53 protein-coding genes are annotated in these 46,637 nt (G+C 68.5%); 27 read left to right on the forward strand and 26 right to left on the reverse strand.

Features of this window, described 5'->3' with window-relative positions; translation table 11 throughout:
* Both AX692_RS09960 and AX692_RS09965 read right to left on the reverse strand, forming a co-directional pair.
* Positions 1 to 235 (reverse strand): chromate transporter (locus tag AX692_RS09960; RefSeq protein WP_196491785.1); only part of this gene is annotated, 235 nt, incomplete at its 3' end.
* A 192-nt stretch (positions 236 to 427) separates the two neighbouring features.
* Positions 428 to 844 carry a hypothetical protein gene (locus AX692_RS09965; protein WP_073980879.1) on the reverse strand — a complete coding sequence of 139 codons (417 nt, stop codon included), beginning with the start codon at positions 842 to 844 and terminating at the stop codon, positions 428 to 430.
* A 131-nt stretch (positions 845 to 975) separates the two neighbouring features.
* Between AX692_RS09965 and AX692_RS09970 the strand changes: the two genes are divergently transcribed.
* From AX692_RS09970 to AX692_RS09990, 5 genes are all read left to right on the forward strand, one after another.
* Positions 976 to 1,521, forward strand: coding sequence for a TetR/AcrR family transcriptional regulator (locus tag AX692_RS09970; RefSeq protein ID WP_073978078.1), 546 nt, complete (start codon positions 976 to 978; stop codon positions 1,519 to 1,521).
* Between the two features lie 267 nt (positions 1,522 to 1,788).
* Complete coding sequence (rpoZ, locus tag AX692_RS09975; protein WP_073976062.1) at positions 1,789 to 2,133, forward strand: DNA-directed RNA polymerase subunit omega; 345 nt, start codon at positions 1,789 to 1,791, stop codon at positions 2,131 to 2,133.
* A 210-nt stretch (positions 2,134 to 2,343) separates the two neighbouring features.
* The gene (locus AX692_RS09980) at positions 2,344 to 3,075 is read left to right on the forward strand and encodes a ParA family protein (protein ID WP_073976958.1); all 732 of its coding nucleotides are present in this window, start codon (positions 2,344 to 2,346) and stop codon (positions 3,073 to 3,075) included.
* Between the two features lie 98 nt (positions 3,076 to 3,173).
* Complete coding sequence (locus AX692_RS09985) at positions 3,174 to 4,238, forward strand: DUF3667 domain-containing protein (RefSeq protein ID WP_073974156.1); 1,065 nt, start codon at positions 3,174 to 3,176, stop codon at positions 4,236 to 4,238.
* Positions 4,239 to 4,379: 141 nt separating this feature from the next.
* Positions 4,380 to 5,123, forward strand: coding sequence for an SDR family oxidoreductase (locus tag AX692_RS09990; protein ID WP_073974157.1), 744 nt, complete (start codon positions 4,380 to 4,382; stop codon positions 5,121 to 5,123).
* Here AX692_RS09990 and AX692_RS09995 read toward each other — a convergent pair.
* The 3 genes from AX692_RS09995 to AX692_RS10005 form a co-directional block, all read right to left on the reverse strand.
* Positions 5,092 to 6,708: an FAD-dependent oxidoreductase gene (locus AX692_RS09995; protein WP_073974158.1), complete on the reverse strand. Its 1,617-nt coding sequence runs from the start codon at positions 6,706 to 6,708 to the stop codon at positions 5,092 to 5,094. The two genes, AX692_RS09990 and AX692_RS09995, sit on opposite strands and share 32 nt — an antisense overlap.
* A 36-nt stretch (positions 6,709 to 6,744) precedes the next feature.
* Positions 6,745 to 8,715, reverse strand: coding sequence for an ATP-dependent zinc metalloprotease FtsH (gene ftsH, locus AX692_RS10000; RefSeq protein ID WP_073974159.1), 1,971 nt, complete (start codon positions 8,713 to 8,715; stop codon positions 6,745 to 6,747).
* A 108-nt stretch (positions 8,716 to 8,823) separates the two neighbouring features.
* Positions 8,824 to 9,486 carry a TetR/AcrR family transcriptional regulator gene (locus tag AX692_RS10005; RefSeq protein WP_073974160.1) on the reverse strand — a complete coding sequence of 221 codons (663 nt, stop codon included), beginning with the start codon at positions 9,484 to 9,486 and terminating at the stop codon, positions 8,824 to 8,826.
* Between the two features lie 115 nt (positions 9,487 to 9,601).
* Between AX692_RS10005 and AX692_RS10010 the strand changes: the two genes are divergently transcribed.
* Genes AX692_RS10010 through AX692_RS10025 form a run of 4 tightly spaced genes read left to right on the forward strand, consistent with a single transcriptional unit; the run spans position 9,602 to position 13,903 of the window.
* Positions 9,602 to 10,717 carry an ABC transporter permease gene (locus AX692_RS10010; RefSeq protein WP_230959866.1) on the forward strand — a complete coding sequence of 372 codons (1,116 nt, stop codon included), beginning with the start codon at positions 9,602 to 9,604 and terminating at the stop codon, positions 10,715 to 10,717.
* 14 nt (positions 10,718 to 10,731) lie between these two features.
* A complete protein-coding gene (locus AX692_RS10015; protein WP_073974178.1) occupies positions 10,732 to 11,463 on the forward strand; it encodes an ABC transporter ATP-binding protein in 732 nt (243 codons plus the stop codon).
* A gap of 48 nt (positions 11,464 to 11,511) precedes the next feature.
* Positions 11,512 to 12,498 (forward strand): efflux RND transporter periplasmic adaptor subunit, encoded by a 987-nt coding sequence (locus AX692_RS10020; RefSeq protein WP_073974162.1) that lies wholly within the window; start codon positions 11,512 to 11,514, stop codon positions 12,496 to 12,498.
* A gap of 4 nt (positions 12,499 to 12,502) precedes the next feature.
* Positions 12,503 to 13,903, forward strand: a complete 1,401-nt coding sequence (locus AX692_RS10025) for an efflux transporter outer membrane subunit (protein WP_073974163.1) — start codon at positions 12,503 to 12,505, stop codon at positions 13,901 to 13,903.
* A gap of 9 nt (positions 13,904 to 13,912) precedes the next feature.
* Here AX692_RS10025 and AX692_RS10030 read toward each other — a convergent pair whose 3' ends face one another.
* From AX692_RS10030 to AX692_RS10040, 3 genes are read right to left on the reverse strand one after another with little or no spacing between them, the layout of a single operon-like run.
* Positions 13,913 to 14,506: an exopolysaccharide biosynthesis protein gene (locus AX692_RS10030; protein WP_073974164.1), complete on the reverse strand. Its 594-nt coding sequence runs from the start codon at positions 14,504 to 14,506 to the stop codon at positions 13,913 to 13,915.
* Positions 14,507 to 14,549: 43 nt separating this feature from the next.
* Positions 14,550 to 14,999, reverse strand: a complete 450-nt coding sequence (locus tag AX692_RS10035; RefSeq protein ID WP_073974165.1) for a MaoC family dehydratase — start codon at positions 14,997 to 14,999, stop codon at positions 14,550 to 14,552.
* Positions 14,999 to 16,081: a CaiB/BaiF CoA transferase family protein gene (locus tag AX692_RS10040; protein WP_073974166.1), complete on the reverse strand. Its 1,083-nt coding sequence runs from the start codon at positions 16,079 to 16,081 to the stop codon at positions 14,999 to 15,001. Before AX692_RS10040 ends, AX692_RS10035 begins: the two co-directional genes overlap by 1 nt.
* A gap of 143 nt (positions 16,082 to 16,224) precedes the next feature.
* Between AX692_RS10040 and cysD the strand changes: the two genes are divergently transcribed.
* The gene (gene cysD, locus AX692_RS10045) at positions 16,225 to 17,136 is read left to right on the forward strand and encodes a sulfate adenylyltransferase subunit CysD (protein ID WP_073974167.1); all 912 of its coding nucleotides are present in this window, start codon (positions 16,225 to 16,227) and stop codon (positions 17,134 to 17,136) included.
* A 191-nt stretch (positions 17,137 to 17,327) separates the two neighbouring features.
* Entirely contained in the window at positions 17,328 to 18,062 is a 735-nt protein-coding gene (locus AX692_RS10050) for a tetratricopeptide repeat protein (RefSeq protein WP_073974168.1), read from the forward strand.
* Positions 18,063 to 18,066: 4 nt separating this feature from the next.
* Here AX692_RS10050 and mmsB read toward each other — a convergent pair whose 3' ends face one another.
* The 5 genes from mmsB to AX692_RS10075 form a co-directional block, all read right to left on the reverse strand.
* Positions 18,067 to 18,933 carry a 3-hydroxyisobutyrate dehydrogenase gene (gene mmsB / locus AX692_RS10055; protein WP_073974169.1) on the reverse strand — a complete coding sequence of 289 codons (867 nt, stop codon included), beginning with the start codon at positions 18,931 to 18,933 and terminating at the stop codon, positions 18,067 to 18,069.
* A 26-nt stretch (positions 18,934 to 18,959) separates the two neighbouring features.
* Entirely contained in the window at positions 18,960 to 19,754 is a 795-nt protein-coding gene (locus AX692_RS10060; protein ID WP_073974170.1) for an enoyl-CoA hydratase-related protein, read from the reverse strand.
* Positions 19,755 to 19,868: 114 nt separating this feature from the next.
* Complete coding sequence (locus tag AX692_RS10065) at positions 19,869 to 20,927, reverse strand: enoyl-CoA hydratase/isomerase family protein (protein WP_073974171.1); 1,059 nt, start codon at positions 20,925 to 20,927, stop codon at positions 19,869 to 19,871.
* A complete protein-coding gene (locus tag AX692_RS10070; protein ID WP_073974172.1) occupies positions 20,924 to 21,319 on the reverse strand; it encodes a VOC family protein in 396 nt (131 codons plus the stop codon). Before AX692_RS10070 ends, AX692_RS10065 begins: the two co-directional genes overlap by 4 nt.
* Complete coding sequence (locus AX692_RS10075; RefSeq protein WP_073974173.1) at positions 21,319 to 22,464, reverse strand: acyl-CoA dehydrogenase family protein; 1,146 nt, start codon at positions 22,462 to 22,464, stop codon at positions 21,319 to 21,321. The genes AX692_RS10070 and AX692_RS10075 overlap by 1 nt, the downstream gene beginning before the upstream one ends.
* Before the next feature lie 137 nt (positions 22,465 to 22,601).
* Here AX692_RS10075 and AX692_RS10080 point away from each other — a divergent pair, with 137 nt between their 5' ends.
* A complete protein-coding gene (locus AX692_RS10080; RefSeq protein WP_230959490.1) occupies positions 22,602 to 22,982 on the forward strand; it encodes a hypothetical protein in 381 nt (126 codons plus the stop codon).
* Here AX692_RS10080 and AX692_RS10085 read toward each other — a convergent pair.
* The 6 genes from AX692_RS10085 to AX692_RS10110 form a co-directional block, all read right to left on the reverse strand.
* Positions 22,972 to 23,493 carry a DUF1254 domain-containing protein gene (locus tag AX692_RS10085; RefSeq protein ID WP_073974174.1) on the reverse strand — a complete coding sequence of 174 codons (522 nt, stop codon included), beginning with the start codon at positions 23,491 to 23,493 and terminating at the stop codon, positions 22,972 to 22,974. The two genes, AX692_RS10080 and AX692_RS10085, sit on opposite strands and share 11 nt — an antisense overlap.
* Entirely contained in the window at positions 23,490 to 24,044 is a 555-nt protein-coding gene (locus AX692_RS10090) for a DUF1214 domain-containing protein (protein WP_230959491.1), read from the reverse strand. Before AX692_RS10090 ends, AX692_RS10085 begins: the two co-directional genes overlap by 4 nt.
* A gap of 44 nt (positions 24,045 to 24,088) precedes the next feature.
* Positions 24,089 to 24,478, reverse strand: a complete 390-nt coding sequence (locus tag AX692_RS10095) for a RidA family protein (protein ID WP_073974176.1) — start codon at positions 24,476 to 24,478, stop codon at positions 24,089 to 24,091.
* The gene (locus AX692_RS10100; protein ID WP_073976957.1) at positions 24,475 to 24,780 is read right to left on the reverse strand and encodes an I78 family peptidase inhibitor; all 306 of its coding nucleotides are present in this window, start codon (positions 24,778 to 24,780) and stop codon (positions 24,475 to 24,477) included. Before AX692_RS10100 ends, AX692_RS10095 begins: the two co-directional genes overlap by 4 nt.
* A 95-nt stretch (positions 24,781 to 24,875) precedes the next feature.
* The gene (locus AX692_RS10105) at positions 24,876 to 27,305 is read right to left on the reverse strand and encodes an EAL domain-containing protein (RefSeq protein WP_073973425.1); all 2,430 of its coding nucleotides are present in this window, start codon (positions 27,303 to 27,305) and stop codon (positions 24,876 to 24,878) included.
* Positions 27,306 to 27,325: 20 nt separating this feature from the next.
* Positions 27,326 to 28,678 carry a FecR domain-containing protein gene (locus AX692_RS10110; protein ID WP_196490030.1) on the reverse strand — a complete coding sequence of 451 codons (1,353 nt, stop codon included), beginning with the start codon at positions 28,676 to 28,678 and terminating at the stop codon, positions 27,326 to 27,328.
* Positions 28,679 to 28,840: 162 nt separating this feature from the next.
* Between AX692_RS10110 and AX692_RS10115 the strand changes: the two genes are divergently transcribed.
* Positions 28,841 to 30,487: a ShlB/FhaC/HecB family hemolysin secretion/activation protein gene (locus AX692_RS10115; RefSeq protein ID WP_073981551.1), complete on the forward strand. Its 1,647-nt coding sequence runs from the start codon at positions 28,841 to 28,843 to the stop codon at positions 30,485 to 30,487.
* A 9-nt stretch (positions 30,488 to 30,496) separates the two neighbouring features.
* Here the strand turns inward: AX692_RS10115 and AX692_RS10120 are convergent, their stop codons facing one another.
* Together AX692_RS10120 and pyk are read right to left on the reverse strand one after the other, a co-directional pair.
* Entirely contained in the window at positions 30,497 to 30,793 is a 297-nt protein-coding gene (locus AX692_RS10120; RefSeq protein WP_073973367.1) for a hypothetical protein, read from the reverse strand.
* Between the two features lie 4 nt (positions 30,794 to 30,797).
* Positions 30,798 to 32,258 carry a pyruvate kinase gene (gene pyk, locus AX692_RS10125; RefSeq protein WP_073973366.1) on the reverse strand — a complete coding sequence of 487 codons (1,461 nt, stop codon included), beginning with the start codon at positions 32,256 to 32,258 and terminating at the stop codon, positions 30,798 to 30,800.
* A gap of 65 nt (positions 32,259 to 32,323) precedes the next feature.
* Between pyk and AX692_RS10130 the strand changes: the two genes are divergently transcribed.
* The 4 genes from AX692_RS10130 (at position 32,324) to AX692_RS10145 (ending at position 33,831) form a co-directional block, all read left to right on the forward strand.
* Positions 32,324 to 32,635 (forward strand): DUF1244 domain-containing protein, encoded by a 312-nt coding sequence (locus AX692_RS10130; RefSeq protein WP_073973365.1) that lies wholly within the window; start codon positions 32,324 to 32,326, stop codon positions 32,633 to 32,635.
* A gap of 82 nt (positions 32,636 to 32,717) precedes the next feature.
* Complete coding sequence (locus AX692_RS10135; protein WP_026092160.1) at positions 32,718 to 32,954, forward strand: DUF2312 domain-containing protein; 237 nt, start codon at positions 32,718 to 32,720, stop codon at positions 32,952 to 32,954.
* A gap of 74 nt (positions 32,955 to 33,028) precedes the next feature.
* A complete protein-coding gene (locus tag AX692_RS10140) occupies positions 33,029 to 33,376 on the forward strand; it encodes a heavy metal-binding domain-containing protein (protein ID WP_073973364.1) in 348 nt (115 codons plus the stop codon).
* A gap of 50 nt (positions 33,377 to 33,426) precedes the next feature.
* Entirely contained in the window at positions 33,427 to 33,831 is a 405-nt protein-coding gene (locus tag AX692_RS10145) for a GNAT family N-acetyltransferase (RefSeq protein WP_081095247.1), read from the forward strand.
* Here the strand turns inward: AX692_RS10145 and AX692_RS10150 are convergent.
* Positions 33,828 to 34,619 (reverse strand): type II CAAX prenyl endopeptidase Rce1 family protein, encoded by a 792-nt coding sequence (locus tag AX692_RS10150; RefSeq protein WP_155644910.1) that lies wholly within the window; start codon positions 34,617 to 34,619, stop codon positions 33,828 to 33,830. The genes AX692_RS10145 and AX692_RS10150 overlap by 4 nt on opposite strands.
* On the opposite strand from AX692_RS10150, the gene AX692_RS10155 reads away from it, so the two are divergent.
* The 4 genes from AX692_RS10155 (at position 34,619) to AX692_RS10170 (ending at position 37,307) form a co-directional block, all read left to right on the forward strand.
* Positions 34,619 to 35,362 carry a YebC/PmpR family DNA-binding transcriptional regulator gene (locus AX692_RS10155; protein ID WP_073973361.1) on the forward strand — a complete coding sequence of 248 codons (744 nt, stop codon included), beginning with the start codon at positions 34,619 to 34,621 and terminating at the stop codon, positions 35,360 to 35,362. The genes AX692_RS10150 and AX692_RS10155 overlap by 1 nt on opposite strands.
* Positions 35,363 to 35,455: 93 nt before the next feature.
* Positions 35,456 to 35,929 (forward strand): crossover junction endodeoxyribonuclease RuvC, encoded by a 474-nt coding sequence (ruvC, locus tag AX692_RS10160; RefSeq protein ID WP_073973360.1) that lies wholly within the window; start codon positions 35,456 to 35,458, stop codon positions 35,927 to 35,929.
* Between the two features lie 14 nt (positions 35,930 to 35,943).
* Entirely contained in the window at positions 35,944 to 36,291 is a 348-nt protein-coding gene (locus AX692_RS10165) for an arsenate reductase (RefSeq protein WP_073973359.1), read from the forward strand.
* Positions 36,270 to 37,307 (forward strand): glycerophosphodiester phosphodiesterase family protein, encoded by a 1,038-nt coding sequence (locus AX692_RS10170; RefSeq protein WP_073973358.1) that lies wholly within the window; start codon positions 36,270 to 36,272, stop codon positions 37,305 to 37,307. The genes AX692_RS10165 and AX692_RS10170 overlap by 22 nt, the downstream gene beginning before the upstream one ends.
* Positions 37,308 to 37,334: 27 nt before the next feature.
* Here AX692_RS10170 and ubiG read toward each other — a convergent pair whose 3' ends face one another.
* The gene (gene ubiG / locus AX692_RS10175) at positions 37,335 to 38,081 is read right to left on the reverse strand and encodes a bifunctional 2-polyprenyl-6-hydroxyphenol methylase/3-demethylubiquinol 3-O-methyltransferase UbiG (protein WP_073973370.1); all 747 of its coding nucleotides are present in this window, start codon (positions 38,079 to 38,081) and stop codon (positions 37,335 to 37,337) included.
* A 49-nt stretch (positions 38,082 to 38,130) separates the two neighbouring features.
* Here ubiG and AX692_RS10180 point away from each other — a divergent pair, with 49 nt between their 5' ends.
* From AX692_RS10180 to purT, 4 genes are all read left to right on the forward strand, one after another.
* Entirely contained in the window at positions 38,131 to 39,402 is a 1,272-nt protein-coding gene (locus AX692_RS10180; protein WP_073973357.1) for an aspartate kinase, read from the forward strand.
* Positions 39,403 to 39,540: 138 nt separating this feature from the next.
* On the forward strand, positions 39,541 to 40,257 hold the full coding sequence (locus AX692_RS10185; protein WP_073973356.1) for a helix-turn-helix domain-containing protein: 717 nt from the start codon (positions 39,541 to 39,543) through the stop codon (positions 40,255 to 40,257).
* A 268-nt stretch (positions 40,258 to 40,525) separates the two neighbouring features.
* Positions 40,526 to 41,470, forward strand: coding sequence for a GGDEF domain-containing protein (locus AX692_RS10190; RefSeq protein ID WP_073973355.1), 945 nt, complete (start codon positions 40,526 to 40,528; stop codon positions 41,468 to 41,470).
* A 42-nt stretch (positions 41,471 to 41,512) separates the two neighbouring features.
* Positions 41,513 to 42,685 carry a formate-dependent phosphoribosylglycinamide formyltransferase gene (gene purT / locus AX692_RS10195; RefSeq protein WP_073973354.1) on the forward strand — a complete coding sequence of 391 codons (1,173 nt, stop codon included), beginning with the start codon at positions 41,513 to 41,515 and terminating at the stop codon, positions 42,683 to 42,685.
* Between the two features lie 59 nt (positions 42,686 to 42,744).
* On the opposite strand, the gene AX692_RS10200 is transcribed toward purT, so the two are convergent.
* Positions 42,745 to 43,074, reverse strand: coding sequence for a UrcA family protein (locus AX692_RS10200; protein ID WP_073973353.1), 330 nt, complete (start codon positions 43,072 to 43,074; stop codon positions 42,745 to 42,747).
* A 261-nt stretch (positions 43,075 to 43,335) separates the two neighbouring features.
* On the opposite strand from AX692_RS10200, the gene AX692_RS10205 reads away from it, so the two are divergent.
* Both AX692_RS10205 and purU read left to right on the forward strand, forming a co-directional pair.
* Positions 43,336 to 44,349: an NAD(P)H-dependent flavin oxidoreductase gene (locus AX692_RS10205; RefSeq protein ID WP_073973352.1), complete on the forward strand. Its 1,014-nt coding sequence runs from the start codon at positions 43,336 to 43,338 to the stop codon at positions 44,347 to 44,349.
* A gap of 1 nt (position 44,350) precedes the next feature.
* Positions 44,351 to 45,217, forward strand: coding sequence for a formyltetrahydrofolate deformylase (gene purU, locus AX692_RS10210; RefSeq protein ID WP_073973351.1), 867 nt, complete (start codon positions 44,351 to 44,353; stop codon positions 45,215 to 45,217).
* Here the strand turns inward: purU and AX692_RS10215 are convergent, their stop codons facing one another.
* Both AX692_RS10215 and AX692_RS10220 read right to left on the reverse strand, forming a co-directional pair.
* Positions 45,218 to 46,324: a WD40/YVTN/BNR-like repeat-containing protein gene (locus tag AX692_RS10215; protein WP_073973350.1), complete on the reverse strand. Its 1,107-nt coding sequence runs from the start codon at positions 46,322 to 46,324 to the stop codon at positions 45,218 to 45,220.
* Positions 46,325 to 46,348: 24 nt separating this feature from the next.
* Positions 46,349 to 46,637 (reverse strand): c-type cytochrome (locus AX692_RS10220; RefSeq protein WP_155646306.1); only part of this gene is annotated, 289 nt, incomplete at its 5' end.

A 46,637-nucleotide genomic window follows, 5' to 3' on the forward strand; every position in this document is an offset into this window, starting at 1 on the left:
GCGCCTCGGGGCCGGGGAGCAGGTGGCAGAAATTCAATGCGTGGAGAAAGTCCTCCTCGCCCACCCAGAGCCGGTCCTCGACCAGCTCGCGGTGCATCAGCGCGATCTGCCCGGCGGGGCCGCCGAACGAGAGGAAGCCGATGCGGGTGAAGACGGAGAGCAGCTCGGGGAAGGTGGGAGCGGGTGCGGCAACATCCGCGTCCGGCGCAGCAATCGAAACGTCCAACTCGGCCATGCCTACCTCGAAAATAGCCCCGCCACGCGCAGCTGCACGACAGGGTGATGACGAGGCAACGCTTGGGCCTTTCTCGGCCTGGACGGGAGGTTGCTCGGCCCCGTGTTGCGGGAGTTAAGACGTGCCGGCACAACGTGCAAGCCGCAAGCCCATCGCGCGTTGTTGCAACGCCGCAGCGCTGCCTTTCTCCTACTATGAGAAGAGCAAGAAAAGGCAAACCGCGATGCACGCGAGCAGCATCCAGACAGAGCTTCCGACCGCCAGGATTGAGACCGTTCGTTCCTTGGCCTTGGAGCTTCCAAACCCGGCTCCAGCAATGGGCAGCGCAGCGCTCGCGCCGAATGAAGCGGCCAAAACAAGGCTTAGAATGAGAACACAAAACGACGCGATAAGCGACACGGCAAGAGGCATTGCGGCCCAGCTGGCGATTTCGAACCGGGGCCAGAAAAGGCCGAATGCGATCAGGGCAGTTCCTGCTTGAACCGCGGTGGTATGTGCCGAGAGGCCCATGCGCGAATTACGGAAACGAGGGATGGCGGCGCCAATGGCCAAGCCAAGCGTGAAGATCAGGAAACCCGCCTTGCCGAGGAGAAGGTCGACACCATCCATGTTGAACCGCCTTGCCACCTGAGCTATTTCCGACTGATAGTCGGTAAATATTGACCGGCAGTCGGTATGTCAAGCGGAGAGCGATTTTGGTGCGGCAGGACGAGCGACGATCGAAAACGAGATCTGCCATATTGGCTGCGGCCACCGAGAAGTTCGGGAGCCTCGGCTTTGCCGAAACAACCGTCGATTCAATCGCCTCTGACGCGTCCGTTGCGAAGGGCGCTGTCTACCACCACTTCAGGAACAAGGACGAACTGTTCGAATGCGTCTTTGAGAGAGTCTCATCGGACCTGGCGCAATCTGTCGCTTCCGCTGTGCGGACGGAGGGAGGGCCGCTCGAAAGTTTGATGGAGGCTGTCAAAACCTACTTCCGCTTGTGTTCGGATCCCGCGATTGCCCGGATCACTCTCCAAGATGCTCCCAGCGTCCTCGGATATGAACGCTGGAGAGCTTTGGACACAGCCCACTTTGGCGGCCTCGTTACCGGCGGACTGGGCTTTGCGATGCAGGCAGGAGCGCTTGCGCCGCAACCTCTCGAACCGCTTTCCAAGATCGTCCTTGCCGCGATACAGGCGGCGGCCCTCGAATGCGCCGCACACGACGATTTTGACGCGGCAGCATCGACCTATGTTGAAACGCTCGAAGGTCTTCTTGCCGGCCTTGCACGCAAGTACTAGCCCGGTCGGCGAGCGATGTCCTCCGGCTTTCTTGCCCAACACGCCTGACACCGGGAAATTCCCTGCCCATCTTTATCCGGTCACCCCCCGCCGGGCGTTCTGCTCCTGCGAACGGCATGGCGGCGTCTGGTGCGCTCGCTGACGGCGCGGCGGGCAACCTTCGGCCCCTTGCCCGTCTGCCCCGCCCCCCTCTCCCTTGACTTCGCGCCCCCTCGCACCTAACTCGCACGCTTCCCTGCATCTGCGATTCTTGCATAAGGCCCGCCCATGGCACGCGTTACCGTTGAAGATTGCGTCGACAAGGTTCCCAACCGCTTCGACCTGGTGCTGCTCGCCGCGCAGCGGGCGCGCGAGATTTCGGGCGGGAGCGAGCTCACCATCGACCGCGATCGCGACAAGAACCCGGTCGTGGCGCTGCGCGAGATCGCCGAGCAGACGATCACCCCGGCGGCGCTGCATGAATCGCTGGTGACCGGCCTCCAGAAGATCCTCCCCGACGACGAGGACGAGGCCGACGAGATCGGCTCGCTCAGCCAGTCGGCAGAAGCGCTGCGGATCACCGCCTCGGCGCCCGCGCGCACCTCCTCGCTGGGCGGCGACTACGACGGCTGATCCGGCGGTTTCGGGCGGCCGCCAGGTCGGCCCGGAATTGACGCGCGATTGCGCAGGCATTGCCGGGGGATTGCGCGGTCATTCCCATGCCATTGGGCCCTGGTTGGGCGCGCTTGACCGCTTCTTGACGGACACTGCGCGGGTCTTGCCATTGGCGGCAGCGGCGCTATCCCTTGTGCCTGTAACCAAAGTGTAACACAGGCGGGGCGCATGGCATCGATCGCGGTCTACAGCGTCAAGGGCGGGGTCGGGAAGACGACGCTGTCGGTCAACCTGGCGTGGTGCGCGAGCGCCATCTCGCGCCGCAAGACCCTGCTGTGGGACCTCGACGCCTCGAACGGTTCGGGCTTTCTGCTGGGGATCGACCCGCGGAAAAAGCGCAGCGCCGACAGCATGTTCGACGAGGGCGCCGATCCGGAGAAGCTGATCCAGGCAACAGCCTATGGCGGCCTCGATCTGCTCCCGGCGGACGAGAGCATCCGTTCGCTCGACCGCCAGCTCGACAAGCTCGGCAAGAAGAAGCGGCTGGCCAAGCTCGCCGAGGCGCTGGGCAAGAATTACGACCGGATCATCTTCGATTGCCCGCCGGTGCTCAACGAACTCTCCGCGCAGGTGATGCGGGCGGCCGATCTGGTGATCGTGCCGCTGCCGCCCTCGCCGCTCTCGGCGCGCGCCTTCGAGGTGGTGGTCGAGGAGGTGCGCGGGATCGGCAAGGGGCACCCGCCGATCCTGCCGGTGCTCTCGATGCTCGATCTCAGGCGCTCGCTCCACAAGGCCGCGCGCGAGGCGAACCCGACCTGGCCGGCGATCCCGCTGGCGAGCGCGGTCGAGCAATGCGCGAGCCTGCGCCAGCCGGTCGGCGCCTTCGCCCCGCGCTCGCCTGCGGCCCGCGCGATCGCGCAGCTGTGGACGGCGATCGAGCGCAAGCTCGCAAGCAAGTAACGCGCGCAAGCTCGCGAGCAAGTAGCACGGGGCAAATCACCGCTTTCGCGCCTGCAACAATTGCGCCTATAGTTCCCGGCGAAGCAGGGGCGCAGGGCATGAGCGATTTCGGCGAGGGGCTAGGGACGGCGATCGAAGGCGGGCTGCTGGGCCGCACGCTCGACCGCCCCGAGCCCGATGCCGCCGGGCACGCCCACACAGGGCCGGTCACCTGCGCCAATTGCAAGACGGTGTTCTCGGGCAATTTCTGCCCCGAATGCGGCCAGAAGGCGCACATCCACCGCAGCCTTGCAGCGATCGGGCATGACATCGTGCACGGCGTGCTGCACCTCGACGGCAAGCTGTGGGAGACGCTCCCGCTGCTGGCCTTCAAGCCCGGCGAGCTCACCCGCCGCTACATCGCGGGCGAGCGCGCGAAGTTCGTCAGCCCGATGGCGATGTTCCTGTTCACCGTCTTCGCGATGTTCGCCGTGTTCCAGATGGTCGGCATCTCGGCGCCGACAGACATCACCGAGGGCTTCATGGACGGAGCCAGCGGGGGCTCGGTGGTCAAGACCGAGATCCAGCAGGAGATCACCAATCTCCAGAAGGAACGCGACGGCCTCGCCAAGGGCGATCCGCGGCGCGGCGAGATCGACAACGAGCTGGCCGGGCTGACCCGCGTGCTCGAAGCCCAAACCAAAGGCGCGGTCGACATCGACACCAGCGAAATGAACTTCACCGGCACAGGGATCGCCTTCCTCGACGAGGGCATCATCAAGAAGTGGCAGAAGAACCCCAGCCTGATGTTCTACAAGCTGCAATCGAACGGCTACAAGTTCAGCTGGCTGCTGATCCCGCTGTCGCTGCCGTTCCTGTGGCTGATGTTCGCGTGGCGGCGACAGTACAAGGCCTATGACCACGCGATCTTCATCACCTATTCGCTGAGCTTCATGTCGCTCTTGTTCATCGTCATGTCGATCCTCAGCACGATCCCCGAGGGCAGCGGCTGGGCCTTCCTGCTGTTCGTCATCGCAGCCCCGTTGCACCTCTACAAGCAGCTGCGCCATGCCTACGGCCTCAGCCGCTTCTCGGCCTTCTGGCGCTTCTGCGTGCTGCTGGTCTGCACCCAGATCGTGGTGGTGCTGTTCCTCCAGGTGCTGCTGCTGCTGGGCGCCTTCTGATCCGGACAGCACGCAGCGGCAACGCAAGCAGGGCAGATGGTTTTCGCACACGCCGGAGCGCTTTTCTGCTAGGCGTCGCGGCGCCCGCGAAAACCGGGTCGGCCGCGCGCGATGGCGCGGCATCAGCAAGGGGATAATGCCGTGACAGACCATGCCGACACCCCGCACGCGGTGAAGATCGTGGCGGTGACCGGAGCCGGCCGGGGCATTGGCCGCGCCCTGTGCGAGGGTCTGGCGCGCCGCGGCTACACGGTTGCCGCCCTCGCCCGGCAGCTGCCGCTCGACTGGGAGGCGCCGGGCGTCCATGCGTTCGAGGTCGATGTCGCCGATGCGGCGATGTGCACCGAGGTGTTCGGCGCGGTGGCCGCCCGGCTCGGCCCGGTGGATGCGCTGGTCGCCAATGCCGCGGTCTACCGCAAGGGCTGGTTTCTCGATCAGAGCCCCGAGGATTTCGGCGCGCATTTCCTGATCAACGTGCTCGGCGTTGCCAACGCCATCCGCCCGGTGCTGCCCGGCATGCTCGAACGCAATTGCGGGCGGATCGTGGCGATCGGCTCGCAGGCCGACATGAACCCCTTCCCCAGCTCGGTCGCCTATGCGGCCTCGAAGGGCGGCCTGCACCCGCTGGTCAAGGGCATCGCCGGGGAGGTAGATCACACCCGCTATCCCAATGTCCTGATCAACGAGCTGTTTCCCGGCGTGGTCAAGACCCGGATGAGCCCCGCAGGGACGCCGCCGGAGCGGGTGCTCGATTACGTCCTGCCGTTGATCGAGGCCCCATCGGGCGGTCCGCACGGACAGGCCTTCAAGATGGACAAGGTGGTCTATCCGGGCGAAAGCTGGAAGGCGGCGCTCAAGCGGGTTGTGCTAGGCCGCGGCCGCTGAGGGCCCCGGCCCCTGCGTTGCGGGCGATGGCCTCGCCCACGCGCAGGGCATTGGCGGCGACGGTCAGCCCGGGGTTGGTGCGCGCCGACGAGGGCAGCACCGCCGCATCGCACACGAACAGCTGCGGCTGATCCCAGACCCCGCCATCGCGGTCGACGACAGACAGCGCAGGGTCGCTGCCCATCCGGCACGTGCCGATCGGATGGCCGAGATTGGGGCCGGGCACGCGGGTGGCAAAGCGCGGCGCGAGCTGGGGCAGCCGGTTGACGATCATTTCCCGCAGCTTGCGGCACCGCTCGGCGAGTTCGGGGGCGATGCGATAGGTGATGCGGATTTCGTCCGGAGCCCGCGCGCTTTCGCTCACCCGGTTGCCATAGGCGGGCAGATCCTCGACGATGGTCGCGAACAGGGTGGCATCGGCCAGCTCGGCCCCCAGCACCGGCGCGGCCAGCCGCGCCAGCTCGGCGAGCGGGGCGAGGCGCTCCAGCCCCATCGACATCGCGACATTGCGCAGGTGATCGACCGTGAGCGCCATCGTCGCATCGACCGCGAGCGACTGGATCTCGCCGTAGGGCACCCCGTCATGTTCGAGAAAATCGGTGATCCGGATCGTCTTGCGCGCGCCATGGGCGGGCGGGTTGCCCGGGACGGTGAGCATGAAGATGTCGGAGATGTGGAACATCAGCCCCCGGCCGATCATGTCGGGGGCCGCGCCGCCGGGCCAGAGATCGGCCGAGCGCGCCAGCACCAGCGGCGAATTGAGCGCCCCTGCCGCCAGCACCACCCGTGCCGCGCGGAATCGCGGCGCTGCCGCGCCGGTGCCGCAATGCACCTCGTACACCCCGCCGGCGCGGGTGATGCGCTGCACCTTGCACCCGGCCTCGAGCTGGAGTTGCGGCGCCCGGTAGCTGCTGGTGAAGATGTCCCACGCGTTGCGGCGGCAGGGGCGGGTGCAGACCACGCCCTGACATTCGGTGCACCCGGGCAGATAGTTGACGCCGACCTGCAACCGCTCGGGGTTGAGCCCGGCAGTGCGCATCGCCTCGATCAGCGCGGCATCGCGCGGCGAGAGCGGCGGCAGCGGGCGGATCTCGCCATTGCCGACAGGACGCGGCGAGGCGCCGACCAGCGCCGCCTCCGCCGCGACGTACCATGGCTCGAGGTCTTCGGGAGCGATCGGCCAGGCGTTGGGCAGCAGGCCCTCGACCGGTGCCCCGCCCCACTGCGCCGGGTCGCGGTGGAGGGTGAGGTCGTCGCGTTCGAACCGGGCGAGCGCCGCGCCATAGACCCGGCTCCCGCCGCCGGGGCCGGTGCCGAGGACGGCCGCCGCGGGATGGTATCGCCGGCCGTCGCGGCTCAAGGTCAGAGGGCCGGGCCAGCGCCCCGGCTTGGGCGGGGCGAGCCGCGGATCAAGCTTGCCGCGCAGCTTCTGGCCGAAGCTGCGCGGCAGAGCGCCGTCCTCGGCCGGGCCCGCCTCCAGCACCAGACAATCCATGCCCGCCGCCAGCAGGCGCGAGGCGCAGGCCGATCCGGCGATCCCCGCACCGACGATGATCGCGTCCCAGACGCGCGCCCCGCTTGCCATCGATGTCACCCCCCGTCGATCTGCAAGCGGCGTGGATCAGGCGCCCTGGGGAGCCTCGTCGCTGCCGCCTTCCTTGGCGGTGCCGAAACGCTTGCCCGCGCGCGGGATCGCCGAGCCGCGCACCGGGGCCGCCAGCACCGGCCCGCGCGGCGCATCGGGACGGTCGATCCTGCCGGTATCGAGCAGCGCGTTGATCTCCTCGCCCGACAGCGTCTCGTATTCGAGCAGCGCCTGGGCGAGCAGGTGGAGCTGGTCTTCATGCGTGGTCAGGATCTCGGTCGCGCGCTTGTGCGCGCCTTCGACCAGACACTTGATCTCGTTGTCGATCAGCTCGTTGGTCGAGCCCGAACGGAAGGTCCGCTGCGCCTGGCCGTAGCCGAGATAGCCTTCGGACTGCTCCTCGTACTGGAGCGGGCCGAGCTTTTCGGACATGCCCCACTGGGTCACCATGTTGCGCGCGAGGTTGGTCGCATACTGGATGTCGGACGAGGCGCCCGAGCTGACCTTGTCGTGCCCGAAGATGATCTCCTCCGCCACGCGCCCGCCCATGCTGACCGAGAGGTTCGCATGCATCTTGTCGCGGTGGTAGGAGTAGCTGTCACGCTCGGGCAGGCGCATCACCATGCCCAGCGCGCGGCCGCGCGGGATGATGGTCGCCTTGTGGATCGGATCGGACGCAGGCTCGTGCACCGAGACGATCGCGTGGCCGGCCTCGTGATAGGCGGTCATCTTCTTCTCGTCGTCGGTCATCACCATGCTGCGGCGCTCGGCGCCCATCATGACCTTGTCCTTGGCGTCCTCGAACTCCTGCATCGCCACCAGCCGCTTGTTGCGGCGCGCGGCGAGCAGCGCGGCCTCGTTGACGAGGTTGGCGAGATCGGCGCCCGAGAAGCCCGGCGTGCCGCGCGCGATCACGCGCGGGTTCACGTCGGGGGCGAGCGGCACCTTCTTCATGTGCACTCCGAGGATCTTCTCGCGCCCGTCGATATCGGGCACCGGCACCACGACCTGACGGTCGAAGCGGCCCGGGCGCAGCAGCGCCGGGTCGAGCACGTCGGGGCGGTTGGTCGCGGCGATGATGATGATGCCTTCATTGGCCTCGAAACCGTCCATCTCGACCAGCAGCTGGTTCAGCGTCTGCTCGCGCTCGTCGTTCGAATTGCCGAGGCCGTGGCCACGCGAACGGCCGACCGCGTCGATTTCGTCGATGAAGACGATGCAGGGGGCGTTCTTCTTGGCCTGTTCGAACATGTCGCGCACGCGGCTGGCGCCGACGCCGACGAACATCTCGACGAAGTCCGAGCCCGAGATGGTGAAGAACGGCACGCCCGCCTCACCCGCGATGGCGCGCGCAAGGAGCGTCTTGCCGGTGCCGGGCGAGCCGACCAGCAGCGCGCCCTTGGGGATCTGGCCGCCGAGCTTGGAGAAGCGCTGCGGATCGCGCAGGAACTCGACGATCTCCTGCAGCTCCTCGCGCGCCTCGTCGATCCCCGCGACGTCATCGAAGGTGACGCGGCCCGAGCGCTCGGTCAGCAGCTTGGCCTTGGACTTGCCGAAGCCCATCGCCCCGCCGCCGCCGCCCTTCTGCATCTGCCTGAGGGCGAAGAAGGCGATCCCGAGGATCAGGATGAAGGGCAGCGAATTCAGGAGGATGAACAAGAGGATGTTCTGGCTTTCGCGCTGCTTGCCGGTGAAGCGCACGCCGTTTTCTTCCATCAGCTTGGTGATTTCGACGTCGTTGGGCACCGGCACGGTGGTGAAGCTGTCGCCGTTCTTGAGCGTGCCGGTGATGACATCGCTGCCCATCTGCACGTCCTGCACCTCGCCCTGGGCGACCGCGGCGCGGAAATCGGAGTAGCGCATCGCGCTGCCGCTCTGCTGGCCGGTGCCGCTGAACATCGTCACCACCAGCAGCAGGGCGAGGAAAATCCCGCCCCAGATCATCAGCTGCTTGACCCACGGGTTGGGGCCTTCGCCTTGCGGCTGGGGATCGTTCTGCTGACTCATGCTGAGGGAATCCTTTCGTGCACCCCGCAATGTAGGACGCCCCCGATGAATCGCAAGATAATGCGCGGGCGCGGAGCTGATGCTAATTTTCGAACGCAGGGATGCGAATTATCGATCATGCGCCGTGCCGTAGGCGGCGAGGAACACCTCGACCGCCCCGGCGATCCGGCGGTCGCGTTCCGAGGGGCTGACGGAGGCGCCGAAGCGGCGTTCGAGATCGCCCATGCCTTTGCACATCGAGACGAATTGCTCGGCGGCGAGCAGGGGATCGGGGATCGCCAGCTCGCCCCGTTCGCAGGCGTGATCCAGCCATGCGCCGAAGCCCTGCTTCATGCGCCACGGGCCCGCTTCGAGAAAGGCAAGGCCGATCGCGGGGTCGATCTCGGTCTCGGCGGCGATGCGGCGTTCGAACTGGATCATCTCCGGGCGAAACAGGAAGGCGAAGATCGCCTCGCCGATCGCGGTCAGGCGCTCGGCGATCGTGCCCTGCGGCATCGCGTCGAGCGAGAAGTGCCCGCGCATCTTCTCGCACTCGCATTCGACCGCGGCAGCGAAGAGCGCGCGCTTGTCGCCGAACTGGTTGTAGATCGTGACCTTGGAGACCCCCGCGTCGGCCGCGATCTGCTCGATCGCCGAGGCGGCATAACCGTGGTGGAAGAAATGATGCGCGGCGGTGTCGACGATCGCGGCGCGCTTGGCAGCATCGAGCGGGCGCCCGGCCTTGCGGCGGACAGGTTTTTTTTCAGGACTGGCTGAATGCCCGATTGACAAAATGAACGGCTCCGTTCAGTTAAACGCTGCCGTTCAATAATGGTGCGAGTCTCTCCCTCGCGCAACCCCATCTGCTGATAAAGGTTCCTGACCTGTGCTCTGGATCGCCATCAGAATGCTCACCGGGGACGCCCAGAAGTTCTACGGGCTGCTGTTCGGCATCGGGTTCTCGACCCTGCTCATCACCCAGCAGATGACGATCTTCGTCAACCTCGTCGAACGCGGGGCGAGCGGGGTCTACAACGCGCCCGAGGCCGAGGTGTGGGTGATGGACCCGGTCAGCCGCACCACCGACGTCAGCTACGCCATGCCCTCGACCGCGCTCGACAAGGTGCGCTCGGTGCCGGGGGTCGAGTGGGCGGTGCCGCACCTGCGCGCGGTGGCCAACGTCCGCACCCGCGACGGCGACCTCGAAGGGGTGACGGTGATCGGGGTCGACGATGCGACCCTGATCGGCCTGCCCGAACGCATGGCCGAGAACGACCGGAACGTCCTCTTCGCCCCCGACACGGTGGTGATCGACGATGTCGGGGTCGACCGCCTGTTCTCGAACGGGGCGAGCCCGCTCGGCGAGCGGCTCGAACTCAACGACCAGCGGGCGATCATCCGCGGCATCGCCGACGCGATCCCCTCCTTCACCAGCCAGGTCACGCTCTACACCCGCTATTCGAGCGCATTGAACTTCGTCCCCGGCACCCGCAACCGCCTGTCCTTCGTGCTGGTGGGGGTGAGCGAGGGGCAAACCCCGGATCAGGTCGCCGCGCGGATCGAGCAGGAAACCGGCCTCAAGGCCGAAACCCGCGCCGAAATCGCCCGCGCCGGGGTCAATTTCATCATCGAGAACACCGGCATTCCAGTGAACTTCGGGATCACCGTGTTCCTCGGCTTCGTCGTCGGCGTCGCCATCGTCGGCCTCACCTTCAGCCTGTTCCTGCGCGACAACATCAAGCAGTTCGGCGCGCTGAAGGCGATCGGCGTGACCAACAGCAAGATCATGCAGATGGTCGGCGTGCAGGCGGGCCTCGTCGGCATGATCGGCTACGGCCTCGGCGTGGTCGGCACGGTCGCCTTCATCCGCGGCTTCGGAGCGAACCCCTTCTTCAAGGGCTTCTACATCCCCTGGCAGATCCCGCTGATCAGCCTGGCGGCGGTGGTGGTGATCCTCGCGCTGACCGGCTTCGTCGCGATCCGCTCGGTGCTGCGGACCGAACCGGCGGCGGTGTTCCGGTGAGCGAGGCGACGATCATGGAACAGGCAACCACCCCCGGCTGCGCGCCCGAAGCCGCGATCTGCGCGCGCGGCATCACCCGCGATTTCGAGGCCGGGCAGACCACCATCCGCGTGCTGCACGGGATCGATACCGACATCCAGCCGGGCGAGCTCACCTACGTCGTGGGCGAGAGCGGCAGCGGCAAGACCACGCTCATCTCGATCATGTGCGGCATCCTCTACCCCACCGAGGGCGAGGTGAAGGTGTTCGGCACCGACATCTACAAGCTGACCGATACCGAGCTGGTCAAGTTCCGGCTCAAGAACATCGGCTTCATCTTCCAGCAGTACAACCTCATCCCCTCGATCGACGCCGCCGCCAACGCTGCGGTGCCGCTGATCGCGCAAGGCGTGCCGATCAAGGAAGCGCGCGAGCGGGCCAAGGTGCTGCTCGACAAGCTCAACATCGGCAATCAGGCGGATAAACTGCCGCGCCAGCTTTCGGGCGGGCAGCAGCAGCGCGTCGCCATCGCCCGCGCCCTCGTCCACGAGCCGCGGCTGGTGGTGTGCGACGAGCCGACCGCGGCATTGGACGCACGCTCGGGCCGACGCGTCATGGACCTGCTGCGCGAAGTCGCGGTCGCGCCCGACCGCGCCTGCATCATCGTCACCCACGACAACCGCATCTTCGATCTCGCCGACCGCATCATCGTGCTGGAAGACGGGCGCATCACCCATGACGGCGCCGAGATGCCCGATGACCACTGACACCCTCTCCCCCCTCTCCCTCTCCCCACAAGACCCGCCGAGGACGCCATGCTCCGCAACCTGAGTTTTGCCCGCCAGATCCTCCCCGCGCTCGCGCTGATCGGCCTTGCGATCGCCGCGTGGCTGATCCTTGCCGGCCTGCCCGACCGCTCGACCGCCGAGCCGACCGAGCAGCCCCCGAAGGCGGTCGGCGAGCTCGCCGGCAAGGCGCGGGTCGCGGGCGCCGGGATCGTCGAGCCGGCCAGCGAGATCATCGACATCGGCTCGGCGCTGTCGGGCCTCGTCACCGACGTGCGCGTGCGCCCGGGCGACCGCGTGGCCAAGGGCGACGTGCTGTTCACGGTCGACGCCCGCGCCGCGCAGGCGAGCCTCGCGCAATCCAATGCCGCCATCGCCGAGGCCCGCGCCGCGATCGCCGAGGCCAGCGCCGCGCAGTCCACTGCGCGCCAGCAGCTCGCACTCTACCGGGGCCTTGCCGACCCGGCCGCGGTCAGCCGCTCCGAAGTGATCCGCGCCGAGGGCGAGGAGGCCGCCGCCACCACCCGGCTCGCGCTCGCCCGCGCGCGGCTTTCCTCGGCGCAGGCCGCCGCCGCCGCCGCGCGCACCGAGATCGAGCGCCTCGTGGTGCGCGCGCCGATCGCGGGGGAGATCCTCGCGGTCAACATCCGCAGCGGCGAGTTCGTCTCCACGCAAGGGGGCGGCAACGCGACACCCTTCATCCAGATGGGCGAGACCAACCCGCTCCACGTGCGCGTCGACATCGACGAGAACGAGGTCAGCCGCCTCGCCATCGGCGAGCCCGCGGTGATCTCCCCGCGCGGCGCGGCCGAGCTCCACGTCAAGGCCACCTTCGTGCGCGCCGAGCCGCAGGTGGTGCCCAAGCGCTCGCTCACCAATTCCGCCGCCGAGCGGGTCGACGTGCGCGTGCTCCAGCTGATCTATGCCCTGCCGCCCTCGGACGCCTTCCGCGTCGGCCAGCAGATCGATGCCTTCATCCCGGCCAAGGCGGGTGCGCCCGCCAAGACGGAGGGCTGAGGCCATGCGCCGCCTGTCACTGGCGGGGGCTGCACTGCTCCCCCTGATGCTCGCCGCCTGCGCGAGCGTGCCCGAGGTCGCGACGCCCACGCCCGAGCTGCCGCGCGCCTTCTTTCTCCAGCCCGCGGGGGCGACCGGCACGGCGCTCGCCGCGCTGATGCCGACCGGCGATCCGGCCTATGCCGCGCTGTCCGGGGCCGCGCTCGCCAATGCGCCGAACCTTGCCGAGGCGGCCGCGCGGATCGATGCCGCGCGCGCCGGTGCGCGCGGCGCTGGGGCCGCGCGCCTGCCCAATATCACCGCCGATGCCAGCATCGTGCAGAACCGACAGAACCTTGCGCGCTTCGGTGCGGTGGGCCAGCAGGGCTTCATCCCGCGCGAGCAGACCTCCTACGGCGCGAACATCAACGCCAGCTGGGATCCGGACCTCTTCGGCCAGCTCAAGGCGCAGGAACGCGCCGCGCTCGCCCGGATCGACGGGGCGACCGCGCAAGCGCAGGGCGTGCGCCTCGCGCTGCTCGCCGAGATCGCGGCAAGCATCACCGACTGGCGCGTGCTCGACGCGCGCGCCGCCGCGATCGAGGCCGACGGCGACGCCGCGCGCCAGCTCGCGGAGCTTGCCAGGGTGCGCGAGGCGGCCGGGATCGCGCCCGGCTTCGACCGCGTGCGCGCCGAGGCAACCGCGAGCGGCTCGGCCACGCGTCTTGCCGCGCTCGAGAGCGAACGGGCGCGCATCATCGGCCGGCTGGTGACGCTGACCGCGCAGGACGCCGCCGCCGTGCGCGCGGCGCTCGCCGCGCCCGCCCCGGCGCTGGCCCCGGCGGCGGCACCCGCAAGCCTGCCCTCCGACCTCCTCGCCAACCGGCCCGATGTCGCCGCGGCCGCCGCCGAACTCGCCGCGACCGACGCCGATCTCGCCGCCGCCGCGCGCGCCCGCTTCCCGCGCATCACGCTGTCGGGGGTGATCGGATTGCTGTCGTTCCGGCCCGAGGACTTCTTCGACGATTCCGTGGTCGGTACGCTGACAGGCGGGATCGCCGGGCCGCTGCTCGATTTCGGCCGCGTGGCCGCGCAGATCGACGGTGCCGCCGCCAACAAGCGCGCGGCCTTTGCGGCCTATCGCGGGGCGGTGTATCAGGCGCTGGGCGATGCCGAAGCGGCTTACGGCGTGGTCACCGCTGCCGATGCCGAGGCCGCGCTCGCGATCAGGCAAGCCGGCCAGCTGACCCGCGCCGCCGCCATCGCCGAGACCCGGTTCAAGGCCGGGCTCGCCAGTTTCCTCGAAGTGCTCGAAGCGCGCCGCGCGGCGGATTCGAGCGGCGAGGCTGCGGCAGCCGCGCTCGGCCGGGCGCAGCGCGCGCGGATCGTGCTGTGGCAGGCATTGGGCGGCGAGCCCGCCACCTAGAGCCTGTCTCTAGGCCACGAACCACCACACCCCGTAGGTCAGCGCCGCGATGGCGACCGCGCCGCCGATCAGCAGCACGAGCCCGTCGCGCACCATCATCGCCAGGCTGAGGATCGCGATCGACAGGAACGGCGCCGCCGCCGCGAAGGGCACGATCTCGAGCACCGGCAGCGCGAGGCACAGCACCACGATCAGCCCGGCCACGATCCGCCGCGCCGGGCCGCTCGCCAGCGCCTTCAGCCGCCGCTTGGCGAGGCTATCCATCACCCCGGCGATCGTGTCGAGCTTGTCCTCGCCCTTGGTCAGCCGCTTGGACTTGATCCCCCGGCTGGTGACGAATTTCGGGAGCCACACGTGATCCCGCCCCCACGCCATCTGCGCGGCGATGATCGCGATGCACAGGGCGAGGATCGTCGGCACGCTCGGGACCGCGCCGACCGGGGTGATGCCGATCAGCGCGAGGATCAGCATCAACGGCGCGAAGGAACGGTCGCCGAATGCATCGAGCAGGTCGTCGATCGCGACCTTGTCCTGCTTCTCGGCGATTGCCTCGACCCCGTCGACGACATCGCCGATCGAATCCGCGTTCTTGCCCTTGGCCATGTGCCCTCCTTCGGAAGGACTACACGGCAGGGCCGCGGATTGTTCACCCCCGGCGCCGGATCAGCGCCGAACGCTCGCAGCGGCACACCACTTCGTCGCGCTGGTTCATCATCTCGTGCACCCAGGTCACGATCCCGGCATCGGGGCGCGACTTGCTCTCCCTGAGCTCCTTGACCTCGGAGGAGGCGCGCAGGGTGTCGCCGATGAACACCGGCTTGGGCGTCACCACCTTGTCGAAGCCGAGGTTGGCGACCAGCGTGCCGAGCGTCGTCTCGCCCACCGACAGCCCGACCAGCAGGCTGAAGGTGAAGGTCGAGTTGACGAGGATCTGCCCGAACCCGCTCGCCTTGGCCGCCTCGACATCGATGTGGAGCGGCTGGGGGTTGTGGGTCATCGTGGAGAACAGGAGATTGTCGGTCTCGGTCACGGTGCGGCGGATCGGGTGTTCGATCCGCTCGCCGACCTGCCATTCCTCGAAGAACTTGCCCGCCATCAGCCTGCCTCCGCCCACCGCGCGACCACGCCGGCCCCGTCGTCCGCGCTCGAGCGGACCGCACCCGGCGTGCGGCTGAAACGCGGCGCGGGAGCGGTGTGCCAGATGCCGTCATGCTCGAGGTAGGCGGCCCTCGCCTTCATGTGCGGATGTTCGCGGGCCTCCTCGATCCCGAGCACCGGGGCAAAGCAGGCGTCGGTGCCCTCCAGCAGATCGCACCACTCGGCTTGCGTCTTGGTCAGGAACAGAGCGGCGAGCCGTTCCGCATAATCGTCCCAGTTGGCCGGGTTCATCTGCCCTTCCGCCAGCTCTGCCGGAGCGCCCGCCCTCGCCAGCATTTCGGCGTAGAACTGCGGCTCGATCGACCCGAGCGAGATTTCCTTCCCGTCCGCACAGCGGAAGCAGCGGTAGAAATGCGCCGCCCCGCCAAGCATGCCCTTGCCCCGTTCGGTCGAAAGGTGCGGCACCTGACGCACCCCGAAGAAGAAGCTCATCAGGCTGGTCGCCCCGTCGACGATCGCGGCATCGACCACCTGGCCCTTGCCGCTGCGTTCGCGTTCGTAGAGCGCGGCCATGATCCCGAAGGCGCAATACATCGAGCCGCCGCCGAAATCGCCGACGAGGTTCTGCGGCGGGGTCGCGGTCTCGCCCGACTTGCCCACGGCAGCGAGCGCGCCGGTGATGGCGATGTAGTTGATGTCGTGCCCGGCAGCCTGCGCGAGCGGCCCGTCCTGCCCCCAGCCGGTCATCCGGGCATAGACGAGGCGCGGGTTGGCCTCCATCAGCGCGTCCGGCCCGAGCCCCAGCCGCTCCATCACCCCGGGGCGGAAGCCCTCGATCAGCACGTCGGCATTGGCGGCGGCGGCGCGGATCGCGGCCTTGCCTTCGTCGCTCTTGAGGTCCACCGCCAACCGGTGCCGCGCGCGTTCGACCACCGGATTGGTCGGCCGCGCCCCCGGCCGGTCGATTCGCACCACCTCCGCGCCGAGGTCGGCCAGCAGCATCGCGACATGCGGCCCCGGCCCGATCCCGGCGAATTCAAGAACGCGAAGGCCGGCAAGCGGCCCGGTCGGCTGGCTCATCTTTCTCTCCCTTTGCCCCAGCCTTTGGCGCGGCCGCGGACCGGGAGCAAGTCTCGACTTTGCCAGCCCGGCCCCAAGCGCCGCCACACCGGGGCAAAGGCAAATTTGCTTGTCTTGTGCAGTGCAGCGTCTAACTGCGGCCCATGCGCAGTCTCACCCATCTCGAGCGGCTCGAAGCCGAAAGCATCCACATCTTCCGCGAAGTCGTGGCCGAGGCCGAGAACCCGGTGATGCTCTATTCGGTGGGCAAGGATTCCGCGGTCATGCTGCACCTTGCCAAGAAGGCATTCTACCCCGCGCCGCCGCCGTTTCCCCTGCTGCACGTCGACACCACCTGGAAGTTCAAGGACATGTATGCCTTGCGCGAGAAGGCCGCGCGCGATGCCGGGATGGAGCTGTTCGTTTACCAGAACCCCGAGGCCAAGGAACGCGGGATCAACCCCTTCGATCATGGTCCGCTGCACACCGACATGTGGAAGACCGAAGGATTGAAGCAGGCGCTCGATCTGTACGGCTTCGACGTCGCCTTTGGCGGCGCGCGGCGCGACGAGGAAAAGAGCCGTGCGAAGGAGCGCGTGTTCAGCTTCCGCACCGCCAGCCACGGTTGGGACCCCAAGAACCAGCGCCCGGAGCTCTGGAACCTCTACAACGCCCGCAAGAAGAAGGGCGAGAGCATCCGCGTTTTCCCGATCTCGAACTGGACCGAGCTCGATATCTGGCAATACATCATGAACGAAGGCATCGAGATCGTGCCGCTCTATTTCGCCGCCGAGCGCCCGACCTTCGAATATGAAGGCGGGCTGTTCATGGCGGACGATCTGCCGCGGCTGGAAGCGGTGATGGGCTACCGGCCCGAAATCACCATGCGCTCGATCCGGTTCCGCACATTGGGCTGTTTTCCGCTGACCGGCGCGGTTGAAAGCACGGCGGCGAACCTGTCCGAAGTGGTGCAGGAAATGCTGCTCACCACCACCAGCGAACGGCAGGGTCGGGTGATCGACAAGGATGGCGGCGACGCGAGCATGGAAAAGAAAAAGCAGGAAGGGTATTTCTGATGGACACGCCCTCCAGCTTCCAGACCGACAGCCTCATCGCCGAGGATATCGACGCCTATCTGCGCCAGCACCAGCACAAGAGCCCAGTCGGTGACCGATTACCCGCTGCGCAACCAGACGATCCTCGCGCTCGCAGGCTTTGCGCTGCTGCTGCTGGCGCGCATCGCCACCGAGGAACGGAGCGCGCGTCCGTGATCGGCCGGATCATCTGGTATGCTGCATTGATCGCGCTCGCGCTGCTCGCAACAGCGCTGCAGATCGACAAGCAGGCGGAGACCACCCCTGCCGTCGCCCGCTTCGTGCCTGCGCCCTTGCGCAACTTCGCGCAGACCCGCGTCACCCAGGCCGCGCTCGAACAGGGCGACCCGGCGGTTGCCCTCGCCGAGGCGGAGCGGCTGGTTCGCCGCCGCCCGCTGCCCGCGGAATATCTCACGCTTCTGGCGATCGGCCAGGCGAAGGCAGGCCAGGCCGAGAGGGCCGCCGCGACCATCCAGCTCGCCGCGCGGCGCGGCTGGCGCGATCCGGTGGCTCAGGAGGCGATGCTGCGGCTTGCGCTTGCCAATGCCGACCGGCGCGAGGCCGCGCGCCGCTATGCCGCGCTGTTCCTGAACGACCGCACCCCCGATGCGCTGCTGCTCGAACTTGGCCCGGCGGTGCTCGACGGCCCCGACACGGCCGCCCGCGACACCCTGGTCGCGATCGTGGTCGGGGGCGAGCGGTGGCACCCGGCTTTCCTGCGGCGCGGTGCGCGGGTGATGCCGCCGGCTGCTTTCGCGGCAATCGCAGCCGACAGCCTTGCGCGCGGGGCGACCTTCGACTGCCGCGCGCTGCAGATCAGCCTCGACCTGCTGGGCAAGCGCGATGCTGCCGCCGCCGCGCAGCTGCGCACGGCGGCAGACAAGCGCTGCCCGAAGCTGCGCGGCTGATCGCTCAGAGCGTGCGGATGATGCCCGAAAAGTCGGTCGCGGCGTTGTCGGCCGCAAAGGCCTCGTAGATCGCGCGGGCGTGCTCGCCGAGCTCGACCTTGGCCCCCGCACCTTTCGCCGCCTCCATCGCGAGCTTCAGGTCCTTGAGCATGAGCCCTGCGGCAAATCCGCCCTGATAGCCGTTGTCCGCGGGGGTCGTGGGCCCCACGCCCGGCACCGGGCAGTAGGACGTCATCGACCAGCACTGGCCGCTGGAGACGCTCGAGATGTCGTAGAAGGTCTGCGCGTCGAGCCCCAGCTTGTCGGCCATGGCGAAGGCCTCGCAGGTGCCGATCATGTGGATCGCGAGCAGCATGTTGTTGCAGATCTTGGCCGCCTGCCCGTTGCCCGCAGCGCCTGCGTGGATCACCGCCTTGCCCATCGCGGCAAGGATCGGCTGGGCGCGCGCGAAAGCCTCGTCGCTGCCGCCTACCATGAAGGTGAGCGTGCCGCCTGCTGCTGCCGCGATCCCGCCGGAGACGGGGGCGTCGACCATCTGGTAGCCGTGCGCCTCGGTCACTTCGATCACCTCGCGCGCGGTGGCGACGTCGATGGTCGAGCAATCGAGCAGGATCGCGCCTTCGGGTGCATGGCCGATAACGTCGTCCCAATAGACCTGTTTCACGATCGCCCCATTGGGCAGCATCGAGACGACCGCCCCGGCGCCGGAGCAGGCTTCCTTGGCAGTAGCGAAAGTGGTGCACCCCGCCTCTCGCGCGGCTGCGAGGGCGGCTTCGCTGAGGTCGAACGCGCGCACCTCGTGCCCCGCCTTGACGAGGTTCGCAGCCATCCCGCCGCCCATGTTGCCGAGGCCGATGAAGGCTATCTTCATGTGTCTCCCTTCCCCTTGCGGCGGGCTTACCGCCCCTTCCACTGGCCTTCGCGCTTTTCGATGAAGGCGGCCATGCCCTCGACCTTGTCCTCGGACGCGGTGAGGATCTGGAAGATGCGGCGCTCGACGATCAGTCCCTGATCGAGCGTCATCTCGAAGGCGGAGTTCACCATCTCCTTGTTGGCGATAGTCGCCATCGGCGGCATCGCGGCTATGGTCGCAGCGGTCTTCAAAGCCTCGGCGATCAGCTCCTCATGCGGCACCACTCGGGCGACGAGGTTGCTGCGCTCGGCTTCCTCCGCGCCCATCATCCGGCCGGTGAGGCACATTTCCATGCTCTTCGACTTGCCGATCGCCCGCGTCAGTCGCTGCGAGCCGCCCATGCCCGGCGCGACACCGAGCTTGATCTCGGGCTGGCCGAACTTGGCCTTGTCGGAGGCGATGATGAAGTCCGCCATCATGGCCAGCTCGCACCCGCCGCCCAGCGCGAAGCCGTTCACGGCCGCGATCCACGGCTTGCGGGTCTTCTTGACGATCTCGCTGGTCCAGGGGCTGAAGAAATCGTCGAGGTAGAAGTCGGCCGCCGCCTTCTCGCTCATCTCCTTGATGTCGGCGCCGGCGGCAAAGGCCTTGTCGCCGCTGCCGGTTAGGATCGCGCAGAGCTGGCTGGCGTCGGCCTGATAGGCGGCGAAGGCCTGGATCAGCTCGGCGAGGACTTGCGAATTCAGCGCGTTCAGCGCCTGCGGGCGGTTGATCGTCAGCAGCGTGACGCCCTTCGTGCCGCGCGCGTCGGTTTCGACGGTGATGGTTTCGTAGGTCATTTCTCTTCCCCGTTTGTCATCGCGAGGAACCGCAGGTGACGCGGCGATCCATGGCGATGGTCCATGGATTGCTTCGCTTCGTGCGCAATGACGAAGCGGGCAACCCGCATTTTGCTAGGCCAGCGGCACCCACTCCTCGCCTTCTGGCAGGGGCGCGAAGATCGCGTCGAGCAGGTCTTCGCCCACCTCTTCGGGTGTCGCCGGGTTCCACTTGGGATCGCCGGTCTTGTCGACGATCACCGCGCGCACCCCCTCGGCAAAGTCGGGGCGGGTCAGCACGCGGCTGGCGATGCGGTATTCCATCCGCATGTTGTCGGCAAAGTCGGTGAGCTTCGCGCTCTCCGCCAGCTGGCGCAGCGCGACCTTGCAGGTCTGCGGGCTCTTGGTGCCGAGCGTGTCGCGCTCGGTCGCGGCCCAATTGTCGCCGCCTTCCGCCGCGGCCTCGAGGCTGGCGAGGATGTCCTCATAACGGTCGGAGCCGAAATGCTTGGCGATCTTGTCGGCATTGGCTTCGATCCGCGCCTTGGGCGGGGTGCCGACAGGTTCGCTCAGCACCCCGGCGATGCGGTCGGGGTGATCGTGGATGCGCGCCTTCAACCCCTCGAGCATATCGTGCGGAACATAATGCGTCGCGAGTCCCGTCCACAGGCACTCGGCCCCGTCGAGACGCGCGCCGGTCAGCGCCAGGAACTGCCCGAGCCGCTGACCGAGGCGCGACAGATACCAGCCGCCGCCGACATCGGGGAACAGGCCGATCCCGGTCTCGGGCATGGCGAAGCGGGTGTTCTCGGTCGCCACCCGGTACTTGGCGGGCTGCGAGATGCCCACGCCGCCGCCCATCGTGATGCCGTCCATGAAGGCGACGATCGGCTTGGCGTAGGTGAACATCTGGTGATTGAGCTGATACTCGTCGTGGAAGAACTTGCGACCCGACACGCCGCCATCGTTCAGCGCCGAATCCCTGAGGAAGGCGATGTCCCCGCCCGCGCAGAAGCCGCGGCCCTCGGCATGATCGAGGATCACCGCCTTGATTGTCTCGTCCGCCGCCCATTCGCGTAAGCCCTCGCTCATCGCGTGGCACATCTCCAGCGTCAGCGCGTGGAGCGCCTTGGGCCGGTTGAGGCTGATATGGCCGATGGGGCCATTCACCCGGATCAGAACGTCGTCAGTCATTGCCCCGCTTCTTTCGGTTCGATCAGGTCCCAGCGATTGCCGAAGGGGTCGCTGAACACCGCCACCGTGCCATAGCTTTCGCGGCGCGGTTGTTCATGGAAATTCACGCCGGCTTCGACGAGGCGTGCATGGGCCCCTGCGAAATCGTCGGTATGGGCGAAAAAGCCGACGCGCCCGCCGGTCTGGTTGCCGATCGCGGCGACCTGCGCGTCATTGGCGGCTTTGGCAAGGAGCAGCCGCCCGCCTTCCCTGCCGCCGACCACCACCCAGCGCTTGCCGCCGCCCATGTCGCTGTCCTCGATGAGTTCGAGGCCCAGCGCATCGACGCAGAAGGCGATTCCCGCATCGTAATCGGGGACGACCAGCGTGGTCAGGGCAAGCCTTGTTCCCATTACTGCCGCAGCAGATCCCGGCCCACGACCATGCGCATCACCTGATTGGTGCCCTCGAGGATCGAATGCACCCTGAGGTCGCGCCAGAAGCGTTCGATAGGGTAGTCCTGCAGGTAGCCGTAGCCGCCGAACAATTGCAGCGCGCGGTCGACGATTGCCGAGCCATTGTCGGTCGCAAGGCGCTTGGCCATTGCGGAGAAGCGCGTCTTGTCGGGCGCGTTGTCGGTCACCTTGGCCGCCGCGAGGTAGAGCAGCGCGCGCGCCGCCTCCAGATCGGTCGCCATGTCGGCGAGCATGAACTGGGTGTTCTGGAAATCGGCCACCGCCTGGCCGAACTGCTTGCGCTCCTTGGTATAGGCGATCGCCTCGTCGAGGCAGCGCTGCGCGCCCCCGAGCGAGCAGGCGCCGATGTTGAGCCGCCCGCCATCGAGGCCCATCATCGCGATCCGGAACCCCTCGCCCTCGCCGCCCAGCAGGTTCTCGGCCGGGACGCGCACATCCTCCAGGTTCAGCTGCGCGGTCGGCTGCGAGTGCCAGCCGAGCTTCTTCTCCTGCGCGCCGAAGCTGACGCCGGGCATGTCCTTCTCGATCACGAGGCAGGAAATGCCCTTGGGCCCGTCCTCGCCGGTGCGGACCATCGCGACATAGATCTCGTTCGCGCCGGCGCCAGAGATGAACTGCTTGGTGCCGTTGAGCACATAATGATCGCCGTCCCGCCGCGCGGTGGTCTTGAGCGCTGCCGCGTCCGAACCCGAGCCCGGCTCGGTCAGGCAGTAGCTGGCGATCTTGTCCATCGTCACGAGGCTGGGGAGATACTTGGCCTTGACCGTCTCCCCGCCGAAGCGGTCGATCATCCACGAAGCCATGTTGTGGATCGATATGAAGGCGCTGGTCGAGGGGCAGCCATAGGCCATCGCCTCCATGATCAGCGCCGCCTCCAATCGCCCGAGGCCGATTCCGCCGGAGCTTTCCGAGACATAGATCGCCCCGAAGCCCAGCTCCGCGCTCTTGCGGATGGTTTCGCGCGGGAAGATGTGCTTTGCGTCCCATTCGGCCGCGAAGGGCGTGATGGCGTCGGCGGTAAATCGCTGCGCAACCTCGCGGATTGCCAGCTGATCGTCGGTGAGTTGGAACTGTCCGTGCATGGCGAGTGCTCTAGCGGCGTTGTGTGGCGGGGAAAAGAGCAGGCGGCGCGAGGAGCGAGCGGAATTTTGTTAGGCACGGCCCCGTTTGATCCACATCACGTCCGGCGCATGCGCGGGTACGTAAGGAAAGGTGTGGGATGATCAGCCAGATGCACACACTCATCTTCGTCTACAACGCCAAGGGCGGCTGGCTGAATGCGGTGGGCGATGCCGTGCACAAGCTGGCGAGCCCGTCCACCTACCCCTGTTCGCTGTGCGCGCTGACTTATGGCGCGGTCTCCAAGCAGCCCGCATGGCGCGCGTTCCTGGCGCGGGTCGGGCTGCCGACGCTGTTCCTCTATCGCGACGAGTTCCGGGCAGATCTCGACACCCGCGACCTGCCGCTGCCCGCGATCCTGCTGGGCGGCGCAGGGCCGGTCCCCGCGGTGCTGGTGAGCGCCTCGGAGCTTGACGGGCTGGCCGATCTCGATGCGCTGATCGCCTTGCTCGAAGCGCGGGTGGCGCGGGTCAGCCGCTGACGGGTTCGAATGTGCAGGCGTCCGCCTTGCCCGCCTCGGCGGCGGCAGCGAAGCGTTCCGCGGTGGGGGCGAGGCGGCGGATCAGGATCACACCGCGTGTCGTCGGGCTGACGATCGCGCCTTCCTCGGGCGCGCTCCGCGGCGGCAGCAGGCGTATTGCGATCCGGCGTCCCGTGCCGCGCAGGGTCGCGAAATTGTCGGTGCGCGCGTCGAAGAAGGCGAGCGACTGGTAATCGGGCCAGTGCCCCATCCTTACTGCAAGCCGCGCGGCGCGGTCGCCGAAGTCATAGCGGCACAGCGCATAATAGAGATCGGGCGAGGAGCGAACCACGCTCTGCGTCTGCGGCGTCACCCGCTGCGGGGTGGTGAAAGCGTGGAGCGCCACCCCCCGCTCGGCGAGCGTGGCCATCGCGCGGTCCATGATGACGCTTGGCGCAAAGTACAGCGTGAGCGCATGCGCGGCGACCGCGCACAGTAGCAGAGCGGCAAGGGGGCCGGCCCAGCGCTTCATTCTCCGCCCTCGCACGAGATGCGCTCTATCCGGGGCGGCGTGAGCGCGGTGTCGGGGGCCGAGAGCAGCGCGGCGCTCGGCATGTAGAGCCGCAATGTCAGGTCAAAGCTGCCCGCGCCGCGGCTCGAGATCCACAGGCCGTCATCCGCCGGACGCGCGGGCGCGATCACTGCCGACCATGCGCCGCCCCCCGCCCGCTCGGCATCGATGCTCAGCGCGCCGTCGGTGTTGGCGGGGAGCATGCTCTGCCGGTCGTAGAGCGTCACCGACCACCAGCCTGCGGGCATCTGGCCGCCCGAGAGACGATAGCTGCAGGCCTCGCGCAATGGTGCGCCGGTATCGTCGGTCGCGCGGGTGAAATAGACCGCCTCGGTCTTGGCGAGCGCCAGCAGGCCGTGGCGTGCCACCCGGGCGCGGGTGTAGGGATCGGCGGCCTTGGAACCGACGGCGAAGTCGCTCCGCCACCCGCCGACATCGACATCGCCGAAGGCCATCGTGCTGCGCTGCGGCCACAGCCCGGCAAGCCACAAGGCACTGCCAAAACCCAGCAATACCCCGCCAATTACTGCGGCAATACAGGGTAACCACCGCCGCATTAGCCGCCGATCACCGCTTCGGCCTCGATCTCGACGCGCCATTCGGGGCGGCACAGCCAGGCGACCCCCGCCATCGTCGCCGCGGGCCGGGCCTCGCCGAAGAAACGCGCGTGCACCGCACCGACCGCGTCCTGATCTTCCGGGTGGGTGAGCAGCATCCGGGTGCGCACCACGTCCGCCGCGCTGCCGCCCAGTTCCTCGATCGCCGCGAGGATGATGATGCAGCAGCGCGCCGCCTGCTCGGCCGCGCCGCCCGGGGTGGTGGAGCCGTCGGGCTCGACCGGGCCGGTGCCCGCGACGATGATGCGACTGCCCTCCCGCACCGCGCGCGCAAAGCCGAAGCTCGCCTCGTAAGGCGAGCCGGAGGTGGTCCGCTGTCGGCTGCTCATCCGCAGGTGATTTCCGTGATCTTCATGGCCTCGTCATAACGCACGTTCACCCGGTCCTCGCGAAAATCCATCGTCCAGGCGCTGTTCGGCGGGCCCCAGCGCAAGGTGCGCGCGCCGCTGTCCTTGAGGATCGCCGTGCCCATCGCCTGGGTGGCAGCGTGACCGATGTGGCCTTGTGCGGTCTCGGCCCGGCAGGTCATGGCAGGCTCGGGCGCGGCTGCAGCCTGATCGGGCGCGCCGCCGGTGGTGGCGCAGCCTGCCAGCCCCGCCGCTGCGACGCCTGCGATCATGATCCGTTTCATCCTGTCCTCCTCCGCCGTGCCGCGCCGCTCGGGCAGCGTCTTGCGCGGGGCAGCCTAACAGGCCGGAGCGGGGATGAGAAGCGGGCCTCGGCGCGTCAGGCAACGCGCAGCCGCACAGGCCGGCGTGCGGGAGCGGGCGCCTCGACTTCGACCTCGATCTCAGCCTGAGCCTGAGCGGCAGCCCGGGCCGCGTTCTCGGCGGCGGCATCGGTCGCCACCGCCAGCGCCGCAAGCTCCGCTGCCGCCAGCGGACGCCCGACGAAGTAGCCTTGCGCATGGTCGCAGCCGATCCGGGCGAGGAATTCGAGGCACGCGCTCTCCTCGATCCCCTCGGCCACGACCTTGAGGCCGAGCTCGTGCGCCAGCTGCACGGTCGATCGCACCAGCATCGCATCGCCCTTGTCGACATGGGCCTGCGCCACGAACATGCGGTCGATCTTCAGCTCCGACAGAGGCAGCAGCTTGAGGTAGTTGAGCGCCGACTGGCCGGTGCCGTAGTCGTCCATAGAGATGCGGATGCCCGCCGCGCGGAAGCGCTCGAGCGCGGCGATCGCGAGGTCGGTGTCATCGAACTGCGCGCTCTCGGTGACCTCGAAAGTGACCTGTCCGGCGGCCAGACCCGAGCGCGCGACCAGCGCCAGCGCGCGGCTCTCGAAGCGCTCGGCGGTGAGCAGTGCGGCCGAGATGTTGATCGCGACCCCGATCCGCAACCCGCGCGCGCGCCAGCCCTGGGCGTCGGCCAGCGCCTGCGCGATCACCGCCAGCGTCAGATCTTCGAGCCGCCCGCGTTCCTCGAACAGCGGGATGAAGCAATCCGGGGGCAGCAAGCCGCGCTCGGGATGGTTCCAGCGCACCAGCGCCTCGACCGCGTCGATCCGGCGCGTCGCGAGGTTGAGCTTGGGCTGATAGAGCACCGCGATGCCGCCGTTCCTGAGCGCGTCGTCGAGATCGCCGAGCAGCGAGAGCTCGCGGCTGATCGTCTCGCCCGCCTCGATGGTGTGGAGCCGCCAGAACTTGCCCGCGCGCTTGGCCTGGCTCGCGGCGTGGGCGGCGTGAGCGCCGGGATCGACCATGTCGGCGTCCGCCACCCCGAAGGTCAGCGACACGCCGATCCGCTTGCCGCCAAGCTCGAACGGACTGCGCATCAGCGCGCGCAGGCCGCTGAGCTGGGATTCGAGCTCGTCGATCGGCAGCGGCGAGAGCCACGCCAGCGTGCGCTCCTCGCTGCGGAAGATCACCGGCACGCCGCTGGCGACCTTGAGACGCTCGGCGATGCGGCGCAGCAGCATGCCGAGGGTTTCGCTCTCGATCGCGAGCTTGAGCGCGTCGAAATCGTCGATCTGCGCGGCGATGACGAAGCGGTCGGCCGGCTGGAGGTCGCGCGCCATGAGCGCGAGGCCATTGGGCAGGCCGCTGTCGTGATCGATGCGCCGCTGCAAATCGGCAAAGCGGTGGGCGAGCAGGAGGTAGCGCAGCGCGCCCGCCGCCAGCACCTGGACGAGCGCCGGGACGATCTCGAACCAGAGGGCAAGCCCGAGCCGCGCGCCCAGCCAGCCCGCGAGCAGCGCCAGCGCAGCCAGCCCGGTGCGCAGCAGCACTGCGCGGCGGCGTGTCGCGGCGAGGATGGCGAGCGCGGGCAGGCACGCGAGCAGCAACGGCAGCGACCACGAGCCGTAGACCGGCACGCCCCGGCGCAGCGTTTCGGCCCCCAGCGCCTGGATGATCACGCCCGGGATCACCCCATGGTTCGGCACGGCATAGCGATCGCCCAGTTCGATCGCGGTCGCGCCGATGACCACGTCCTTGCCTTCGAGACTGCCGCGCGCGAACACCCCGCGTTCGATGGCGACGAAGCTGTGGCGGGGCAGGCTGGCCGGGTCGATCGCGAAATCGACCGGGAAGTCCGCTCCGGCGGTTCCGCTGCGCCCGGCGATGGTCGCCGCCAGCGAGGGGCGCGCGGTGGCGCGCGTCACCGTGCCGAAGGGCAGGCGCCGGACGTAGCCGTCGGGATCGGGCGCGACCGAGACCGAAGCGAGCTGCGCGTGCTCGCGCAGGGCCGGGATCGGGAGCGAATCGAGCTGGCGCTGATCGCCGAAGCCGGCAGCCTGCCCGAAGGTCGGCAGCGCGACGGGGGCCTGCGCGGCCGCGATGGCGGCAGCGAAGGCGGCATCGCCCGCGGGATCGGCGGTGCTCGAGAAGTCGACATCGAAGCTGATCGAGCGCACCCCGGCGGCATCGAGGTTGCGCACGACCTGTGCGAAATGGTCGCGCGGCCACGGCCAGCGGCGGATCGCAGCCATGCTGGCGGCGTCCATCTCGACCACGTGCACCTGTCCGCTGGCCGTGCGGTCGAACAGCGCGAAGGTGAGTTCGCCGAGGCGGTTCTCGGTGCCGCGGAAGACCCCGCTCAGCGCGGCGACCGAGACGGGGAGCGCGAGCGCCGCGATCATCAGCGCGGCGATGCGCCAGCTATCGGATCGCAGCGCGTGCGCGAGGCGGCCGAGTTTGCGGCGCAGGAACTTCATGGCCGGCGACGCCGATACGGTCAGGGCCGACCGGCGAGGATTTCGAGGAGGGCGTCGAGGCGAGCCGTCAGCCCGCCGCGCCCACCGCTGGCCTTCCCGGCGTTGCCGTTTCCGTTGCCGTTTCCGTTGCCGTTGCCGTTGCCCTTGCCCTCGTCGTCGCCATCGTCGGAGCCGTTGCCGTCGTCATCGCGGTCGTCATCGTCGTCGTCGGCACCATTGCCGTTGCCGCCGCCGTTGCCCCTGCCCTCGCCATCGTCATCGCTGCCGTCGTCGTCGTCGTCGTCGGAGCGGCCGCCATTCCCGCCGCCATTGCCGCTGCCGTCCTCGTCATCGTCGGAGCCGTTGCCGCCGCCATTGCCGCCGCCGTTGCCGTTGCCGCCGCCGTTGCCGTTGCCGTTGTCGGCATCGTCGCCATCATCGGTGCCGCCGTCAGCTTCGGAGCCGCTCCCGTTCCCGTTTCCGTTGCCGTTCCCGTTGCCGTTCCCGTTTCCGCCACCATTGCCGGTGCCGTTGCCATTGCCGGTGCCATTGCCGGCGCCGGGCCCGCTGCCCACGCCGCTGCCCGGCGTTCCGCCGTTGCCGGCGTCCGCGTTGCCCCGGCCGCGGACATCGTCGGAGACGACCACCGCGGCGAGCACCACCACCTCGCCGCTGGCAAAGCCGTTCGAGACCTGGCCGAGATCCTGCGGGGTGCTGACGATCGCCTGGTCGATCCGCGGGCTGGTGTCGGGCTGGCTCGCGGCGGGCTGGAGCGAGGCTTCGCCGCGCGCCGGGGTCGGCGCCGAGGCCGGCGGGGCGGCGGCGCGCGCGGGCGAATCCATCACCTTGCGCCCCTCGCCCTCGATCACCATCCGCAGCGGATCGGCCGCGGAGATCATCGCCACGCTGCCCGGACGGATCATCTCCACCGCGCCGCCGTCGAGCGTCGCGGTCTCCACCGCGCCCTCGGTGACCTGGAGGCTGGCGCCCTCGCGGGTCACGGTGATCACGAAGGTCGTGCCCTTCACCACCGCCGCCAGATAGGGGGTCTCCACCCCGAAATGCGGATTGGGCTGCTTGCCGATGTTGAACAGCGCACTGCCGTAGTCCTGGAGAATCTGGACGATCCCGCGCTCGCGCTCGGCAGGGGCGATCCGCAGCTGCGCGTTCTGGCGCATGGTCACGAATTCCTTGCCGCGCACCAGCACCGCCGAAGCGCGCGCAGCGGTGCGCACCATGGCGCCGGGGGCGAGCGGCGTGCCGACCCGGGCGGGGCGCGTCCCCTGCGAATCGATCACCGTGACGACGCCCTTGGCTTCGGACACGGTCCACGGTCCGCTCTGCGCAAGCGCAGGCGCGCCGCTGAACAGCAGCAGCAGGAAGGGCAGAATCAAGCGTTGCACAAGGCGCATAAGCTTCTCCGATCATGGGTGTTAGCCGGAGACCTCGGGATATCGCGTTACCGCCCGTGGTTAAGAAAGCCTGAGGCTGAGACTTGGTTAACCTTTGAAACGTAGAGGAAAGGCTTGTCTCGGGATGACGGGGGTTTCGCAATCTTGCGAAGGGTTAAACTCTGGGCCTGCGCAATCACGGCGCTGGCGGCGGGGCCGCTGGCGGGGCAGGACGTGCTCGATCGCACCAACCCCCAGACGCAGGCCAACCGCGACGAGCAGGCCTTGCCCGCCGACGACCAGGTGCGAATCGAGGTGCTGCCGGTGCTCGACGCCCCACTCGCGGCGGCTGGCGGCCCGGTGCTCGATGTCGGCGCGATCGTGGTCGACGGCCTCGTGGCGATGCGGCAGGCCGATTTTGCTTCCGTGGTCGAACCCTTCGCCGGACGCCCGCTCGATCGCGCCGAACTCGGCCGCCTGACCGACGCGATCGCCGCCCGCGCGCGCGCCGAGGGCTATGTCCTCGCGACCGCATGGATCCCCGAACAGCGTCTGGTGGGCGGCATGCTGCGGGTGCGGATCGAGGAGGGCCGGATCGACGCCGTGCGGGTCGAGGGCTCGGATGATCCCGCGATCCGCCGCCAGCTCCAGCGCCTCGCCGATGGCCGCCCGGTCACCCTCGCCGCGCTCCAGCGCGAGGTGCTGCTGGCCGATGACCTGCCGGGGGTGTGGATCCGCACGACCCGCTTCGAGCGCGAGGGCGAGCGCCGCATTCTCGTGGTCGATGCCCGGCGCAACGATTTCGGCGGCAGCGTGATCGCCAGCACCGACGGCACCAAGCCGCTGGGGCCGTTCCGGGCACGGATCGAGCTTGACGCCAACGGGTTGATCTCACCGCGCGACCGCGTCGACCTCAGTTTCTCGTCCACCCCGTTCGAGCCCGAGGAACTCGCCTTCTTCAGCGCGCGCTACAGCGTGGTGATCAACGATTCCGGCACCACCGTGGGCGCCTTCGGCTCCTATTCGCGCACCGAACCCGGTGCCTATCTGGCGAACCGCGAACTTGTCGGCGAGGCCATCCATGGCGGCATCCGCATCCGCCACCCGCTGCTGCGCGCGCAGAAGCGCAGCCTGTGGCTCGAAGCGAGCGCGGAGTTGCAGGATCTCGCGCAGGACAGCTTCGGCCAGCCCGCCCGCCACGACTGGATCGCGCTCGTGCGGCTCGGGTTCTATGGCTTCGGGCCGCTCGCCGGGGGCAACCTGCAGGGCCGCGCGACGGTGAGCCAGGGCATACCCACCTTCGGCGCGACGCCGACCGGCAGTCCGCTCGCCTCGCGCCTCGATGCGGCGCCCGATTTCACCACGCTCGGATGGTGGCTCAACTGGCGGCGCGGGATCGCCCCGCGCGTCAGCCTCCAGCTGTCGAGCGTCGGCCAGCTGTCCACTGCCCCGCTCCTGATCGGCGAGAACTTCGCGCTGGGCGGAACGCAGTTCCTGCGGGGCTACGACTTTGCGCAAGCTGTCGGCGATCAGGGCGTCGCGGGCCTTGCAGAGCTCCGCTACGACTGGCCGCGCGCGCTGGGCGCGGTGCGCAATGTGCAGCTCTATGCCTTTGCCGACGCGGGCACCGCCTCGAACCTTGCCGCCGGGCGCGGCGGCGGCACGCTGGCATCGAGCGGCGCGGGGTTCCGGACCGACATCACCCGCGACCTCGATCTCGATTTCGAAGTGGCGGTGCCGCTCACCGAAGACCGCTACGACACCGACGACAAGACGCCGCGGATCAACGTCAGGGTCAGCCAGTCGTTCTGAGGCTGGACGTCAGCGATCCTGCGGCGGGACGGCCAGCCATGCGGCGAAATCGGGGTAGAGTTCGGTCGCGGGCCAGGCCCGATTGCGCTCGACGTTCCAAGTGAGGTGAACCTGCGCGAAGGTGCCGTCATCGAGCAGGAACAGGACATCGTCACGCCCCGCGCGCCGCCCGAGCGCTGTTACCGTGCGGCCCGCGAGGATGTGGTCGCGCGGCAGCTCGCGGGCGAGTTCGCGCTCCAGCCCGCGGGCCTGCTCCGGATCGTCTATGCCGTGCCAGTCGGCGTCCCACGGATAGGCGGCGGACACGGCTTCAGCCCTTGTGCTTCTCGAGCTCGTCGCCGGTCACGGTCACGACATGCAGCAGGTTGGTCGCCCCGGGCGTTCCGAAGGGCACGCCGGCGAGCACGATCAGCTTGGCCCCGGCGCTCGCAAGGCTGTGGCGCAGCGCCATGCGCTTGCCCTTGCCGATCATCTCCTCGAAGCTGCCGATGTCCTTGGTCGCCACCGCATGCGCGCCCCACAGCAGCGCGACGCGGCGCGCGGTGCGGATCGAGGGGGTGAGCACCAGCATCGGCGTCGCCGGACGTTCGCGCGCCACCCGCCGCGCGGTCGAACCGCTGGTGGTGAAGACGGTGATCGCGCTGATCGGCACGGTGTCGGCGATGGTCATGCAGGCATGCGCCAGCGCATCCGAGGTGGTCGCATCGGGCGGGGTCTCGAGGAAGCGCACGCGCGCCTTGTAACCCTCGTCGCGTTCGACCTGCGCCGCGATCCGGTCCATCATCGCGACCGATTCCTCGGGCCACTGCCCGGCCGCGCTCTCGGCCGAGAGCATCACCGCATCGGCCCCGTCATAGACCGCGTTGGCGACGTCGGAGACCTCGGCGCGGGTCGGCGAGGGGCTCTCGATCATGCTTTCGAGCATCTGCGTCGCCACGATCACCGGCTTGCCCGCGCGGCGCGCGGCGTTGACGATGCGCTTCTGGAGCGGCGGCACCTCGTAGGGCCCGAGCTCGACGCCCAGATCGCCGCGCGCGACCATGATTCCGTCGGCCAGCTCGATGATCGATTCGATGCGGTCGACCGCCTTGGGCTTCTCGATCTTGGCGCAGATCGCGGTGCCGTGGGTGCCGATCAGCTTCCTCGCCTCGGCAATGTCCTCGGGCCGCTGCACGAAGCTCAATGCGATCCAGTCCGCCCCGTGCTCGGTGGCGAAGGCGAGATCGCGGCGGTCCTTTTCGGTGAGCGCGGGGATCGGCACCTCGGCATCGGGGACGTTCACCCCCTTGCGGTCCGAGATCACCCCGCCGACCTCGGCCGAACACAGGATGCGGCTGTCGTCGGCCTCGAGCACCTTCAGCCGGATCTTGCCGTCGTTGATCAGCAGGCGCTGGCCGCGCTCCATGATCCCGAACAGCTCCGGGTGCGGCAGGAACACGCGGTTGTGATCGCCGGGCGCGGGGTCGCGGTCGAGCGTGAAGTGGCCCGAATGGCGGATCACCGCCTGCCCCTCGGCGAAGGTGCCGACGCGCAGCTTGGGCCCCTGGAGGTCGGCGAGGATCGCGATCGGGCGCGCGAACTGCTTTTCGAGCGCGCGGATCGCGGCGACCACCGGCTCGTGATCGGCGTGGCTGCCGTGGCTCATGTTGAGGCGGAAGGCATCGGCCCCGGCGCGCACCAGCCGCTCCAGCATCTCGGGCGAGCGGCTCGCGGGGCCGATGGTGGCGAGAATCTTGACCTTGCGGCCGCGCGGGTCGATCCGTCGTGACATTAATGGGTATCCCTCTTGGCCTGAGCCTATGGCACAGGCGCATTTCAACTCAAGGAAAAGCCGTGATGAATACCAATGCCGATCCGCTCGATACGCTGGACGACGCACAGGCCGCCGCCGCCTTCCGCCGGCTGGTGCGCCACCTGCGGCATCGCCACGATGCGCAGAACATCGATCTGATGGGCCTTGCGGGCTTCTGCCGCAACTGCCTTGCCGACTGGATCCGCGAGGCGGGCTATCCGGGCGACAAGGAGGCGGCGCGCGAAGTGATCCACGGGATGCCCAGCGCCGAATGGAAGGCGACCCGCCAAACCCCCGCCACCGAGGAACAGCTCGCCCGCATGGCGGCCAGCGTGGCGAAGAACGCACAGGAATAATTTTCGCGGGCGGTTCAATCGCGGGCGGCGGCTGGCTATTCCGCCCGCCAACCGATTCTCATTTACCGATGGAGCCCACCCAATGGCCGAAACCGCCGACGACCGCCTGCGCCTCCTGATCGAGCGCATCGAACGCCTCGAGGAAGAAAAGAAGGGCATCGCCGACGATATCCGCGACGTCTACATGGAAGCCAAGGCGGTGGGTTACGATCCCAAGATCATGCGCCAGATCGTGCGTCTGCGTAAGATGAAGCCCGACGACCGCAGCGAGCAGGACATGCTGCTGGAAACCTACAAGGCCGCGCTCGGGATGGCGTGACAGCTGCGGCTTGCCATTGAAACGTCACCGCTCTGTGTTATCTATCTAACACAGTATCAAGAGGAGAGAGATCAATGGCATCCCCGTGGAGAGACGCGCGCAGCGTCATCGTCAGCACCACCCCGACCCTGGAGGGCCGGCCGATCCAGGAATATATGGGCATCGTCACCGGCGAGGTGATCGTCGGCGCGAACCTGTTCCGCGATCTGTTCGCCAATATCCGCGACATCGTCGGCGGCCGCTCGGGCAGCTACGAGCGCATCCTTGCCGATGCGCGCAACCAGGCGATCGAGGAATTGCAGTCCGAGGCCGCCGCGCGCGGGGCCAATGCGGTGGTCGCCATTGACCTCGATTACGAAGTCATCGGCGACACCGGCTCGATGCTGATGGTTTCGGCCAGCGGCACGGCGGTGCGGGTCTGAGCGTCACAGTCCGCCGCCTCGGCCCGGGAGACCTTGCCGGGTTCCGCGCGATGAACGCGGTCTTCGCGCAAGGCTTCGATGATCCTGAGCACTACGCCGCCGCCCCGCCCGATGCGGGATGGGCAGAGTGCTGGCTTGCCAATCCGCACCACATCGCGCTGCTGGCGGAAGCGGGCGGCGCAGCGGTGGGTGCGCTCGCCGCCTATGTCCTGCCCAAGTTCGAACAGGCCCGCAGCGAGATCTACATCTACGACCTTGCGGTGCTGGAAAGCGCCCGGCGGCAGGGGCTGGCGACAGCCCTGATCGAGGCCCTGCGCACCATCGCGCGCGAGATCGGCGCGTGGACGATCTTCGTCCAGGCCGACATCGTCCCCGAGGACGAACCGGCGCGCCGCCTCTACCGCAAGCTCGCGAGCGAGGAGATCACCGCGCTGCATTTCGATATCGCGCCCTAGGCGAGCAGGTATCCGCCCGCGAGCACCAGCGCATTATACCCCGCGTGATACGCCATCGCCGCCGCCAGTCCCGCGCGGGTCCGAATGAAGGCGAGCAGAAGCCCGCCCAGCACCTGCGGCAGCACCACGGCGAGGCCGAGCGGACTGGTGAAATCCGCGTAATTGCCGAGGTGGATCGCGCCGAACAGCAGCGCCTGTGCCCAGACGATGAAGCCGAAGTGGCGAATGAAAGCGGGCGGCACCTTGCGAGCGTGCTCGCGCGCGCGGGTCAGGCTCCATTGGACAAGGCCCGCCAGCGCCACGCCCGCCCCCGCCCATGCCAGCATCCGGGCGTGATCGGGCACCAGCGACACGCCCGCCAGCATCAGCGCCATTGCCGCAAAGCCGCAGGCCGCAAAGCGCAGGGCGGCAACCCGCCCGGTCAGCCAGCTGCGAAACACCAGTTCCTCGAGCAGCGGGGCGATCACCAGGAAGGCGAGCGGGCTCGTCGCGAGACTGTCGGGATCGATGTCGGGGGCAGGCAGCACGCCGGCGCTCCGCCCCGCCAGCCACAATGGCGCGACCACCAGCGCGAACAGCACGAGGTGGACGAGAGCCGCCGCCAGCACCGCCGCCGCCCGCTCGCGGGCCGAGGCGAGCGGCTGGCGTGCATGGTGCGGCCGCACCATGAAGCGCGCCGCCTCCGCCAGTCTCTCGCGAAAGCTCGGCGCGCGCGCCCTTGCGTCCCCCGCGCCTGCCGGAGTAAGGCCCGCCCCCACGTCTCCAACATTTCCGGTGAAGTCGTCCAATGGCAGGCCATTCCAAGTTCAAGAACATCATGCACCGCAAGGGTGCGCAGGACAAGAAACGCGCGGCGATGTTCTCCAAGCTCAGCCGCGAAATCACCGTGGCGGCCAAGATGGGCATGCCCGATCCCGACATGAACCCGCGCCTGCGGCTCGCGGTGAACGCGGCGCGCGCGCAGTCGATGCCCAAGGACAACATCCAGCGCGCGATCGACAAGGCGGGCCAAGCGGGCGGCGAGGACTATGTCGAGATCCGCTACGAGGGCTATGGCCCGGGCGGGGTCGCGCTGATCGTCGAGGCGCTGACCGACAACCGCAACCGCACGGCGACCAACGTGCGCACCGCCTTCAGCAAGAACGGCGGAAACCTCGGGTCCGAGGGCTCGGTCAGCCACGGCTTCGAGCGGCGCGGGTTGATCGAATACAGCGCGGCGGCGGGCGACGAGGAAAAGGTGCTCGAAGCCGCGATCGAGGCGGGCGCGGATGATGTGGAATCCTCCGAGGACGGCCACACCATCTGGACCGCCGCCGAAGACCTGCACGGCGTGGCGGGCGAGCTCGAAAAGGTGCTCGGCCCGGCGGACAACGTGAAGCTGGCGTGGAAGCCGGTGCTCAGCGTCGACGTCAACGAGGAGGTCGCGGCAACGCTGATGAAGCTGATCGACACGCTCGACGACGACGACGACGTGCAGACCGTTTGGGGCAATTACGAAATCTCCGACGCGGTGATGGAGAAGCTGGGCTGAAACCGCGGGAGTGGCTGCTGGCGATAGCACTGGGGGCCGCGTTCCTGCTTGCGATGCTGTGGCGGCTCGGCTTCATGGTTGGGCTCTAGAGAAATGCTGATCCTCGGCCTCGACCCCTCGCTGTCCTCGACCGGCTGGGGCGTGATCCGCGCCGAGGGCGCACGTCTGAGCCACGTCGCGAACGGACAGATCAAGACCGATCCGGCCGCCCCGATGGCCGCACGGCTGGCGGCGCTTCAGGCGGGGCTCGCTGCCGTGATTGCCGAACATCACCCCGGCCGCGCCGCAGCCGAAGAGATTTTCGTCAACAAGAACCCGCAATCGACCCTCAAGCTCGCCCAGGCGCGCGGCGCGGTGCTGGCAGCCTGCGGGGCGGCGGGGCTGACGGTGAACGAACACGCCGCGCGGCTCGTCAAGAAGGCGGTCACCGGCACCGGCGGGGCGGAGAAGGCTCAGGTCGCGGCGATGGTCAAGGTGCTGCTCCCCGGCGTCGCAATCGCCGGGAGCGACGCCGCCGACGCGCTCGCGGTGGCGATTGCCGACGCGCACCTCGCCCCGCGCCATTGAACAGGAGACAGGCCATGATCCACCTCTACGGCATCCCCAATTGCGACACGGTCAAGAAGGCCCGCACCTGGCTCGACAGGCAGGGCCGCGCCTACACCTTCCACGACTACAAGAAAGAGGGTGCCGACCCCGAAAGGCTCGCCGCGTGGATCGCGGCTGCGGGCCTTGATGCCGTGGTGAACCGCAAGGGCACCACCTTCCGCGCGCTCGAAGCATCGGACAAGGCCCGCGCGGACGACAGTCACACCGCCGTCGCATTGCTCGTCCAGCACCCGAGCATCATCAAGCGGCCGATCGTGGAACATGCCCACGGCGTGCTGATCGGTTTCAAGGAGGAAGAATGGTCCGCCGCCTTGCTGTGATAGCGCTCGCCCTGCTTGCCGCCGTGCCGGTGGCAGCGCAGGACAGCGACATGCTGATCATCGCCCACCGCGGCGCGAGCGCCGAGCGGCCCGAGCACACGCTCGCCGCCTATGAACTGGCGATCGATCAGGGTGCGGACTATATCGAGCCCGATCTGGTGGCGACCAAGGATCTGGTGCTGGTCGCGCGCCACGAGAACGAGCTGTCGGGCACCACCGATGTCGCGAGCCGCGAGGAGTTCGAGGATCGCCGCCGCGAGAAGACCATCGAGGGCCGGCTGGTTTCAGGTTGGTTCGCCGAGGACTTCACCCTCGCCGAATTGCAGACCCTGCGCGCCAGGGAGCGCATCCCCGCGATCCGCCCCGGCAATGCTCGGTTCGACGGGCTCTGGCAGGTGCCGACGCTGGCCGAGATCGTGAAGCTGGTGCGCGCCAAGGAGGCCGAGACCGGGCGGCGGATCGGGATCTATCCTGAACTCAAGCACCCCACCTTCCTGCTCCAGAACGCCGGGATCGACCTCGTCGACCTGCTGCTGCGCGACTTCCGGGCGCTCGGGATCACGCCCGCCGACCCGGTGTTCATCCAGAGCTTCGAGATCGCCCCGCTCCAGCGCCTGCGCAGCCGCGCGCCGGGCTTCCGCCAGGTTCTGCTGGTCGAGCCGCTCGGCGGCCCGGCGGACGAGCCGTCGCTGCGCTATGCCGATTTGGTGACGCCCACGGGCCTTGCCGAGGTGGCGAAGTATGCCGATGCGGTGGGGGCCTATGCGGGGATGATCCTCGCGCCCGACGGCACGCCGACTTCGCTCGTCGCCGATGCCCGGGCGGCAGGTCTTGCGGTGCATGCCTGGACGATCCGCCCGGAGAACGAGTTCCTCCCCCCGAGCTTGCGCACCGGCGATGACCCCAAGGGCAAGGGCTGCGGCGATGTAAAGCTGGCCGCGATGATGAAGGCGGCAGGCGTGGCGGGCGTGTTCAGCGACGGGCCGCTGAAGGGGCGCAGCTGTCCTTCCGACTGAGACAGCGGACAGGCTTTCCGTTGTGTTTCAAGCTACTAAAGCGCGCCGCGCTGACACAATGTAGTTCAGCGCCATGTCGTCCGACAGGTGCAGCCCCTTGCCCGGGCGCCACGCGATCCCGCGCTTTGCCGTCACCGTCAGCCCGGCATCGGCCAGCAGGCCCTCGAGTTCGTCGGGCGTGACGAAATCCTGCCAGTGGTGCGTGCCCCTCGGCACATAGCCGACCGCCTCGGCCGCGCCGACCAGCAGCACGCGGCTGGCCGCGGTGCGGTTGGGGGTGGACATGACGAGCAATCCGTCGGGCGCCAGCCGCGCCGCCACGTCGCGCAGGAAGGCCGGCTTGTCGGCGACATGCTCGATCACCTCGACGCTGGTGACGAGGTCGAAGGTGCCGATGTCGAGCCCCGCCACCTCGCCCGCCATGTAGCGGATGTCGAGCCCCACGCCCTCGGCATGGGCGCTCGCCGCAGCGACATTCTCGGCCGCCGCATCGACTCCCGTCACCGCCGCGCCCAGCCGTGCGAGGGGCTCGCACAGCAGCCCCGCCCCGCAGCCGATATCGAGCGCGGCCTTGCCCGCCAGCGGCTTGGCCGCCCGTGCCGCTTCGGGCCAATGCGCGTCGATCGCGTCGCGCACGAAGGCAAGGCGCACCGGGTTCACCTGGTGGAGCGAGGCCATCGGCCCCTTGGGGTTCCACCAGTCGCGCGCCAGCTTTGCGAAAAAATCTGCCTCTTCGGGGCGAATTGTAACATTCGGAATGTTTGCGTTTGCCATCATCCCACCCTAACAGCGCGCGCGAACACTCACCAGCAGGAGCTGACCCTTGGCCCGGATCGTGATGAAATTCGGCGGCACCTCAATGGCCGGGACGGAGCGCATCCGCCGCGTCGCCAATATCGTGCGCGCGCAGGCCGCGCGCGGCGATTCCGTCGCGGTGGTGGTCAGCGCGATGGCGGGCGAGACCGACCGGCTGGTCAATTTCTGCCGCGAGGCCAATCCGCTCTACGATCCGGCCGAATACGACGTGGTGGTCGCGAGCGGCGAGCAGGTGACGAGCGGGCTGCTGGCGCTCACCCTGCAGGCGCTGGGCTGCAAGTCGCGCAGCTGGCTCGGCTGGCAGCTGCCGATCCACACCATCGAGGCCCATGCCAAGGCGCGGGTCGAGAGCATCGACGCCGAAGCCCTGATCGCCTCGATGGAAGCCGGCGAGATCGCGGTGATCCCGGGCTTTCAGGGGCTGTCGGAGGATGGCCGCGTAACGACTTTGGGGCGCGGCGGGTCGGACACCTCGGCGGTCGCGGTGGCGGCCGCAATCAAGGCCGACCGCTGCGACATCTACACCGATGTCGACGGCGTCTACACCACCGACCCGCGCATCGTCGCCAAGGCGAAGAAGCAGAAGGCGGTGACTTACGAGGAAATGCTCGAACTCGCCAGCGTCGGGGCCAAGGTGCTCCAGACCCGCTCGGTCGGCCTTGCCATGAAGGAAAAGGTGCGGGTGCAGGTGCTGTCGAGCTTCATCGGCGAAGGCGCCCCGCCCGCCGACGATCTGCCCGGGACGATGATCGTCTCGGACGAGGAAATGGACGAATTGGTGGAGAAGGGCCTGATGGAACGCCAGCTTGTGACCGGCATCGCGCATGACAAGAACGAGGCCAAGGTGATCCTCACCCGCGTGCCCGACCGCCCCGGAGCGGTGGCCAACATCTTCGAGCCGCTCGCCGCGGCCTCGATCAATGTCGACATGATCATCCAGAACGTCGGGCGCGACAAGGGCGAGACCGACGTGACCTTCACCGTGCCGCAGTCCGATCTCGCCCGCGCACAGGCGCTGCTGGAAGATCGCCGCGACGCGATCGGCTTCAACCGCATCATCACCGACAGCAAGATCGCCAAGATCTCGGTCGTCGGCGTGGGCATGAAGAGCCACGCGGGCGTCGCCTCGAGCATGTTCCGCGCGCTGTCCGACCGCGGCATCAACATTCAGGCGATCTCCACCAGCGAGATCAAGATCAGCGTGATGATCGACGAGGACGAGACCGAACTCGCGGTGCGCGTGCTGCACACGGCTTACGGGCTCGACGCCAAGGACTGATGCGAAAGGGGATTGCGGCAGTGGGTTAGCTGAAAGATAGCCCGTTTCGTCCCCATTAACCATTTCGGGTGACTTCGCCTTTACGTTTCTGACCAGAGGGTGACCCGGCTCATTCCCGAGTCCGGAGCCCCCTGTGTCATGGCCATCAAGGCCCACCTCGATCAGCAGCCCGTTGCCGTCCCTGGCGAAGCCAACCAGCGTGGTGCCCCGCGCCGGGCCCTGCTGCTGGAGACCAGCGGCATCCTTGCCGGTGCCGATCCCGAAGGCCTCACCGCCAATGTCACGATCCACAACATCTCGGCCGCGGGCCTGCTGCTCGAGACCGCGCTGGTGCTGGCCGAGGGCGAGCAGCTCGCGCTCGACCTGCCCGAGGCGGGTGCGGTGGTCGCCTCGGTGGTGTGGCGCTCGGAGCATCTCTACGGCTGCGCCTTCGCCGCCCCGCTGACAGCCGCCGCGCTTGCCGCGGCGCAGCTTCAGGGCTTTGCCCCCGGCGTGCCGACCGGGCCGCTGGAGAGCGCGCCGGCGCGCGCGCCGCTGCCCGCCGGCGCTGCGTCCGGCGAAGGCCTCGGCACGCGGCTCAACCGGCTGCGGCGCGAGGCGGGGCTGACGCTTGCCGACGTCGCCGCCACGCTCGGGGTCAGCAAGCCGACGGTGTGGGCATGGGAGAAGGGCAAGGCCCGCCCGCTGCCCGAGCGCCTCGACGCGATCGCGGCTGCCCTCGGGGTCGAGGCCGAAGCGCTCGCCGCCGCTCCTGCCTCGCGCGAGGTCGAGGGCGTGATCGCCGAATGCCGCGCGCGCATCGCCGCGGCCTGCGGCACCGCGCCCGAAGCGGTCAGGATCATGATCGAGCTGTGACCCGCGTCTGAGTTCCCGCAGCTAGAAGCCCCTACCTACTGCGTCCAATACGTATTGGATGGGCTGCCCTGATGGAAAAATATGGTAAACGAAATCCGGAGGTGATTCGTTTTTTAGTCAAGTAAATTTACTTAGCTAAACAAATGAGGCTTTGTCTTCGGGAAAACAGGGGAATGTTTTCTTAAGTGTGACTTAATTTAGCTATAAAGTAAATCTGACTAAGAGCGAGTTGGCGAATTCATCGTTGGACCGCTGGGGCACTGTTGGAATGAAAATTGGTTTAAGCGAGGTCGAAGGCCATATTCTGCATGGTTTGCTGGAAGAATCGTCCGGCGATATCGTGATCAGGCTCGACCGCCACGGATTCATCGTTCATGCCTCGGCCAACATCGCCGAGCTGGGCTCGGATCTCACCGCGGCGCTGCTGCCGCCGCACATCACCGATCTGGCTGCTCGCGATCATGCCGCGGCACTCGGCGAGCATGTGACCCGCGCGCTTTCCAGCTGCGCGCATGCCGGCTGGATCGAGTTTCCGGTCGAGGCCTGCGCCGATCGCGGCACCGACCGTGAGGCGCATTTCCCGCGCTGGTATGCGCTCAGCCTCAAGCCGATGTGCGATGCGCGCGGCACGCCCGACGGGGCGATGTGCCTGATGCGCTCGGTCCAGCAGTTGCGCAGTCTCGAGGGCGAGCTGCACGCCCGCGCCGTCACCGATCCGCTCACCGGCCTCGCCAACCGCACCGCCTTCTGCGCCAGCCTGCGGCGCCATCTCGCGCGCGGCGGCGGGCAGATGGTTGCGGTCTTCGCGGTCGACGGCATGCGCGCGCTGCTGCTGCGCTATGGCCAGCGCACCGCGGACGAGGTGCAGTGGGGCCTGGCCAAGTTCCTCGAGACGATGGCCCAGACGCTGACGGCGCCGGGGCACGAGCTGGCGCAGCTCGATGGCGAGCGCTTTGCGGTGCTGCTCCCCGACATGACCCCAAGGGCCGCGCGCGAATGGGCCGAGGATGTGATCGAGACCTTTGCCGGCCTCGCCGCCCCCGCCCCCACCACCAGCAGGCACAAGGCCCCGCAGCTGACCGCGAGCGCGGGTCTGGCGCGGGTCGAATGCACCGTCGACTGGACGCTGCGCGAGGCCGAGCTCGGCCTGGTGCTGGCGCGCGCGGGCGGCGGTCGGCAGGTGGCCGTGGCGGGGCATCGCCACGCGGCGTAATCCCAACTGGACTCATCTCGCGAGGCCGGTAAACCGCCTCCGATGAGCCACATTGCCACCATCCTGTTGCTCGGTTCGGGCGAGCTGGGACGCGAATTCGTGATTGCCGCCAAGCGCCTCGGGGCCCGGGTGATCGCCTGCGACAGCTATGACAACGCCCCCGCGATGCAGCTCGCCGACGCGCGCGAGGTCTTCTCCATGCTCGATGGCGAGGCGCTGCGGGCCGCGGTGATCCGCCACCAGCCCGACCTCGTCGTCCCCGAGATCGAGGCGATCCGCACCGAGGTGCTGGGCGAGCTCGAGCAGGAGGGCTTCCGCGTCGTCCCCTCGGCGCGCGCCGCGCAGCTCACCATGAACCGCGACGCGATCCGCGATCTGGCGGCGGGCGAGCTGGGGCTGGCGACCTCGCAATATGGCTATGCGGAGAGCTTCGCCGAGTGCGAAGCCATTGCCGCGCGTATCGGCTACCCGCTGGTGATGAAGCCGGTGATGTCCTCCTCGGGCAAGGGCCAGAGCAAGGTCGACACGCCCGAGGCCCTGGAGGCGGCGTGGGAGTATGCCGTCGCCAACATGCGCGGCGACAGGGCGCGGGTGATCTGCGAACAGTTCATCGCCTTTGACTACGAGATCACCCTGCTGACCATCCGGCACAAGGACGGCATCTCCTTCTGCCCGCCGATCGGCCACCGCCAGGAACGCGGCGATTATCGCGAAAGCTGGCAGCCCGCCGCCATGTCCCCGGCCGCGCTCGCCGCCGCGCAAGGCATGGCCGCCAAGGTCGTCATGGCGCTGCAAGGCGACGGGCGCGGCTGGGGGCTCTACGGGGTGGAGTTCTTCGTGAAGGGCGAGGAGGTGATCTTCTCCGAATTGTCGCCCCGCCCGCATGACACCGGGATGGTGACGCTGGTCAGCCAGACCCTCACCGAATTCGACTTGCACGCCCGCACGATCCTCGGGCTGCCTGTGCCCGAACGCATCGCCGCCACCCCTGCGGCCTCGGCGGTGATCCTCGCCGATCGCGAGAGCGAGCGCTTCGCTTTTGCAGGCCTCGCCGAGGCGCTGGCGCTGGGCGACACCGACGTGCGGATCTTTGGCAAGCCCGTCACCCGGCCCTGGCGCCGCATGGGGGTCGCGCTCGCCCGCGCGGGCGATGCCCCTGCGGCGGTGGAGCTTGCCAAGGCGGCCGCGGGGGCGGTGCGGATCGTCTACGACTGACGCGAAAAGGGCGGCCGCGCCCTCCCGCGCGGCCGCCCTCCGGCTGTGTCAGGGGACGATCAGAGCCCGGCGAACACCGCCAGCTTGGCCGACAGTGCCGCCACGCGGCGGGCATTGGCGGCGTTGAGCGCGAGTTCGACCTGCGGCGCGGTCGAGGCACGCACTTCGGCGACGCAGGCCTTGTGCGCGGTGATGCGCGCCAGATCGCGCGCACCGATGGTGCCGCACAGGCGGGTGGCGGCGCGGGTGATGCGCGCGTCGAGCGCCTTGCGCCCGGCCTCCCTGGTGAGATCGAGATCGCCGTAGGGCACGACAATGGTCGCCGGCTGGGCGAGAGCGGGGGTGGCGGCGGCGAGCGCCAGAGCGGGCAGGACAATGCGCATGAGCATGGCAGGGGTTCCTTTTGCGTTGGTGTCCGTCAAAACTGTGCCAGCCGGAACAGGGGGAGAGGAGAGGCGCCCGGCTGACGCGCCGCCTCTGGCAGGGTTTGATTACACCTTGCGGTCGTTTGAAAGAAAGTTTCGTTATAGAGCAATCATAAGCCTGTCGTGCGACTGACTCGAAATCGCCACTTGTGCCATCCCCTTGTCTTGCAAGGGAATGCCGCAGGCGCTTGCGGCGCGCCGCGCCAGCGCCTAATCGCGCGGGCCATGGAAACCTATCCCAAGACCGCCGCGCTGATGGAGCGCGGCCGCCACTTCCTCGGCTGCGAGACCGCGATCCTGTGCGGCGCGATGAGCTGGGTGAGCGAGCGCAACCTCGTCGCCGCCATCTCCAACGCGGGCGGCTTCGGCGTGATCGCCTGCGGGGCAATGACCCCCGAGCTGCTCGATAGCGAGATCGCCGCGACCAAGGCGCTGACGACGAAGCCCTTCGGCGTCAACCTCATCACCATGCACCCGGCGCTGTTCGATCTCATCGCGGTGTGCCGCAAACACGGCGTCACCCATGTGGTTCTGGCGGGCGGCATTCCGCCCAAGGGCTCGGTGGAGGCGATCAAGGCGGACGACAGCGGCATCAAGGTGATCTGCTTCGCGCCCACCCTCGCGCTCGCCAAGAAGCTGCTGCGCTCGGGCGCGGATGCGCTGGTGATCGAGGGGATGGAGGCTGGCGGCCATATCGGCCCGGTCTCCACCTCCGTGCTGGCGCAGGAGATCCTGCCCGAGCTTGCCGCCGATCACCTGATCTTCGTCGCCGGCGGCATCGGCCGGGGCGAGGCGATCGCGAGCTACCTCGAGATGGGCGCGGCGGGCGTGCAATTGGGCACGCGCTTCGCCTGCGCGACCGAGAGCATCGCCCACCCCGATTTCAAGAAGGCCTTCTTCCGCGCCTCAGCCCGCGAGGCGGTGGCGAGTGTGCAGGTCGACCCGCGCCTGCCGGTGATCCCGGTGCGCGCGCTCAAGAACAAGGGCACCGAGGAATTCACCGCCAAGCAGCGCGAAGTCGCAGCCCTGCTCGACGCGGGCGAAGTCGACATGGTTGAGGCGCAATTGCAGATCGAGCACTTCTGGGCAGGTGCCCTGCGCCGCGCGGTGATCGAGGGCGATGTCGAGAACGGCTCGGTCATGGCCGGGCAGTCGGTCGGCATGGTCACGAAGGAAGAACCCGCCGCCGACATCATCGCCGAGCTGATGGCGCAGTGCGAGGCGGCGCTGGCGCGGTAAGGTGGCACAGCCCCTCGTCCTCACCCTCGCTTGCCCCGACCGGCCCGGCATCACCGCGCGGGTCACGGGTTTCCTGTTCGAGCGGGGCGCGAACATTCTCGATGCCCAGCAGTTCAACGACCGCTGCGAGGCGGGCGGGAGCGACCGGTTCTTCATGCGCGTCGTGTTCGATCCCGACGGCGCGACGGCCGAGAGCCTGCGCGCGGATTTCGCCGCGTTGGCGGGCGAATTCGGCATGGAATGGAAGATGGCGCGCGAGGACCGGCCGCGCCGCACCATCATCATGGTGAGCAAGTTCGACCACTGCCTCGTCGACCTCCTCTACCGCTGGCGCACCGGCGAGCTGGCGATCGATCCCGTCGCGATCGTCTCGAACCACCCGCGCGAGGCCGCGATTCGGGTGGATACCGGCGACATCCCCTTTCACCACATCCCCGTCACCCCCGAGACCAAACCTGCCGCCGAAGCGCAATTGCGCGCGCTGGCGGCCAAGACCGATGCCGAGCTGGTGGTGCTGGCGCGCTACATGCAGGTCTTCTCTGACGACCTCTCGGCCCATTTCGCCGGCCGCGCGATCAACATCCACCACTCATTCCTCCCCGGCTTCAAGGGTGCGCGGCCCTATCATCAGGCGCACGCGCGCGGGGTGAAGATCATCGGCGCGACCGCGCATTTCGTCACCGCCGACTTGGACGAGGGCCCGATCATCCATCAGGATGTCGAGCGCATCACCCACGCCGACAGCCCCGAGGACCTCGTGCGCAAGGGCCGCGACATCGAGCGCCGGGTGCTCGCCGAAGCGGTGCGGCTGTTCGCGGCCGAGCGCGTGCTGATGAACGGCAACCGGACGGTGGTGTTCAGGGGCTGATCAGTCGGCCAAGTCGATCGCCTGCACCTCGGTGCCGATGGCGTAGAGGCGCACACCGTTCTCGGTCGGCACGGCCTGGAACTTGTTCGCCGCCCGCGCGATGGCCACGCGCTCCCATGTCACACCGCCGTCCTTCGTGGCAAAGCCCCCCGCGGCGGTGCCGACGAAGCCGACGTCCTTGCTGACGAAGCCGATGCCGAACTGGCGCGCGGCGGGGTCCTGCGCCATTTCGATCTCGCGCCAGGTCTTGCCCTTGTCGTCGCTGCGGATCACCAGCTGGGTCGCGCGCGCCTGATCATAGGACTGGACGGTGGCGTAGCCGGTGTCGCTGCCCTCCGGAAAACTCGCCTTCCAGATCAGCTCGAACTTTCGGCCCGAGCGATAGACTTCCTGCCACGTCCTGCCGCCATCCTCGGTACGCAGCACCAGCCCCTCGGCCTGCTGGGGATTGGCGCTGGTCGCGGCAAAGACGAGGCCAGTCAGCTCGTCGAAGAACCTGACGTCGAGGATCATCCCGGCGTGGGGGGCCATGTCGATCACCGACCACGTCTCCCCGCCATCGACGGAACGCAGGATGCCGGTCGGCCCGCCGACGCGCCCGGCGGCGTGGATCACGGTGCGCGGGACGAGCGTGCCCTGATAGATGCGCTGCGTCCTGAGGATGTCGATCGCGCAGACGCCCTTGATCGTCGCGCCGCCGGTGTCGACCGCCTCCCATGTCCGCCCCCCGTCGCGGGTGCGGTAGAGCGGCGTCGTGTCGGTGACGCCGGGGTAATAGTCGGTGCCGATATTGCCGATGAAGCCGTTCTGCCGGTCGACGAAGCCGACCGCGCGCACGAAGGTGCCGGGGCGGCTGGCGACCTTCTCCCAAGTCGCGCCGCCGTCGGCGGTGGCGAAGAGATCGCCCGCGCCGGTGCCGTACCAGCCGTGGCTGTCATCGACGAAGCTGACAGAGTCGCGCTTGCCGCGATAGGCTTCGGTGGCGAAGGTGCGCCACTCGCCAGCGGCTGCCGCCGCCGCCGCCGGAGCGGGCGCGGGGGTTTCCTCGGCAGCGAGCGGCATAGCGAAAGCCAGCGCGGCGAGCGCTGCGGCGAGACGTGTCTTCATGCGGTGCGACCCCTTGTTGCGGCGCTAGCGGCGGGCGATTTTCTTCCCCGCTTCGAGCGCCTTGTCCTCGTTCGCGCGCTTGATGACATAGGCGCGGATCGCCTCGATCTCGTCTTTCGACAAAGAGCCCGCAAAACTCGCCATACCGCGATCCTTGAGCGCGCCGTCATGCACCACCGCGCTCCACGTCGCCGCGCTCTCGAGCGCGCCCGCGCGGCGCAGGTCGGGGAGCACGGTCGAGCCCACCGCGCCCGGCGCGTGGCACACCGCGCAGTAGCGGGCGTATTTGGCCTGCCCGACCTGCGCCGCGCGG

Origin of the sequence: Erythrobacter donghaensis, from assembly GCF_001557325.1 — a bacterium.
In the GTDB taxonomy this organism is placed as follows: Bacteria; Pseudomonadota; Alphaproteobacteria; order Sphingomonadales; family Sphingomonadaceae; genus Erythrobacter; species Erythrobacter donghaensis_B.

Excerpts from the sequence above, each read along its gene's own strand:
- AX692_RS10200 (WP_073973353.1), bottom strand. The coding sequence starts at position 43,074 with ATGCTCATGCGCATTGTCCTGCCCGCTCTGGCGCTCGCCGCCGCCACC.
- AX692_RS10080 (WP_230959490.1), top strand. The coding sequence starts at position 22,602 with ATGATCAGCCAGATGCACACACTCATCTTCGTCTACAACGCCAAGGGC.
- AX692_RS10155 (WP_073973361.1), top strand. The coding sequence starts at position 34,619 with ATGGCAGGCCATTCCAAGTTCAAGAACATCATGCACCGCAAGGGTGCG.
- AX692_RS10205 (WP_073973352.1), top strand. The coding sequence starts at position 43,336 with ATGGAAACCTATCCCAAGACCGCCGCGCTGATGGAGCGCGGCCGCCAC.
- AX692_RS10015 (WP_073974178.1), top strand. The coding sequence starts at position 10,732 with ATGGAACAGGCAACCACCCCCGGCTGCGCGCCCGAAGCCGCGATCTGC.
- AX692_RS10165 (WP_073973359.1), top strand. The coding sequence starts at position 35,944 with ATGATCCACCTCTACGGCATCCCCAATTGCGACACGGTCAAGAAGGCC.
- mmsB (WP_073974169.1), bottom strand. The coding sequence starts at position 18,933 with ATGAAGATAGCCTTCATCGGCCTCGGCAACATGGGCGGCGGGATGGCT.
- rpoZ (WP_073976062.1), top strand. The coding sequence starts at position 1,789 with ATGGCACGCGTTACCGTTGAAGATTGCGTCGACAAGGTTCCCAACCGC.
- cysD (WP_073974167.1), top strand. The coding sequence starts at position 16,225 with ATGCGCAGTCTCACCCATCTCGAGCGGCTCGAAGCCGAAAGCATCCAC.
- AX692_RS09995 (WP_073974158.1), bottom strand. The coding sequence starts at position 6,708 with ATGGCAAGCGGGGCGCGCGTCTGGGACGCGATCATCGTCGGTGCGGGG.
- AX692_RS10190 (WP_073973355.1), top strand. The coding sequence starts at position 40,526 with ATGAAAATTGGTTTAAGCGAGGTCGAAGGCCATATTCTGCATGGTTTG.
- pyk (WP_073973366.1), bottom strand. The coding sequence starts at position 32,258 with ATGTCACGACGGATCGACCCGCGCGGCCGCAAGGTCAAGATTCTCGCC.
- AX692_RS10095 (WP_073974176.1), bottom strand. The coding sequence starts at position 24,478 with ATGAGCAGCCGACAGCGGACCACCTCCGGCTCGCCTTACGAGGCGAGC.
- AX692_RS09965 (WP_073980879.1), bottom strand. The coding sequence starts at position 844 with ATGGATGGTGTCGACCTTCTCCTCGGCAAGGCGGGTTTCCTGATCTTC.
- ubiG (WP_073973370.1), bottom strand. The coding sequence starts at position 38,081 with ATGGCAAACGCAAACATTCCGAATGTTACAATTCGCCCCGAAGAGGCA.
- AX692_RS10185 (WP_073973356.1), top strand. The coding sequence starts at position 39,541 with ATGGCCATCAAGGCCCACCTCGATCAGCAGCCCGTTGCCGTCCCTGGC.
- AX692_RS10035 (WP_073974165.1), bottom strand. The coding sequence starts at position 14,999 with ATGGCGGGCAAGTTCTTCGAGGAATGGCAGGTCGGCGAGCGGATCGAA.
- AX692_RS10020 (WP_073974162.1), top strand. The coding sequence starts at position 11,512 with ATGCTCCGCAACCTGAGTTTTGCCCGCCAGATCCTCCCCGCGCTCGCG.
- AX692_RS10040 (WP_073974166.1), bottom strand. The coding sequence starts at position 16,081 with ATGAGCCAGCCGACCGGGCCGCTTGCCGGCCTTCGCGTTCTTGAATTC.
- AX692_RS10065 (WP_073974171.1), bottom strand. The coding sequence starts at position 20,927 with ATGACTGACGACGTTCTGATCCGGGTGAATGGCCCCATCGGCCATATC.
- AX692_RS10215 (WP_073973350.1), bottom strand. The coding sequence starts at position 46,324 with ATGAAGACACGTCTCGCCGCAGCGCTCGCCGCGCTGGCTTTCGCTATG.
- AX692_RS10030 (WP_073974164.1), bottom strand. The coding sequence starts at position 14,506 with ATGGCCAAGGGCAAGAACGCGGATTCGATCGGCGATGTCGTCGACGGG.
- AX692_RS10085 (WP_073974174.1), bottom strand. The coding sequence starts at position 23,493 with ATGAAGCGCTGGGCCGGCCCCCTTGCCGCTCTGCTACTGTGCGCGGTC.
- AX692_RS10060 (WP_073974170.1), bottom strand. The coding sequence starts at position 19,754 with ATGACCTACGAAACCATCACCGTCGAAACCGACGCGCGCGGCACGAAG.
- purT (WP_073973354.1), top strand. The coding sequence starts at position 41,513 with ATGAGCCACATTGCCACCATCCTGTTGCTCGGTTCGGGCGAGCTGGGA.
- AX692_RS10140 (WP_073973364.1), top strand. The coding sequence starts at position 33,029 with ATGGCATCCCCGTGGAGAGACGCGCGCAGCGTCATCGTCAGCACCACC.
- AX692_RS09985 (WP_073974156.1), top strand. The coding sequence starts at position 3,174 with ATGAGCGATTTCGGCGAGGGGCTAGGGACGGCGATCGAAGGCGGGCTG.
- AX692_RS10170 (WP_073973358.1), top strand. The coding sequence starts at position 36,270 with ATGGTCCGCCGCCTTGCTGTGATAGCGCTCGCCCTGCTTGCCGCCGTG.
- AX692_RS10075 (WP_073974173.1), bottom strand. The coding sequence starts at position 22,464 with ATGCACGGACAGTTCCAACTCACCGACGATCAGCTGGCAATCCGCGAG.
- AX692_RS10100 (WP_073976957.1), bottom strand. The coding sequence starts at position 24,780 with ATGAAACGGATCATGATCGCAGGCGTCGCAGCGGCGGGGCTGGCAGGC.
- ftsH (WP_073974159.1), bottom strand. The coding sequence starts at position 8,715 with ATGAGTCAGCAGAACGATCCCCAGCCGCAAGGCGAAGGCCCCAACCCG.
- ruvC (WP_073973360.1), top strand. The coding sequence starts at position 35,456 with ATGCTGATCCTCGGCCTCGACCCCTCGCTGTCCTCGACCGGCTGGGGC.
- AX692_RS10010 (WP_230959866.1), top strand. The coding sequence starts at position 9,602 with ATGCTCACCGGGGACGCCCAGAAGTTCTACGGGCTGCTGTTCGGCATC.
- AX692_RS10135 (WP_026092160.1), top strand. The coding sequence starts at position 32,718 with ATGGCCGAAACCGCCGACGACCGCCTGCGCCTCCTGATCGAGCGCATC.
- AX692_RS10025 (WP_073974163.1), top strand. The coding sequence starts at position 12,503 with ATGCGCCGCCTGTCACTGGCGGGGGCTGCACTGCTCCCCCTGATGCTC.
- AX692_RS10130 (WP_073973365.1), top strand. The coding sequence starts at position 32,324 with ATGAATACCAATGCCGATCCGCTCGATACGCTGGACGACGCACAGGCC.
- AX692_RS09980 (WP_073976958.1), top strand. The coding sequence starts at position 2,344 with ATGGCATCGATCGCGGTCTACAGCGTCAAGGGCGGGGTCGGGAAGACG.
- AX692_RS10105 (WP_073973425.1), bottom strand. The coding sequence starts at position 27,305 with ATGAAGTTCCTGCGCCGCAAACTCGGCCGCCTCGCGCACGCGCTGCGA.
- AX692_RS10070 (WP_073974172.1), bottom strand. The coding sequence starts at position 21,319 with ATGGGAACAAGGCTTGCCCTGACCACGCTGGTCGTCCCCGATTACGAT.
- AX692_RS10145 (WP_081095247.1), top strand. The coding sequence starts at position 33,427 with ATGAACGCGGTCTTCGCGCAAGGCTTCGATGATCCTGAGCACTACGCC.